Genomic DNA, 57,671 nt, shown 5'->3' on the forward strand with positions numbered 1-57,671 from the left:
CTGGACCCGCCGCTGCACGAGTTCCTGCCCGACCGCACGGAGCTCGCGGTGCGGATCGCCGCCGCCGAGGCACGCGGCGACCTGCCGGCCGCGCACGATGTCGAACTGCTGAGCGCGGTGAACCGGATGCACGAGGAGAACCCGATGCTCGGGCTGCGGGGCGTGCGCCTCGGCCTGGTCGTTCCCGGGCTGGTCGCCATGCAGGTGAGGGCCATCGGAGAGGCCGTCGCGGAACGCACGCGGGCCGGCGGCAGCCCCCGGGCGGAGATCATGGTTCCGCTCGTCGGGGACGTCCGCGAACTGCGGATCGTCCGCGAGGAGGTGGAGCGGGTACTGGGCGAGGTCTCCGCAGCGTCCGGCGTCCCCGTCAGCTGCCCCGTCGGGACCATGATCGAGCTGCCCCGGGCGGCGCTGACGGCGGACCGGATCGCCGCGGAGGCCGAGTTCTTCTCCTTCGGCACCAACGATCTCACCCAGACGACCTGGGGCTTCTCCCGGGACGACGTCGAAGCGGAGTTCTTCTCCGCCTATCTCGACAAGGGCGTCTTCCCCGCCTCCCCGTTCGAGACGCTGGACCGGGACGGCGTGGGCCGCCTGGTCGAGATCGCCGTCGCCGAGGGCCGCGCGACCCGGCCGGACCTCAAGATCGGCGTGTGCGGCGAGCACGGCGGCGACCCCGACTCGGTGCACTTCTTCCACACCGCCGGACTGGACTACGTCTCCTGCTCGCCGTTCCGCGTCCCGGTCGCCCGCCTGGAGGCCGGACGTGCCGCGCTGGAGGAGACCGACGTGAGCGACAGCCGGTGACGACCCGGGGCCCGGCGACAGCCGGTGGCCGGGACCCACGGCCCCGTCTCCGAGGCCGGCCGGCCACGGGGCCGCGGCGGCGCAGGCAGCAGTGTGGAGACGCGGCACAAGCGATCACCAGGAACTGTCACGAGGAGTGCGCACATGACTGCCAAGGAGACCGGCCGCGTGGGCGGCCCCGCTTCCGTACGCGTGCGGTCCGAGGGCGACGTGGACGAGGAGTCGCTCGCCTACGTCCGGGAGAAGGTCGGCGCCGTGCTGGACCGTCCCGGGCTTCCGTCCGTCAGCGGCGAGGTGCGGGTCACCAGGGCGGCGGCCCACCACGTGGACCTTCCCTGGTCCGCCGGCGCCGAGATCCAGGTGGGCGGCGACCTCGTCGTCGTGCACGCCCGTGAGGCGAGCGCCCGGGAGCTCGCCGACCGCCTCCAGGACCGGTTGCGCAGCCGCACGGAACGCGCCGCGCACCGCCGGGACGCGGCCCGCAGGACCGCCACGCCACCGCCGTGGCGCGGTGGTCGGCAGCGCTAGGAAAGCCGGGCGGCGTGGTGCGTAGGGCGGCCGAGCCCTACCCGTCCGGCACGTGCCGGTGAAGGAGGAACCACCGTGACATCCCACACCGTCGGCGAAGTGATGACCGGCGACGTCGTCCAGGCCTGCCGGACGACGCCGTTCAAGGAGGTCGTCCGGCTGCTGGACCACCACCGGATCAGCGGGCTGCCCGTGGTCGACGACGACGACAAGGTGCTCGGCGTGGTCTCCTGGACCGACCTGGTGCGCGCCCAGGCGAACCGCACGGGCCGGGACCCGGCCCGTGGCGTCACGGCCCAGGACCTGATGTCGGCACCGGCGATCACCGTGCATCCGGAGCAGTCCGTCCCGGACGCGGCGCGGCTGATGGAGCGCCGCGGCGTCGAGCGGCTGCCCGTGGTGGACGAGGATGACCGCCTCATCGGCATCGCCACGCGCCGTGACCTGCTCCGGGTCTTCCTGCGCACGGACGACGACATCCGCCGCCAGGTGACCGACGAGGTCCTCGTCGGCGGGGGCCTGGGCCTGCCACACGACGCGGTCCGCGTCTCCGTCCGGGACGGCGTCGTCACGCTCGACGGCCGTGTGGACCTGCGCAGTCAGGTCCCGGAGGCCGTCCACTCGGTGTGGCGGCTCGAAGGCGTCGTGGGAGTGGTCAACGCATTGACCCTCCTCGACGACGACTGCTCCCCAACCAGTGCGCCCGGGCGACCGTACCCCCAGTGACGCGCGGGCCGCCCGCCGGCGCCGAAGCCCGGCTCGGTGGGCCGTCCGGCCCTGGCGGCCCGGGCCCGACGGTCACGGACGGGGACCTTCGGCGCCTGGGGCGGCGCCATGAAGGGCTGGACAGTGGAAACCGTGAGCGGTGCCCTTCACTCGCGGCGCGGCTCCCGCCCATCCGTCGCCGTACATCCACGGCGGCCCCTCACAACGGAGGCGCACTCCTCATGACCCGACACGACGACGGAACCGCGGACCCGGCCGCCACTGCCGCGCCGTCCGACACCACCATCGCCGTGGACCGTCTCGTGACGGCCGCGCTCAAGGCACTCGACGATTACGAGGCCCTCACCCAGGAGCAGGTCGACCACATCGTCAAGAAGGCGTCGGTCGCCGCCCTCGACCAGCACACCGCGCTGGCGCGGCTGGCGGTGGAGGAGACCGGGCGCGGCGTCTTCGAGGACAAGGCGGCCAAGAACATGTTCGCCTGCGAGCACGTCACGCACAGCATGGGCCCGATGAAGACCGTCGGGATCATCGCCCGCGACGACATCGAGGACATGGTCGAGATTGCGGAACCCGTGGGCGTGGTCTGCGCTGTCACTCCCGTCACCAACCCGACCTCCACCACGATCTTCAAGGCGCTGATGGCGCTGAAGACCCGCAACCCGGTCGTCTTCGCCTTCCACCCCTCCGCCCAGCGCTGCAGCGCCGAAGCGGCCCGGATCATACGCGCCGCCGCGGTCGCCGCCGGAGCACCCGAGCACTGCATCCAGTGGATAGAGACCCCGTCCGTCGAGGCGACCGGCACGCTCATGCGCCACCCGGGCGTCTCGCTGATCCTGGCCACCGGCGGCAACGCCTTGGTCAAGGCCGCCTACTCGGCCGGCAAGCCCGCCCTGGGCGTAGGCGCGGGAAACGTCCCGGCGTACGTGCACAGGAGCGCCAAGCTGCGCCGCGCCGTCAACGACCTGGTGCTGTCCAAGTCGTTCGACAACGGCATGATCTGCGCCTCTGAGCAGGCCGTCATCCTGGACAGCGAGATCTACGACGCCGCGCTGACCGAGTTCCGCACGCTGCACGCCCACGTGGCCACCACCGAGGAGAAGGCCAGGCTCGAAGCGTTCCTCTTCCCCACCGGCAGGGCGCAGGACGGCGGTTGCGAGCCGAAGGTCAACTCGGCGGCCGTGGGGCAGAGTCCGTCGTGGATCGCCGAGCAGGCCGGGTTCACCGTTCCCGCCGACACCTCGATCATCGTGGTCGAGGCCGAACGGGTGGGCGCGCACGAGCCGTTGACCCGTGAGAAGCTCTGCCCGGTGCTGGCCGTGCTGCGTGCTGAGGACGAACGGCAGGGCTTCGACCTGGCCGCCGACATGGTGGCCTTCCACGGCCAGGGCCACAGCGCCGTCATCCACACCGAGGACCCCGCCCTCGCCGAGGCGTACGGCAGGCGGATGAAGACCGTACGGGTCATCGTCAACGCCCCGTCCTCCCAGGGAGCCATCGGCGGCATCTACAACGGACTGCTGCCATCGCTCACGCTGGGCTGTGGATCCTGGGGGAGCACCTCCGTCTCCAACAACGTCTCCGCGGCCCAGCTGCTGAACGTCAAGCGGGTCTCCACCCGGCGGAACAACCTCCAGTGGTTCAAGGTCCCGCCGAAGATCTACTTCGAGCCGCAGGCCATCCGCTATCTGGCGTCGATGCCGGACGTGCACCGCGTCACCGTGGTCACCGACGCGACGATGACCCGGCTGGGCTTCGTCGACCGTGTCACGCGGGTGCTCCAGCGTCGCCGTGAGCCGGTGACCGTGCAGGTCATCGACAACGTCGAACCGGAGCCGAGCATCGACTCGGTGCGGCGCGGGGCCGCCCTGATGCGGGACTTCCGCCCCGACACGATCATCGCGCTCGGCGGTGGCTCGCCCATGGACGCGGCCAAGGTCATGTGGCTGCTGTACGAACAGCAGGCCGCCGGCAGGGAAATGGACTTCGCGGACATGCGGCAGAAGTTCTCCGACATCCGCAAGCGAGCTTTCCGTTTCCCGACGCTGGGCGCGCTGGCCCGTCTGGTGTGCATCCCCACGACCTCCGGCACGGGCGCCGAGGTGACCCCGTTCGCGGTCATCTCCGACCCCGCCACCGGCAAGAAGTACCCGTTGGCCGACTACGCGCTCACCCCCAGCGTGGCGATCATCGACCCGCTGCTCACCACCGACCTGCCTCCGGCCCTGGCGGCCGACAGCGGCTTCGACGCGCTCACCCACGCCATCGAGGCGTATGTGTCCGTCTACGCCAACGACTTCACCGACGGCCTCGCCCTGCACGCGATCCGGCTGATCTTCGAGCACATCGAAGCGGCCGTGACCGACCGCGAGGGCTCGGCCCAGGCCCGGGAGAAGATGCACAACGCCGGCACGATCGCGGGCATGGCCTTCGGCAACGCCTTCCTCGGCATCGTCCACGCCATGTCCCACACCCTCGGCGCCACCTTCCACGTCGCCCACGGCCGCACCAACGCCGTCCTGCTGCCGTACGTCATCCGTTACAACGGCACCGTCCCGACCAAGCTCACCGGCTGGCCCAAGTACGAGGACTACCGGGCCCCGGAACGCTTCCAGGACATCGCCCGCACCCTCGGCCTGCCCGCCGCGACCCCGCAGGAGGGCGTGGAGTCGGTTGCCGCGGCCGTGGAACGCCTGCGCGACGCCGTCGGCATCGAGCCGTCGTTCCGCCAGCTCGGAGTCGAGGAGCAGGCCTTCCTCGGCGCCCTGCCGCAACAGGCCCTCAACGCCTACGAGGACCAGTGCGCGCCCGCCAACCCGCGGATGCCCATGCTCGACGACATGCAGGAACTCATGCGCGCCGCGTACTACGGCTGAACGCAACGGCGAAGGGCAAGCAAGCACAAGCCGGCGGGGATCTCATCTGCTCCCCGGACAGCGGCCGCCGCCTCTTTCGTGCGGTGTGACGAAGCCCCGCCACGATCGCCGGGGGCGGATCGTGGCGGGACTCGGACGGGCCCCCGCTGCGTGGAAAGGACCGGGTGGGCCTCGCACACGTCCTCCTCGGCCCGGGAATCAGCCAGCGGTGTCAGTCGTGCGGAATCACCGCGACCGGCGGCACGGCGTGGGTGGGGCACCGCCCGGGTGACGGGTCCGGTCTGCGGACCGATCGGGGCGTGCCGGGACGCCCGCCCGACAACGAGCAGTCCGGTGTCAGGGACGCGTCGACCACGACGCCCCGTGGTCAGCACTCGCCGCCTCCAGGGCGGCGTCGGCACGGACCAGCACGACCGGCCGCTCGGCCCGGGCCAACCACGGACCGGTCGACGGAACCGAGCATGAATGCGGCGGCCCGGCCCAGGCCGCGCGATGCGAGTGCCAGCATCCCGGCGTCCGCCGCGGCGGTCAGCAGAGCTGTCGCGGGTTCCCCGGCGACCGCTCCCAGGACTGTACGAGACGCAGCGGAGCCCCGCGCATCGGGCGGCCCAGCCGACCGCCGCGACGCTCTCGGAACGGGCGTCGAAACCGACGAGGACGGGAGACAGGGGGGACATGACAGTGGCCTCTCCGGGATGTCCCGCTCTGGTGATCCACGACCCGCGAGATGAGGGCCCAAGCCCGAAGACGGCGCCGACCGGCCGCCGTGCAGACGGCCGATCCGCTCGCCCGGTCACTTGTGGACCGGATGGCCCTGCTTCTCCACGCCCAAGGGGCCGTCCGGCCCTTCCGCCCTATGCGGCGTCTGGTCTTGGCTCTACCCATGGCGCATACGCACCCAGGCACCATGTCGAGCCACACGGAACGCACCGTCGGCGACACGACCGTTCTCGAGCTGCACGGCGAGATCGACATACGCACCGAACCCGCGCTGTCCGCGCGGCTCGACGCTCTGACCGCCGCTCCAGGCGCCGACCTGGTGGTGGACCTGCGTCCTATGTCCTTCATCGACTGCGCAGGACTGCGCGTGCTGTGCCGGGCACGCAACCGCGTCGAAGCCCGGCAGGGCCGGCTGCGGCTGGTCACTGACAGTGCCGGCTTCCGGCGGATCCTGCGGCACACGAACCTGACGGACGCCTTCGAGGTGCACGCGCGGCTGACAGACGCTCTGCGGTGCGCGGGTCCTGCGATGAGCAGCACATCAGCCGACTCGTGACGCGCGTGATCCGCGAGCACCTGCCCGGCGGGGCCCGTTCCGAACGGGTCGTCAGTCGGGCGGCACCGGCGCAGCAGGCCGGGTGACGGGATGGATCAGGGCATGGGCGGCTGGGCCTGTGTGCGGTTCGGCGTTCTCCGCTTCGTCGAGCAACGCCGAGCCGGGCTGCCTGCGCACCTGTGCGGCGACGTGCAGCTGCGGATGCCGTGCGCTGATCTGATCGGCCGCGCCGCGCAGCACCCGGCGTACGTGGTACTGAGGTGTGCGCAGCCCGGGCAGGCTCGCCTCGGTGGCGTTCTCGGGCAGGCCTTCCCAGGCGTGCACGAGCCGGAGCGGCAGTCCTCGGCGCAGGGCTTCCCCGGCCGCCCATCGGGCCGCGGCGAGACTCTCACGCGAGCTGTCCTGGCCACAGGGCAGCCGACGTGGTGGATCACGGTGTGCGGGTGACGGGACGCTCCCGCCGCGACGCAGAGCAGTGGCTGGTCCGTCGCGGCGCTCACCGCGGCCTGCGTCGCCTGCTGCTCGAAGCCCTGTGGTTCCATCCGTGGCTGTCCCTCGGCATGGTGCTGGACGCCGGTGTCGTCACCGCCGTTGTGACGTGCTGGCCGGCGTCCCTGTACTGAGCCGTCCATCGTCACCTGTTCGCGAGGGACCATCGGCGCTGCGCCGGAGCCGCCCGGCCCACGCGGCACGCCCGCGCTCCGGACCATGGTGGAGACATGAAGCCTTACGGGAGGTTGCCATGACCGAACTCGCCACCGGCAGGACCATCGTGGTGGGCGTCGACGGGTCCGAGGCGTCCGCGGCCGCCCTTCGCTGGGCCACCGAGCAGGCCCGCGCGCTGCGCGTTGAGGTCGTCGCCGTGCACGCCTGGGAAGCGACCGCGTCCCGCGTCGCCCCGTACGCCCCGGTGTCGGTGCGGCCCACGCCCGCCGAGGAACGGGACGCGGCCGCGCGGTTGCTCGCGCAGACGCTGCGCAGGGTGTTCGGGCCGCGGATCGACGATGCCGTACACGCCGAACTGGCCGAGGGCCCGGCTGTGCGCGTCCTCTTGGACCGGGCGCGCGGCGCCCTGCTGCTCGTCCTGGGACGCACCGTGCACGGGCAGTTCGACCTCCCTGTAGGAGGTGCGGTCGGCCGTGAATGCTGGAGGCACGCCACTGTCCCCGTGGTCGCAGTGCCGGCGCCCGACCGACCTGCGGTGCCGCTTCGAGTCGTCGGAACCCGCCTCGCCCCGCGAGCGGAGTTGCTTGAGGCGCAGAGCGCATCGAGGTGACGTGATGGACGTTCTGGTCGGCCATGCGACCGCCCACGGCTCCACCCGCCAGATCGCCGAGCGGGTGGCTGCCGAGCTGCGCCGAGCGGGACTCGCAGCGCGGGCGCGTCCCATGGCGGAGGTCGATGACGCCGACACCTATGAGGCGTTCGTCCTCGGAAGCGCGGTTCACAACCAGCGCTGGCTGACCCCGGCGGCGGCCTTCATACGGGACAACCGCGATGTACTGGGCATGCGACCGGTATGGATCTTCAGCGTCGGAATGCCTGCTGCGCTGCGAGGCCCCTGGAAGCGCCTGGTCACGAAGGAGGTTCCGGTGATCGAGCGAGACCTTCCCGCCGGTCTGGCGTACCGAGGGCACCGTCTGTTCTCGGGAGTCCTCACACCGGCCCAGCTTCCGCGAGCGGGCCGGATCTTCTTCCGCGTGATGGGCGGCCGGTTCGGTGATTACCGTGACTGGGACGCCATTGACGCGTGGACGGCGGAGATCGCGGCCGAGCTGACTCCTGGCTGAGCCGCTTCAGACCCCTCGGTGGCCCGTGAGGATCGCTGGTTCAGGAGCGGAGGGAGCGGAGGGATGACCTGCCGTGTCGCCGCACGTAGCGGCGGGCGTCCTTGACGTCGATCCCGCCGTCGAGCTGCCGGGTCGTGGCGAGGGATCGCCGCGCACCGGCAGCCGCTCCGCATGTCGCCGGGCCACTTCGTGCCGGTGCCTCCTCAGCGCAGTCGGCGCAGATAGGGGTCCTTGGGCATGCGAGGCAAGGGGCGTATCCGCGCGTCGAGCACGGTGACCTGGCCGGGTGTGGCGAGAACCGGGTTGAAGTCGGCCTCGGCGAGTTGCGGCACGTCCTCCGCCATGCGGGACAGCCGCAGGAGGACCTGTTCCAGGCCTTCGAGGTCCACGGGTCCGTTGCCGCGCGCGCCGAACAGCAGGGGCGCGCAGCGCGGGGCGGTGATGAGGTCGTGCACGTCGTGGTCCGTGAGCGGGGCGAGGCGGGCGGCGTGATCGGCGAGCACCTCCGTGGCCGTCCCGCCGAGGCCGAACAGGACGAGCGGCCCGAAGACGTCGTCCTGGACGACTCCGGCGAACAACTCGGTGCCGCGTTCGGCGAGCGGCTGCACGACCACGCCGGCCATCAGCCCGGCGAACCGACGTGCCAAGTCCTGGTAGGCGGCACGGACCTGCCCCTCGCCCCGCAGGTCGAGGCGGATCGCGTGCTGCTCGCTCTTGTGCACCAGTCCGGGCCAGTGGGCCTTCATGACCACCCGGCCGTCGACACCGCCCAGCCGTTCGGCGGCGAGGACGGCGTCGTCCTCCGTGTCGGCCCATGCCCACGGCAGCTGGGGGATGTCGTAGCAGGCCAGCAGGTCTGCGCAGCTGAGTGGGTCGAGCCAGCCGCCGTCCGGATGCGAGGCGAGGTACGTCTCGGTGATCTGGCGGGCGCGGCCGGTGTCGACGCCCTCGAGAGCCGGTACGGTGCCGGCCGGGCGGGCGAGCCAGGCAGCCCGCCGGGCGGCGTGGGCCAAGGCCCGTGCCGCCGCCTGGGGTTCGGCGTACGAGGGGATGGTGCCACCGTCGGCGGCGGGCAGCAGGCTGACCGCCACGTCCTGCTCCAGGCGAACGAGGGCGACCGGCCGCGTCCGTCGTCCCGGTCCTGCGGTGAGGGCCCGGACCAGATCGTCACCTGTCGCCGCGGCGACCGCGGTGGGGACGAGGGCGAGCAGCACGGCGTCGATCCCCGGATACGTCAGGAGCCGGTCGACGCACTCGCGCAGCTGATCCTCCGATACGGCCGCGGTGGCGTCCACGGGATTGCCGACGGCCGCACCGGAAGGCAGTACGGCCAAGAGGTCGTCGACGAGTCCGGGGGTGAACTGCGGCAGGACGAGACCCGCTTCGGCGCATGCGTCGGCGGTCAGTACGCCCGCGCCGCCGGCATTGGTGACGATGGCGACGCGGGTCCCCGCCGGGTGCGGCTGGGTGTGGAACAGGGCCGCGGTGGCGAGGAGTTCGCCGATCGAGTGGGTGGCGGTGATGCCGGCCTGGGTGAAGAGGGCCTGCCGCGTCATGGTGCGGGTGGCGGCGGCCGCCGTGTGTGAGGCGGCGGCCCGTCGGCCCGCGTCGGTGCGGCCCGCGTCGACGGTGAGGACGGGCATGCGGCGGGTGACGCGCCGGGCGGTGCGGGAGAAGGCCCGCGGGTTGCCGAAGGACTCCAGGTGCAGCAGGGCGAGGTCGGTGCGGCCGTCGCTCTCCCACCACTGGAGCATGTCGTTGCCGCTGACGTCGTACTTGTCGCCGAGGGAGGCGAACGTCGACACACCGATGCCCAGGCGGGACAGCCCGTCGAGCAGGGCGATGCCGACACCACCGGACTGCACGGCCACGCCCGCGCTGCCGGGTTTCGGGTGACCGGCGGCGAACGTCGCGTCCAGGCTCAGGTCCGGGTCGGTGTTGGAGATGCCGAGGCAGTTGGGGCCCACCAGGCGCATGCCGTGGGTACGGCAGGCGGTCAGGAGCGCCTGCGCCTGGGGACCGTCGAGGTCTGCGGAGACGACCACGAGGGCCCGTACGCCCGCCTTGCCGCACTCGTCGGCGACGGTCGGGACCGCGGGAGCGGGCGCGGCGATCACCACGAGGTCGGGCGTCCTGGGCAGGGAGGTGATCGAGGGGTAGGAGGGCACGCCCAGGATGTTGGTGGCGCTGGGGTTCACCGCGAACAGGCGCCCGGTGTAACCGCCGGCGTGCAGGTGGTGCAGCAGGGCGCGGCCGACCGAGCCGGGCTTGCGGCCGGCGCCGACGACGGCCACCGCCTTCGGCCGCAGCAGCGGTACGAGGCTGGCCACGTCGGCGGCCCGGCCCCGGGCCTCCACCGCCGTCAGGTAGGTGTCGTCCTCGTCTAGGGCTATCGTGCAGCGCACCTCGGCGCCCTCGAAGCGCCGGGTCACGTCCAGGCCGAGGTCGGTGAAGAGCCTGAGGACTTCACGGTTCTCGCTCAGCGCGTCTGCCGTGAAGGTCGTGACGCCGTCCGACCGGGCCGCCGAGACCAGGTGTTCGACGAGCAGGGTGCCCACGCCCCGGTGGTGCAGCCCGTCGGCGACGGCGACGGAGATCTCGGCCGAGTCCCTGCCGCCCCCGGTGTCGTACTCGGCGAGGCCGATCACCTGGCCCTTCGTCTCGGCCAGCAGTGCCCGGTAGCCGGGCCGTGCCGACGCACAGGCTCGATCGGCGGCCGCGGTGGCGGAACGGCGGCTCGCCGCGAAGAACCTCAGGCGCAGGTTCTCCGGGGACATCTCCTCGTACAGCCCCTCCAGCTGATCGTGGTCGCCGGGCAGCACGGGACGGATGCACACGGTGGTGCCGTCCGTGAGCAGGGCGTGGACCGGGGGTCGGCTGAGCACGTCGTCCGTCATCGCGGATCTCCTCCAAGTCTCTCGACTCTTCGAGCATCCAGCGCTTCGCCGCGGGGACCCATGGGCTGTCCGGGACCGACCGAGGGCCGGTCGGCCCCATCACCCCGTCAGGTTCGGAGTCGGTGAAGGCGGAGCCACGTGGCGGGGCCTTTGACTTCACGCCCGCTCGGGTACGACCGCCACCGGACAGGCGGAGTGGTGCAGGACGGTGTGGGCGACGCGGCCGAGCTGGAGGCCGAGGTGCCCGGGCTGTCGGCGCCGAGCGCCCACGACGAGGAGGCCGGCCTCGTGCGAGGCGGCGAGGAGCACCGTGCGAGCGGGTCCCTCGATCGTGCGCCGGTTCAGCTCCATGTCCGCCGGAGCGTCCTTCAGGGCCGCTTCCAGCACCTTGGCAGCCTGCTCCTCGTGCAGGCGCGTCGGCTCGCCCGCGAGCAGGGGGTGGTCGGTGGTCTCGTGCGCGGGACAGCGCCAGGCGCGGACGGCGTCCAGCGGCACCCCACGCCTCTTCGCCTCCTCGTAGGCGAAGTCGACAGCAGCCGTCGACGAGTCGCCGACTCCGAGGAGGACGCGGCCGCGCAGCCCGGCCCCGGCCTGGTTGTCGTGGTTGCCACGGACGACGATCACCGGGCAGGACGCGTGGGCTGCCACGGTCAGGCTGACGGAGCCGAGCAGCAGGTCGGCGATGCCGCCGCGGCCACGGGTGCCCAGGACCAGTGCGGAAGCGTTCCGTCCCTCGCGCATCAGCGCGTGTTCGGGCTCCTCGGGGAGCACGACGGTGGAGATCCTCACGTGTGCGGCACGCCGGCGGGCGCGCCGCGCCGCGGTCTCGACGATGTCCTCGGCGATGCCCCGTCCGGACGGCTTGCCGAGGTCATGCGCGAGTGCGGCGCCTTCGTACCGTTCCCACAGCGAGGCGTTCACCAGCCGCAGGGGCACCCCGCGCAGGGCGGCCTCGTCGGCCGCCCAGTCCACGGCCCGCAGGCTCGGCTCGGATCCGTCGACGCCGACGACGAGCGGAAGGTCCCTGGTGCTCATGACCGTGCTCCCAGGTCGAAGACGATGCGGGCCTTGACCTGGCCGCGCAGTACCTCGTCAATCGAGTCGTTGACGGCGGTGAGCGGGCGGGTCTCGTAGATGACCTTCGTCCGGCCGGCCGCGTGGAGCTGGAAGACCTCGGCGAGGTCCTGCCGGGTGCCGACGATCGAACCGATCACACTGGTGCCGTTCAGGACCGTGTCGAAGATCGGCACCTGGATCGTGCCGTGTGCGGGCAGCGCCACCATCACCAGCTTGCCGCCCCGGCGCAGACCGGAGTCGACCGCCGTGAACGCGGCCTCGTTCACCGCGAGCGCGATCGCCGCGTGCGCACCGCCGTGGCGCTTCAGCACCGCTGCCACGTCGTCCTTGCGGGCATCGATGACGAGATCGGCACCCAGCTCACGGGCAAGTCGCAGCTTGTCGTCGGTGACGTCGATCGCGGCGACGGTGGCGCCGGCGATCTTCGCGTACTGCACGGCCAGGTGTCCCAGCCCGCCGACACCGGAGATCGCGACGAGCTGAGCGGGCCGGACGTCGGCCACCTTCAGCGCCTTGTACGTCGTCACGCCCGCGCAGGTCAGCGGGGCCGCGTCGAACGGGGTGACACCCTCAGGCACCGGCTGGGCGAAGTCGGCCCAGGCCAGCATCTTCTCCGCGTACCCCCCGTCGCAGCCGTAGCCGGTGTTGATCTGCTGCTCGCACAGGGTCTCCCAGCCGGACAGGCAGTGCTCACACCGCCCGCAGGCCCGGCCCAGCCAGGGCACCGCGACCCGCTGCCCGGCGGCCAGGTGGGTGACGCCCTCGCCGAGGACCTCCACCAGACCCACGCCCTCGTGCCCGGGCACGAACGGCGGGTTCGGCTTGACCGGCCAATCCCCGTGCGCGGCGTGGATGTCGGTGTGGCACAGCCCGGACGCCTCGAGACGGACACGGATCTGGCCGGGGCCGGGCTCGGGGTCGGGGCGCTCCTCGATGACCAGCGGTTCACCGAAGGCCCGGACGACTGCTGCCTTCATGACTGCTTCTCCTCAGGATGCTCAGTCGTGCGGGACGACGGCGACGGGCGCGGTGGCGTGGTGCAGGACGGCGTGTGTGACGGGACCGATGTGGGTGCCGAGCGGGTTGCGGCGGACCCGGCGGCCCACGACGACGAGGGATGCCTCGCGGGAGGCGTCGATCAGGTGCAGGGCCGGGCTGCCGTGGCGGGACTCCTCCAGGACCTCGACGTCCGGGAACTTCTGCCGCCACGGGCGCAGCAGCTCCGCCAGGCCGGCGGCCTCGCTCTGGGCGAGGGTGTCGTGAAATCCGGGATCGGCGGACAGGCCGTAGGCGTAGTAGGGCGGCGGGTTCCATCCGTGGACGACCCTCAGGGACGTGGCGCGGCGCACCGCCGCGTCGAAGGCGAACTCGATCAGTCCTTCATCCGGCCGACCGGTGTCCAGGCCGAGCACGACGGGCCGGTAAGGGGCTGCCGCCGACGGAATGCCGGTGGGGTCCGTCTCGTGTTCGTCGGCGGCCTGCTCGCCCGCGCGGACCAGGACGACCGGCAGCTCGGCATGCGCCAGGACGGCCTGGCCGACGGAGCCGACCAGGAACCCGCCGATCCCGCTCATGCCGCGCGATCCCAGGACCAGCAGCGCGGACTCCTCCGCCGCCGAGCACAGCGCCTCGGCGGGGTTGCCGGAGCACTGCTCCGTGCTCACCTCGACGCCCGGGTGCCGGAGCCGCAGACCCGCGGCGGCTTCGCGCGGGATCCGCTCGGTCCAGTGCTGGTGGGTCTCGGCGCCGAGGAGCGGTGCCTGGGCCATGGGCTCTGGCACCGGCTGCCACACATGGACGAGCCTGAGCGCCAGCCCGCGCAGTTTCGCTTCCCGGGCCGCCCACTCGGCGGCGGCCCGGCTCTCGGACGAGCCGTCGAGACCTACGGTGATGGTGCGGGACATGTTCTCAACCTCCAGAAGTGAAGCAAGGGATCCGATGCGAGGGTCGTGCGCGGGCGGCGGCGGGCAGTGCAGGGGCCCTTGATCCCGGACCGGGACGCGACCGTCCCTCCCACTGCCCGGGCGGCGGGCCCGGTGGCGAGCCACCGCATCCCCGCGTTCAGCGCAGCCAGCCGTAGTCGCGGACGAACCGGAGCCTGGCCCAGAGCCGGCCGGCCCCCAGGGTGTCGCCCGCGGAGACGGCGGCCAGGGCGATCAGGACGGCGGCGTAGACGAGGTGGTAGTCGGCGAAGGGGTTCGTCGACATGCTCGGCGAACCGTCCGAGAGGTGCTGGGCCGGTGGCCACTCCGCGACCCACATCAGTGCCATCATCACGGTCCCCGCCACCGCTGCCAGGCGCAGTCCGATCCCGGCGACCAGTGCCAGGCCGATGCCCAGCAGACCGAGCATGAACAGCCAGTCCGCCCAGGCCGCGCCGGCCCACGCGTGGAACGTCGGCTCCATCGGCCCGACGGACACGGAGCCGAGGAACCCCTTCGTCGGCGATCCACCGTCGATCCAGCCCTTGCCGGACGGGGTGGCGTAACCGAATCCGAACGTCTTGTCCAGGAAGGCCCACAGGAAGATGAAGCCCATGAGGAGGCGCACGGAACCGAAGACGTAGGCCCGCGCGGTGTGTGTGTCCTCGCGTGCCGACACGGCGGACTCGGGTGCGGTGGACGTCCGGTTCCCTCGGAACGACGGCAGGTGGAGACCCGCACTCCGGTGTGAGTGATCGTGCACGGCCATGACGGTGATCCCTTCAGGGATGGTCCGGTTGGTTCCCGACACCGTTCACTGTCCTGGGCAGCGCTGGTTCGCGCCGGAGGCCGAAGGTCCACGGCAGCGGGCTGAACGGCCCTGGGCCGGGGGGCCGTTCGGCGCGATACGACGAACCCGGCGGGCCATGAGGCGGCGGACCGGCTGTCCGGTCCGCCGCGCTGGTGCCGCGACCCGGACAGCTGTGCTGGTGCTGGGCGTGGCCCTGCGCGGCGGAGAGCCGCCACCGGGTTCGGGACACGCAGCTCTCAGCCCTGGGTGTGTGGCCTGCGGCTCTCCCCGTCAGGCCCGCCTGGCCCCACGCACGGACCGCGAGGCGCTGGATGCCGGGTGATCCGCTCACCGGTCCGCCGGCGGGATGCGCCTGGCCGAGTGCCCTCAGGCGGGGGTGCAGAAGGATCCAGGCAGGTGAGGTACTCCGGCGCCATGGGGGCGCGACGAGCGCGTGCGCAGGCCGCCGCGCCGAGCGGTGCCGGTGGCGGGACCTCGAACGGTCAAACAGACGCCCAGCTGACCCGGAGGCAGCACCTGGTGCCTCGCCATGATCACCCTTCCGAGGGGCCCTGCCCTTCCCGCACCGGGGCGTGCCACACCAGTCGCGTTCCGCCGCCGTCCCGGCCGGCGAGTTCCAAGTCCCCGCCGAGGTTCCTGGCCCGCACGGCCATGTTGGCGAGGCCGCTGCGGCGGCCCCCCTCGGGTACGCCCACACCGTTGTCGGTGACCGTGAGGCGCACCTCGTTGCCGTCGGTCTCCAGCATCACCTCGGCGCGGTCGGCGTGCGCGTGGCGGGCGATATTGGTGAGGGACTCGGACAGCACGGCCACGATGTGATCGGCGGTCTCCCTCGGCACATGAGTGTCGAGCAGACCCTCCATGCGCACACTGGGCGCGAAACCCAGTATGGGCGCGGCCTCACCGACCACGCGCATCGCTCGGGACCGCAGACTGGGGGCCGCGTCGTCATCGCGCGTGCGCAGGCCGAAGATCGTCGACCGAATGATCTTGATGGTTTCATCGAGGTCGTCAACGGCCCGCAGCACGCGCTCCGAGGCCTGCGCGTGCTCGATGAGGCGGCCGGCGCTCTGCAGGGTCATCCCGGTGGCGAACAGCCGCTGGATGGCCAGGTCGTGCAGGTCCCGAGCGATCCGGTCGCGATCTTCAAGAACAGCGATCTGTTCGGCGTCCTGACGGCGTTCGGCGAGTTCCATGGCGACTGCGGCCTGCGCGGCGAAGCCCTGCAGCGGCTCCATCTCCTTCTGGGTGAACTCGTTCGCGCCCGCCTCACGCACCAGCAGCACGACCCCGCGTACGCCGTCCCCCGTCCCCACGGGCACAGCGACGGCCGGACCCAGGCCGGAATAGCGCGGCGGACCGGCCGAGATCCGGTCGTCCTGGGAGACGTCCGGGCTGGTCACCGGTGCCACATCGGTGAAGGCCCGCCCGATGAGGCTGCCCTCGACGGGCAGCACCAGCCCGCGGTGTGCCTCCGCCTGCCGGCCGATGGCCAGCTCCACCGCGAGCGTGTCCGTGTCCTGCATCGGCACCGCGACCACGGCGAGTCCGGCACCGGTGATGTCCCGCGCTCGCTCGGCGATCAGCCGCAGCACCTCCGCTTGGTCGCCGCCGGACATCAGGCTGTGGGTGATCTCGGCGTTCGCTTGCAGCCACCGCTCGCGCAGCCGGGATTCTTCGTACAGGCGGGCGTTGTCGATGGCGACGCCGGCGGCCACGGCGAGGGTGGACAGGACGGCCTCGTCCTCGTCGTCGAAGTCGGTCCCGCCCCGCTTCTCGGTCAGGTACAGGTTGCCGAACACCTGGTCCCGGACCCGGATGGGGACCCCCAGGAACGTGTTCATCGGGGGATGGTGCGGTGGGAAACCGTAGGAGGCCGGATGCTGGGAAAGCTTCGGCAGGCGCAGCGGCTCGGGGTGGCGGATCAGCTCGCCCAGGATGCCGTGCCCCTCCGGGTAGTTCCCGATGCGGGCGATCTGGTCCTTGCTGACGCCGACCGTGTGGAAGGCCGACAACCGCTTGCCGTCCGGGCCGATCACGCCGAGTGCACCGTACTGGGCGTCCACCAGGGCCGTCGCAGCCTCCACGATGCTGTACAGCGCCTGCTCCAGGTCCAGTTCCCGGCCGACCGACAGCACCGCTTCCAGCAGACTGTGCACCCGGTCCTGGGTTCCCCGGGCCGCGTCGATGCGGGCCTGCAACTCCTCCAGCAACTCGTCCAGCCTGAGCTGGGGGAGCCTCACCTGAGCCTTCCGAGCCTCCTCGGAGCCTGACAACGTGATCCTCCAACCCTCCGCGTAGAGCCGACCGCCGTCCGCTCACTGCCACGGTAGCGGTCGGCGCGCGAGGAGGACACAAGATCAGCCCTGCCAGGAGGGAGCACGCGCGGCCTGGTCAGGTCCGCGGCAGCCTCGCGGCGACGTACTCCGTGAGGTCGAGCAGCCGGTTGGTGTACCCCCACTCGTTGTCGTACCAGCCGAAGACCTTCACCAGGTCGCCGTGGGCCTGGGTCAGCGGGGCGTCCAGGACGCACGAGGCGGGGTCCCCCACGACGTCGCGGGAGACGATCGGCGCGTCGGACACCCGCAGGATGCCCTTCAGCGGCCCGTCGGCGGCCTCCCGGAAGGCCGCGTTGACCTCGTCGGCGGTCACCGGACGGTCGAGCACCACGCTCAGGTCGGTCAGCGACCCGTCCTCGACGGGGACGCGTACGGCAATGCCGTCCAGGGTGCCGGACAGTTCCGGCAGGACGAGGCCGACCGCGCGGGCCGCGCCGGTACTGGTGGGGATGATGTTGACAGCGGCGCTGCGGCCCCGGCGCAGGTCCTTGTGCGGACCGTCGAGGACCACCTGGTCGTTGGTGTAGCCGTGGATGGTGGTCATCAGCCCCTTGACGAGACCGAAGTGCTGGTCCAGCACCTTCACCATCGGGGCCACGCAGTTGGTGGTGCAGGAAGCGTTGGAAACCACGTGGTGCCGGTCCGGGTCGTACGTTCCTTCATTGACGCCCATCACCACCGTGGCGTCGACGCCCTTGCCGGGAACCGACAGCAGCACCTTGCGCGCTCCCGCCCCCAGGTGCAGGCCGGCCTGCTCGCGGGTGCGGAAGCGGCCGGTGGACTCGATGACGACGTCCACGCCGAGGTCGCCCCAGGCCAGGGCGCCGGGGTCGCGTTCCGCGGTGACGGCGACGCGGTGGCTGTCGACGGTCAGCGAACCGTCGTCGTGCTCGACGACGCGGCCGAGCCGCCCGTAAGTCGAGTCGTACGCCAGCAGATGGGCCAGTGCCTCCGGCGAGGTGAGGTCGTTGACCGCCACCACCTCGATGGAGGTGCCGGCAGGGCTCTCCGCACGCTCCAGTGCGCAGCGCAGGTAGGTGCGTCCGATGCGGCCGAAGCCGTTGATGCCCACGCGTACGGTCATGTCCCTCGTCCTCCCCGACGGGTTCGCGACGCCCGGTGTCGTCCGGGTGCGATATCAGCCTTCCGCCGGCGGGTGGGGCGGGGCTTGGGCCCAAGGGGGTGAACCGGGGGCCGTTCGGCCCAGGCGCGGCGGCAGCGGGCCGGGGCGGGAGGCGTCGGCATGCCTCGCCGCTCTCCCGGCTTCGCCTCAGCGTCCCTCGCCGCGCAGCCGGTCCTGCGCCTGAGTGGCGATGACGGCGGCCTGGATACGACGCTCCACGCCCAGCTTGGCCAGCAGGCGGGAGATGTGGTTCTTCACCGTCTTCTCCGCCAGATACAGCCGCTGGCCGATCTGCCGATTCGTCAGGCCCTCGCCGATCAGGGCGAGGATCTCCCGCTCCCGCTCGGTCAGCCCCGGCAGGGCGTCCGGCTCTTCCTCCTGCTTCTGACCTCCCCGCAGCCTTGCCATCAGCTTGGTCGTGGCGCTCGGGTCCAGCAGCGACTGGCCACGGGCCACGGTGCGCACCGCTGAGACCAGGTCCGAGCCCTGGATCTGCTTCAGGACGTACCCGGACGCACCTGCCATGATCGAGTCCAGCAGGGCCTCCTCGTCGTCGAACGAGGTAAGCATCAGGCAGGCCAGCTCGGGCATGCTCGAGCGCAGTTCACGGCACACGGTCACGCCGTCACCGTCGGGCAGGCGGACGTCGAGGACCGCCACATCGGGGCGCAGCGCGGGGACGCGCGCCAGGGCCTGCTCGACCGTGGCGGCCTCACCGACCACCGTGATGTCCGGCTCGTCGTTCAGCAGGTCGTGCACACCGCGCCGTACGACCTCGTGGTCGTCCAGGAGGAAGACCCGGATGGGGCCTCCGGTGCCGGCCTGCTCACTGTCCGCCATCAGTCACTCCTTGTGATGTCCTCTTCTGTTTCCATGGGAATCCTTCCCTGTCCGGGGGACTGGAGGCCAGGGCCAGTGGTCCCTGATGACCGGATTCCACTCTCCGGATTCCCCAGCTGCTGAATGTGCTACCGCCGCCGATGACTCGTGCAGGTTCGTCCGGCGTGCCGGATCGCGGCGATGCGATCCGGAAAGAGGGGCTCAGGCGGTGAGGTCCACCCCGTACAGGGTGCTTCCGCCGACGAGTTCACGCCCGGTGACCAGTTCGGGCTCGATACGGACGAAGACTTCCTGGGGCGATGGCACCCAGGAGGCCGGAACGGTACGGGACAGGCGTTTGTGCTCGGCGGGGTCGGTCACCACCACGGCCGCGCCGGTGACGACGACGCTCCAGCCGGAGTGCCGGACCGGGTCGACGTCGTCGGCCTCGAAGGCGACCACCGCACCGTCGATCGCGCGGACCAGTTCCGAGGCCGCGGAAGTGCGCAGCACCACCGCGCCTTCGCCGTCCAGACCGAAGTTCACCGGCAGGACGGCGGGCAGGGCCTGGCGCGTGTAGACGATGCGGCCGACGGGCGCCTTGGCCAGCCGCCGCAGGCACTCCTGCCGTCCGAGTTCGTGGAAACCGTCGTTGGTGTACATCAGCCGGACCCGTCTCTTCGCTTGGTACACGGTTCTCAGTGACCCCATCCTGAACCGGATGCGGCCCGGGCAATGAGGGGCCATCGGTCCCGGCCGTACGGGAGAACGGCCCGTGTCGCACCGCATGGGACGGGTCCGCGCGTCCGGCTGTTCATGACCCCGCGCGGCCCGGCCACGGCGCCGGGAACGGCGCTGCGATCGGCTTTCCTCGCGTTGTGTGGGGGTAGGGCCGGTCGGCCCTACCCCCACACGACGGCCGCGACGACGATGGACTGATGTACCAGAACGGCGCCTTTCGCGCACTCGACCGGCAGGAAAGCCTGCGCCTGCTCGCCAAGGCGCCGGTCGGCCGCGTGGTCTATACCAGGCAGGCCTTGCCCGCGGTCCTCCCCGTCAACTTCTCCCTGGACACGGACACCTCCGTCCTGCTGTGCACCTCGCCGGACTCGGACCTCGTCCGCGCCATCGACGGTGGCGTCGTCGCCTTCGAGGCGGACGAGTTCCACGCGGCAACCCGGTCCGGCTGGAGCGTGGTCGTCACCGGGCGGGCCGCCGTGGTGACCGACCAGGCCGAGCACGAGCGGCTGTCCCGGGACGGCCCCACGTCCTGGATGCCCTTGCCAGGGGCCGTGTTCGTGCGGATCGAGTCCGAGATCGTCACGGGCCGGGAGCTCGACGGAGCGCGCGGCTACCCGTGAGGCGGAGCGGAGCGGGCCGGGCGAAGGTCCTCGATCTGCGCCGGCGCCGCGGCTGCCCGCCGGGCCTGTGGGCCTGGTGGCAGCTCCCTGATCTCGGCAGCGGCAGAATGGACGAGAGCAGCGTCAGCCCGGCGGCGGCCCGGCCGAGCACCAGGAATCCGCCCACCGAGGCGCCCCTGGCGGACCACGATGCGCCAGGTCCTCTGTTGCTCAGATGGCGCCGATCGTCCCTTGGTGCGCGAAACGATCTGCATGTGCTCTCCTCCCGTGGGGCGGTTGATCACCCTCCACCGCAGGGCGGAGCCGTCGGGCACATCCGCGAGTGAAGGCTCAGCGTGCTTCGTGCCGCACTCGCTCCTGGGTCTGCGTGGCGATGACCGCGCCTGGGCGCGCCGCTCCAGGCCGAGCTCGGCGCGCAGGCGGGAAATGTGGCCCGGCCCCGCGGCCGGGCCATCAGCTCGGTGCGTCAGTCGTGCGCGACGACGGCGACCGGGGCGGTGGCGTGGTGCAGCACGGCGTGCGTCACGGCGCCTAGGTGGGCGCCGAGCGGACTGCGGCGCGTCCGGCGGCCGACGACAACCAGGGACGCGTCGCGGGAGGCGTCGACCAGGTGGACGGCGGGACTGCCAGCGCGGGACACCTCGATGACCTCGACGGCCGGGTACTTCTCCTTCCAGCGGTTCAGCACCTCCGCCAGCGTGGCAGCGTCCTGCTTGCCCAGCGCTGCGTCGAGTTCGGGGTCGGCGGGCAGACCGTAGGCGAAGTACGGCGGCGGGTTCCAGACGTGGACGACCCGCAGCGGTGTGACACGGCGGGCCGCCGCCTCGAAGGCGAAGGTGAGCAGCGTGTCGTCGGGGTGGTCGGTGTCGAGCCCGAGGACGACGGGCCCGCCGGTGGCCTTCTCGCCGGCACGGACCAGAACCACAGGCTGCTCCGTGTGCGCCACGACGGCCTGGCCCACGGAGCCGACGAGGAATCCTCCGATACCGCTCAGCCCTCGGGAGCCGAGAACCAGCAGCTCGGCGCCCTTCGCCACATCGGTCAGCACCTCGGCGGGCCGGCCGGGGGCCTGTTCCACCGATACGTCCAGTCCGGAATGACGCAGCTTGAGGTCCTCGATCACCTCGCGTGGAACACGCTCGCTCCACCCCTGTTGCGCCTCGGCACCGAGGAACTGTGCCAGGGCGACGGGCGCGGGAACCGGCTCCCACACGTGCACCAGTTTGAGCGGCAAGAAACGCCGCTTCGCCTCGCGGGCCGCCCACTCCGCCGCGGCACGGCTCTCAGCCGAGCCATCGAGACCTACGACGACACTGCGGATCACGTTCTGCCTCCTCGTCCGGGGATTCGACTCCAGCGTGGTGGCCCGGGGGCCGGTGGTGCAGGGGCCGCAGGTCCCGAGGCGGGGGCCAGCAGGCCCTGTGGGCGGCGGCAGGAGGTGGGCCGACAGCCCTCTTCGCATGGTGCGTTGGCCAGTGGATTCTTGAGGCCACTTGTCAGAAGGAGGACCATGTTTCGCAGTTCGGGCGACCCTGCTCTGCGATCGGGTGGTTGGCGCCGTCCGATGCCCGGACTCGGCACCCTCCTCGGCTACCGGCGCTCGTGGCTGAGGGGCGATGTCGTGGCCGGCGTGACGGTGGCCGCGTACCTCGTGCCCCAGGTGATGGCCTACGCGGGCGTGGCCGGGCTGCCGCCGGTCGCCGGGCTGTGGGCGATCCTGCCCGCGCTCGTCCTGTACGCCCTGCTCGGGTCCTCCCGCCTGCTCTCGGTCGGCCCGGAGTCGACGACCGCGCTGATGACGGCGACGGTGGTCGGCCCGCTCGCCGCCGGAGATCCGGCCCGGTACGCGACGCTGGCGGCCACACTCGCGACTGCTGTGGGACTGCTGTGCGTGGCGGCCTGGGCGACACGTCTCGGCTTCCTCGCGGATCTGCTGTCCCGGCCGGTGCTCCTCGGGTACCTGGCGGGCGTGGCGCTGATCATGACGGTGGACCAACTGCCCAAGCTGACCGGCGTCGACACCGCGGGTTCCACGTTCTTCCCACAGCTCATGTCCTTCGTCCGGAACCTGGCGGACGCCCATACCGCCACGGTCGTCGTCGCCTCCGTCGCTCTGGCGTTCCTCTTGGCCATCGCCCGGTACGTCCGCGCCGTCCCCGGCTCCCTGCTGGCGGTGGTACTGGGTACCGCTGCCGTGGCAGGGTTCGGGCTCGACGACCGGCACGGCATCAAGGTGATCGGTGACGTCCCGGCCGGCCTGCCCGGTCTCGCCGTGCCGGACCTGACCGAGCTGCCGAACCTGGTGGTGCCCGCGCTGGGCGTCCTCCTCGTCGGCTACACCGACTTCATCCTCACCGCGCGGGCCTTCGCCGACCGGAACCGGGACGCGGACACGGACACGGACACGCTGGACACCAACCAGGAGACCACGAGGGCGCCCAGCACTGCCTTCGGGGTGGGACAGGGAGGCGAGCGCGGTGCGGCTGGCGCTGCTGCTGACCGGGAAGCCGTGCACCAGGCTCGCCCCGACGTTGACGGCACCCATGGCGAGGAACAGACCTGGCGGGCTTCCGGCGACTGGCATCCTTCCGCCGCCGGGAACTGCTGCTTGCGCTCGGCTGCCTCACCGGGGTCCTCGCCCTGGACATCCTGTACGGGGTACTGGTCGCCGTAGGCCTGTCCGTGGCCGAGCTGCTCGCCAGGGTCGCCCGCCCGCACGACGCCGTGCAGGGACTGGTCCCCGGAGTCGCCGGCATGCACGACATCGACGACTACCCCGAGGCCCGCACCATCCCCGGCCTGCTGATCTACCGCTACGACTCCCCGCTGTTCTTCGCCAACGCGGAGGACTTCCACCGCCGGGCCCTGACCGCGGTCGACGTACAGACCGGCCCGGTCCGATGGTTCGTCCTCAACACCGAGGCCAACGTCGAGGTGGACATCACCGCCCTGGACGCCGTCGACGCACTCCGCCGCGAACTCACCGACCGCGGCATCGTCTTCGCCCTCGCGCGCGTCAAGCGGGACCTGCTGGCCGACCTGACGGCGTACGGCCTCACGGACACCGTCGGGCCCGAGCGGATCTTCCCCACACTGCCGACGGCCGTAGCCGCGTACCGGGAGTGGCGCCGCGACCCGTAGGCCGCCCGGCGTCCGATGTTCAGCCCCCCCGCTGCTCGTGAAGTGCCCGAGAACGCCGTCGTCGCCGGACGCAGCTGACCGCGCCCGCAGCGGCAGCGGACAGGGCCGACGGGAGGCCGTCCCCAGCCCGGTGGGGCCGGTCGCGATGCGGCTCCTCGCCCCCTCCACCAGTTCCCGCCCGAGCGCTCAGCCCGAGGTACGTCCGCCGCTCAGCGCGGTGAGAGTGGCATCGAGGTCCGTCGCCTTCGGCCGGTTGTACGGGAGTCTGGCCAGCAGGCGGGCCATGCCGCAGGTGTCGGTGACGGCGGAGAAGACCAGACCGCAGGCGACGCCCGCGGAGAGCCACCGCGCCCCGGGCCTGAGCCGTCCGGCGAGCAGGCCCGCCAGGACGACGGAGCCGGCGGTCAGACGGACCTGGCGTTCCATCGTCCAGGGAGTGCGGGTGCCGGTGGGACGGTGGACGTCGTGGCCGAGCTGCGTCCAGGCGCTGGTGCCTCCGGTGAGGGTGACAGCGGGGACGCCGGCCCCCGCCAGCCGCCGGCAGGCCTCGGCGGAACGGGCGCCCGAGGCGCACACGACCAGGAGGTCACCGCGCTCGGCGGCCGTCCGGAGAGTGGGCAAGGCCGCGTCGAGGTGGTCGAGCGGGATGTTGTGGGCGCCGGGCAGATGGCCGGTCGCGTATTCGCCGGGGGTGCGTACGTCGATGACGGTCAGCTCGTGAAGGCGGGCGCTGGCCTGGTCCGGGGTGAAGGCGTCGTGCGTCACGGGAATTTCCTCTGCTCTCTGTGCGTCATCCCTTCGGTACGATACCCGCGGGGGTATCCGAAGGAGCGTGGGTCGTGGAACTGACGATGGCGGCTGAAGAACTGAAGACGGTGGTCAACAGGTTGCGGCGGGCGCAGGGCCAGATCGCCGGTGTGATCAGGATGATCGAGGAGGGGCGCGACTGCGAGGACGTGGTCACCCAGCTCGCGGCGGCGTCCCGGGCGCTGGACAGGGCGGGCTTCGCGGTCATCGCCACCGGCCTGCAAAAGTGCCTGACCGACGGGGACCTGGCGGCCTCCGAGGACCGTGAGCAGATGCGGGCCCGGCTGGAAAAGCTCTTTCTGTCGCTGGCCTGAGCAGAGCCCGCCGGCTCCGGCCTGCTGTGGCCGGCCGGTCATACCAGCGCGTCGGCGAGCATGAATGCCGCCACGGCCAGCAGGACCACGGCGAACGTGCGCCGCAGCAGGGTGCCGGAGACCGCTGCGGCCAGGCGCTTGCCGTCCCAGGCACCCAGGATCGCGGCCCCGGTGAACGGCGCGATGACCGCCCAGTCGACGCCCGCCGTTGTTGCGCCCCGGGTGGCCAGGGAGGCGAGGGAGTTCACGGAGATGACCAGCAGGCTCGTACCGATCGCGGCCTGCATCTCGAACGCCAGCACCGTGACCAGGGCGGGGACGGCGAGAAAGCCTCCTCCGACGCCGAGCAGCCCGGTCAGTGCCCCCAGCCCGGCGCCGGCGCCGGTGGCCCGGGCAGGTCGCGCGCTCTGAGACGCTTCCGGACGATCCTGGGCCGGGCGCAGCATGCCGACAGCCGCGACGGCGGCCACGGCGGCGAACGCTGCCGTCAGCAGCGGCTGCGGCAGCCGAACCGCAAAGGCCCCTGCCGCTGCGGCGGGCAGCAGTCCCGCCGCCGCGAACAAGGCACCCGCCCGCCACCGCACGTTGCCTGCGCGGGCGTGGCCGTACAGGGCGGTCAGCGAGGTGGCGACGACGATGAGCAGGCTGGCGGTGGTGGCTGCCGCCGGGGTGAAGCCGAGCAGGTAGATCAGCGCGGGCACCGCCAGGACGCTGCCGCCGCCCCCGAGCGCGCCGAGCGCCAGGCCCACCGTGCCTCCGGCGACCAGGGCCAGGACCAGCTCGCTCACGCTGTGACACCACCGCTGTCGTTCCCGCCGGTGACCGGCAGGCCCTGCCGGGTCCAGGCGGTCATGCCCCCGGTGACGTCGGTGGCCTCCAGGCCGGAGGCGGTCAGGATGCCCGCGGCCGTACGGGAACGGTTCCCTGAGCGGCAGATGACCACCACGAGCCCGGCCCGCGCGCCGGCGGGAAGGGGTGCTCCGGCCATCAGGCGACTGAGGGGGAGATGCAGTGCCCCGGGCGCATGGCCGTCGTTCCACTCCGGTGTCTCACGTACGTCGAGCAGGACGGCCTGCCTGCCGGCGACCAGCCGGTGGGCCTGTTCAGGGCTGAGGCGGCCTGAGCCGCGGCGAAACGAGGGTGGCATGGTGCGTGTCTCCGTTGCAGGGGGCGATGCGGTTCAGCTGGTGGCGCGGGGCCCGGTGAGGGTCAGCCCGGCTTCGCCCGCCGCGGTGAAGGCGTCGTCGACGGCGACCACGTCGCGGCCGGTGGCGTCGAGGAGAGAGGCGGCGATCGCCGCGCGCATCCCGCCGGCGCAGTGCACCCACACCCTTCCGGCGGGCACCTCGCTGAGACGGCCGTGCAGCTCGTGGACGGGAATGTGGACCGAGCCTTCGACGTACCCGTCGGCGCGTTCGGAGTCACGACGCACGTCCAGTACCACCACTTGTTCGCCGCGCCCGCGGACCTCGGCGAGGTCGACGAAACGGGCGCGCGGGAACGAGGCCGGTCGTTCGCCCTCGCGGACCCAGGCGTGCGCGTCCCCGACGGCGGCAGCGGCCGGACGGTCGATGCCCACGCGGACCAGTTCCCGCTGTGCCGCGGTGATCTGCTCCGGCGTGGAGGCCAGCAGGGTGACGGGCTTCCCCCAGGGGATCAGCCACGCCAGGTAGGTGGCCAGTTTGCCCTCGCCCTCGAAGTTGAACGAGCCGGCCACGTGGCCCTCGGCGAAGGCGACCCGGTTGCGCAGGTCCACCACCCACTCGCCGGCCGCCAGCCTGGAGGAGATCTCCTCGGCATCCGCGGCTCGTGGCGGGGTGAGGTCGACGGGCGCGGGGCCGGAGGCGTTGGCCGGGCCCATGTGCGCGTAGTAGGCGGGCACGTCGTCCAGACCGGCGAGCATTTCCGCGACGAAGGTGTCGGCGTCCATGGTCAGGGCGTCGTTGTTCTTGCGCTCCACCCCGATCGTCGTCGTGACCCCCTCGGCCTGTGACGAGGAGCAGAAGCTGCCGAATCCGTGCGTGGGCAGCACCCGCACGTCGTCGTCCAGGGTGTCCGCCAGTCGATGTGCGGAGGCGTGCTGGGCGCGGGCCAGCCGCTCGGTCAGCCGCGGCTCCACCAGGTCCGGCCGTCCGACGCTGCCGATCAGGAGCGAGCCGCCGGTGAAGGCCGCCACGGGCCTGCCGTCCTCCTCCAGGACATAGGACGTGTGGTGCGGAGTGTGACCGGGCGTAACCATGGCGCGCAGCAGCAGACCCTCGTCCACCGCGATCGAGTCACCGTCGGCGACGGGCGTGCGCTCGAAGGAGACCGAGGCCTCGGACGGAACCAGATAGCGGGCGCCGGTCGTCCGGGCCAGCTCCAGGCCGCCGCTGATGTAGTCGTTGTGCAGGTGGGTCTCGGCCACGTAGGCGATGCGCACCCCGCGGCGGGCTGCTGCCGCGATGACCTGGTCGATGTCGCGAGGGGGATCCACCACGACGGCGGCATCCGGCCCGCCGGCCAGATAGCTGCGGTTGCCCAGGCCCTCGAATTCCAGGGTGTCGACGAAGAACACGGCTACGACTCCTCTTGGGGACGGTGTACCCCGGGGGGTATCTGCTTCTCACCGTAACAGAAATACCCCAGGGGGTATTCCAGGAGGTCGGTGATGGCCACGCCGCCGATGACCTGCGGTCACGCCTGGGCCGGGGAGGAGGCCGTCGCGCCGGCCAGTGCCAGCCAGCCGAGCAGCCCGGTGGGGTCCGAGGCACCGCACTGGAAACCGACGTGCCCGTCCGGACGCACCGCCACCACCCCCCGGCCCGGACTGTTCGCCAGCCGCAGGACGGTGACATGGGACCCCGTCGCCGCCTCCGGCGGTGCATCGGCGTCGCGCTGGAGCAGCAGGTGCACACCCGGACCGGCCAGCAGCCGGTGCAGCCGCTGCGGGGTCCCTCCGACGGCGACGGTCGCGTCCGGCAGACGGTCGCCCGGCCGAGGGGCGCCTCGCAGGGGAGGTGTTCCCTGCACGGCCAACGGGCTGTTCCGGTAGTTGACCCGCAGCTGCGAGATGACACGGATGGCCTCCGCGACCAGTCGGCGCTGAGCCATCAGAGCGGGTACGGCCGGGGACATGTACGGGGCGGCTACCCCGCGCAGCCAGCCGGGGATCCGCCCGGTCGACGCCTCCGCCCAGAACGCCACGTGCGTGAGGAGGAGCCGACGGTGGGCGGCCGCCCTGCGCTCCTGCTCGTAGGAGTCCAGCAGAACGTCGTTGCCGTGCCCCGATCGGAACCCGACCTCGGTTCTGCCTGCCGCGAAGGCGAGTTTCCAGCCGAGGTTCACCGCGTCCTGGATGCCCGCGTTCATGCCCTGGCCTGTGGCCGGTGAGTAATTGTGGGCCGCGTCCCCCGCCAGGAAGAGTCGTCCCTCACGGAACCGCCGCGCCAGACCGCAGCGGAGCGGCACCCGGGCGGACCATGCCAGGCGCTCGATTCGCGCCCGCACGCCCGCGTCGTTCAGAAGCCGCTGGAGCTCTGCGCGCGGGACGGCGGGTCCGGGCTGGCCGAAATCCCGTCCGGCCCTGCCATCGGCCGCCCGCGTCGCCAGCAGCCGCCAAGCGGCCTGCTCTCCCAGGGGGAAGAGGAACACCAGGCCGTCCCGCCCGGCGAACACCTGTGCACCGGATGAGTTCGGGTGGCCGAGGTCACTCGTCAGATCGAGGTCCGCGAGGACGACTTCCACGGCGTAGGGCCTGTCGTGCCAGCCGATGCCTGCACAGGACCGGACGGTACTGGCCGGGCCGTCGCAGCCGGCGACGAAGAGACAGGGGAACTCCTCCGTGCCCTGCGGTGATCGCAGGACGGCCGACGCGTTGCGATCGGCGTCGCGGGCGCTGACCAGGGCGGTGCCGCGCTCGACGCGCACACCGCGGTCGGCGAGCGCCCGCGTCAGCACTTCTTCGACGTCCGTCTGCCGCACGAGGGACAGATGCGGGTACGCCGTCCCGGGCAGTGCGAAGTCGGCCAGCCTGGTCTCGACCGCTCGGGAACCGAGCCGGAGAACCGCGGTCGGGGCGGTGTCAGACCGTTCGAGCACGCGGTCCGTGACCCCGAGGGGACGCAGCACTTCGAGAGTGCGGGGGTGCAGGATGAGGGCCCGGGAGGGCCGGAAGGGCTCGGGCCGGCGCTCGACGATCCGGACCCGCGCCCCGTGGTCGTGGGCCTCCAGCGCGAGGGTCAGGCCGGTCGGTCCCGCCCCGACGACCAGCAGGTCCGTCGTCATGGTGGTGTCTCGTCCGTGACGCGCCACCAGTCCGGGGCGTCGTCCTCCCGTGCCGCGCCCTCGATCAAGCCCGGGTCCGCCAGGACGTCGTCGCGGCGCAGCCCGGGCAGCACGGTGTAGCGGATCGAACCGGGCACGCTGACCAGTGCCAGCACCCGCCACAGGGAACGTGCGTAGTGCTCGGCGCGCCGTGGGCCGTCCCACTCGTACAGGCCGCGGTAATTTCCGTCCTTGTCGTGGGCCAGCCACAACTTGGAGGTGAAGCCGGGGAAGCCGACGAACAGCGGGGTGTTCAGCAGGCTCTCGGCGCGGAACAGCGCGTGCCCGGGCCCGCGGACCAGGCGCAGACGGAAAGCGACCACCAGCATGCACGGATCTTTCGCCAGGCCGCTGCCGAGGCGGGTCTCCCGGTACACCCGGGCCGCGGTGCCGTCCGCGAAGCGGATGCGTGTGCCCACCCGTTCTCTCGGCAGGTGGACCCAGCGCCGGGCGAGCAGAACCCAGCAGGAGAGGAAGCACGCGGCCACAGCACGCCAGGCGGCAACAGGGGCGAGCGGCTCTTGTTCGCTCATCACGGTCTCCGGAAGATCTCGGTCACCTTGACGCCCGGATATTTCTCACGCCACGGACGGCATGGGCGGCCCGGTTGTTCGTGCGCGTCCCTCCTCATCTCATGGGCGATGTACGGCGGCGGCAAGCTCCGGCCCAGGACGGCCCGGAGCGGCACATGCCGGGCGGCAGCACTGTGGAAGGCGGATTCCAGCAAGTCGTCGGGGGACCCGCGCGACTTCGAGGCCATCACAACCTCACCAGAAGTCGTCGAGGTCGGCGCGTACCAGTACGACCGGTCGTTCCGCGCTTCCGCTGAGCCGTCGAGTCCATGGTGATCACGGGTCGCATGGCGGGGGCCTCCGTCCGTATGAAGCTTGAAGAGGGCGGCGGGCGGTCCGAACGAGCCGAGGCGGGAAGGCTGTGGATCTCACGGCAGGTGACCGTGGTGTGCTCTCTCCTTCTCCTTCGATCATCGCCCCGGTACCCGTTGCCGCGCATGTAGTCATGCCGGGACCTTCGACCTTGTGGCCAAGTCCTCTGCCGTTCGATGGTGGAGCCAGCGGTGGAGACCGGTGCGCTACGAACACGCGGTCTTCCCCGGGGACCGGGAGCCGGGACGCCGCCGAACCGCTGCTGAGGTCGGTCTGCCTCGCCGTCGCCGGGCGGGCCGACGGCCGGTGATCATGGTGCGCGGCGACCACGACAACCGGCCCGGGCGGTGAAGAGGCCACCCCGTTGTCCTCGGGGGTTCCCGACGTACCGGCCGACTCGGACGCGGTGCGGTTCGCCTTCCGGGAGGCGGCCCGGCCTCACGTCCCGGTCGAGGCCGTACGGGCCTGGTACCGGCCCGCGCACGAGCCGACCGGCCACCCCGGATCCACCGGCGGAGTCGAGAGACAGGCCGGGACCGTGCTGCTCGACGCCTCGGCCGATGCCCCCCTGCTCGTGGTCGGCGCCAGACAGCCCCACGGTCCCTTCGGCCTCCGCATCGGCAGGGGCACGCATGCCGTGCCGGCAGCACGCGGCCTGTCCCGTGGCGGTCGTTCCCGAACGGTCCTGACTTCCGGACAGGGGCCGATCGGACCCCCGGGTGACCCCGAACAGCCCATGCGGCGGCGCCCCGTCGGCCGGATGCTCGAAGAGTCGGAGAACTCGGAGGAAGACCATGCAACATGACAAGGTCGGCTCCGTGATGACCATGGACGTGGTGCGAGCCCTGAACGACACGTCGTTCGAAGAGGTCGCCCGGCTGCTGGCCGACCACCGGATCGGCGGACTGCCCGTGGTGGACGACGACGACCGGGTCATCGGCTTCGTCACCGCGTCCGACCTCGTGGAGCACCTGGCCGCGGCCTCGGACCCGCACCGCTCACGCCGCCGCCTCGGCTTCCGGCGGCGGTCACCCGTCCGCGGGCACGCCGCGGCGACCGGCCCGACCGCCGGCCGGCTCATGAGCGCGCCGCCCGTCATCGCGCACGCCGAGGACACCATCGTCGAGGCCGCGCGCACCATGGCCCGGCGCGGTGTGAAGAGTCTGCCGCTGCTCGACGAGGAGGACCGGCTGATCGGCATCGTCACCCGGCACGACCTGCTCCGGGTCTTCCTGCGGCCCGACGCGGACATTCGCGCCGAGGTGGTCGACGACGTGCTGGTGCGGGTGCTGTGGCTGACGCCGAAGAGCATCGACGTCTCCGTCACCGAGGGCGTGGTCACGCTCACCGGACGGCTGGAACGCAGAAGCGAGACGGAGATCGCCGTCGCCATGGCCCGGCGGACCGACGGCGTCGTCGCGGTCGTCGACGAGCTCACCTGGCGGCTGGACGACACCCGGCTGCGGTCGGACGAACAACTGCTGCACAGCGTGGCCGACGACCGGCTGCGCGACCTGTGAGAGGAGGCGGACCGCCATGCCGACGAACGTACTCGTCGCGTACGGGACGACGAACGGATCGACCGCGGAGATCGCCGGGACCATCGCCGAGGTCCTGCGCGAGGAGGGGCTGGCGGCCGAAGCGCTCCCGGCCGCCGCCGTGCCGAGCGTGGCTGCGTACGACGCCGTCGTGGTCGGCGGCGGCCTGTACGCGGGCCACTGGCACAAAGTCGCCCGGCGCTTCGTCCGCCGCCATCGGCAGGACCTGGCCCGGCGCCCGCTGTGGTTCTTCAGCAGCGGCCCGCTCGACGCCTCGGCCTCGGAGCGGGACATCCCGCCCGTACCCGGGGTGATGCGGGCCATGTCCCGGCTCGACGTCAGGGAGCACGTCACCTTCGGCGGCTGCCTCCGCGAGGGAGCGAAGGGCTGGGTCGCGCGGATGATCCTGCGCAACGGAAAGGGCGGGGACTTCCGCGACTTCGAGCGGATCAGGGCATGGGCGGTGCGGATCGCCCACGAGCCGGCCCTCGTGTGAAGCGATCAGAGCGTCTCTGCCATCTCCCGAAAGACGCGTCGGGTCCCCGGGGGAAGGCCCTGCGGGTCGGGGCCGGGGCCGGGGCCGACTGGCCCAAGCGCGTCCGGCCGATCCGCGCCAAGCTGGAACTGCGGTGCACAACGGGCGCACCGCCCGCGGCGACGAGGAGGAGGTAACCCCGATGAAGGCCTATGTCTTCCACGGTCCCGGACGATCCGCATGGGAGGACGTCCCGGACCCGGGCGTCCGGGAACCGACCGATGCCATCGTGCGCGTCGACGCCGTCACCCTCTGCGGAACGGACCTGCACATCCTCAAAGGCGACGTCCCCGAGGTGCGCCCGGGCACGGTCCTCGGGCACGAGGCGGTCGGCGAGATCGTCGACGTCGGCGGCGACGTGCGCACCGTGCGGCCGGGCGACCGCGTGCTGGTCTCCTGCATCACCGCCTGCGGCCGCTGCCGGTACTGCCGTGAGGGCACGTACGGGCAGTGCCGGGGCGGTGGAGGCTGGATCCTGGGCCATCTGACCGACGGCACCCAGGCCGAGTACGTCCGGGTGCCGTACGCGGACCTCTCGGTGCACCCCCTGCCCAGCACCCTGGACGGCAAGGACGCCGTGCTGCTGGCCGACATCTTCCCCACCTCCTACGAGGTCGGCGTGCTCAATGGGCAGGTGCGGCCCGGAGACACCGTCGCCGTCGTCGGCGCCGGACCCGTCGGGCTCGCGGCCGTCGCGACGGCCCGGCTGTTCTCGCCGGAGCGCGTCATCGCGGTGGACCTGGCTTCCACCAGGCTGGACGCGGCCAAACGCCTCGGTGCGGACGCCGTCGCGGACGCCCGCGAGGCTCCCGAACAGCTGATCGCGGACCTCACCGGCGGGCTGGGCGCGGATGTCGCCGTCGAAGCGGTCGGCGTCCCGGAGGCCTTCGAACTCTGCACGCGCGTCGTGCGGCCCGGCGGCCACGTCGCCAACGTCGGCGTGCACGGCAAGCCCGCGACCCTCCATCTGGAAGACCTGTGGATCAAGAACGTCACCATCACCACGGGGCTGGTGGACACGTACTCCACCCCCACCCTGCTGCGGATGGCGGCCGCGGGCCGCCTGCCCACCGGACAGCTGGTCACGCACACCTTCCCGCTGAACCACATGGAGGAGGCCTACGACGTCTTCTCCCGGGCCGCCGACACCGGTGCGCTCAAAGTCGTACTGGGCGAGGAGCCGCACGAGGAAGTCGTCCCCTACCGGGCGGCCTGACGAACGAGAGAGGTGACGTGTCATGACCGAACGGCCTGCGTCACACGCCGTGGAGGGCCGCCCGATGGGCGACCTCGGCCGACGGATCACCCAGCGGCGTACTGAACTCGGCCTGAGCCGGCAGGAGACGGCGGCACGGGCGGGCATGTCGCCGGCGTACCTCCGGTACCTGGAGGAGCGACCGCCGGCCGACCCGGGCGCGGGCACCCTCCTGCGGCTTGCGGGAGCACTGAAGACCACGGTGTGGCACCTGACCGGCGGCGACACCGAACTGCCGCCGGGCCTCGGCCGGGCCTCGCGCACGCCCCAATTCACGGAGCTGACCGAGGCGGAGTGCCGCTCCCTGCTCTCCACGCACGGGGTGGGACGCCTCGCCGTGCCCGCGGACGCCGGGCCGGTCGTCATCCCGGTCAACTACAGCGTCATCGAGGGCGGGATCGTCTTCCGCACCGCACCCGGCACGGCCCCGGCACAGGCGGACGGCCACCAGGTCGCTTTCGAGGCCGACCGCATCGACGAGGCGTTCAGCGCGGGCTGGAGCGTCCTGGTGCGCGGACCCGCCACGACGGTGACGGATCCGGACGAGGTCGCCCGCCTCGAAGCGCAGGCGTACAGCACCCCTTGGGCGGGAGGCCGCCGCGACCTGTGGCTGCGTATCGAGCCCGTTTCCGTCACCGGGCGCCGGATCACGGTGGTCTGAACGCGTTCACCCCCGGCCGCTCACAGCGTGCTGCCGCTGCCGTAGGGGGCGTACAGGTCGAGCAGCCGGACCCGCGACGCGTGCAGCCGGTGGGCGACCACCCGGCCGACCCAGTCCGCGATCGCGCGGCCGAACTCGGCGTCCCGAGCACACAACGCCCGTACGGCTTCCGCGCCGAACTCGTGGGCGCGCACCGGGCTCACGGCCTCCGCGCCCAGCTGCCACAGGTACGGCGGGAAGTGCCACGACCAGCCGACCAGCTCGCCGTGCCCCAGGGACTCGATGACAGCGGCCCGCCGCCCTGGGACATGGAGGTCGAGCACGACCGTCCCGGTCCGCACGATCCAGAACCGGTCGGCGTGCCGCCCTTCCTCGAACAGGCGTGTGCCCGTGTCGAAGGACACCTCGCGGGCCACCCGCATCAGCCGCTCGCGATGCCCGGCGCTGAGACTTGAGGCCAGGTTGGGCGTGGAGGTCATGGCTTGGCTCCCTTCAGGACCTCGGACTGCTCACCTCAGCCTGTGCCCGGCCCGGGCGTCGCACCACGGGCCGAACGGCCCCGGCCGGGGGCCCGAACGCCCCTCCCGCCCGGCCGCGGCAGATGCCACGGTGAGAGTGCTGAGGAGAGACGCCCCGCGCCCGACAGCCGGAAGCCGGCGCCTCTACGCGCCTTTCGCCCGCCCCCGTACGCTGCCCGTCACCGCCAGTACCGACAGCACCACGAGCGCCGCGGCCGGGCCCAGCACGGTCCAGGGGGCCAGTTCGGCGTACGGCTGGTTCTCCGAGAGGAGGCGGCCCCACTCGGGGGTGGGCGGCTGCTCGCCCAGGCCCAGGAAGCCGAGCGAGGCCAGGACCAGCACGGTCGTGGGCAGCCGGAGCAGGGCGTTGCGCAGCAGGGCCGGTACCACTGAGGGCAACAGGTGGCGGCGCAGGAGGTGCAGCCGCCCCGCGCCGAGCGCGACGGACGCGGCGATGTGCCCGCTCGCGCGCTCCTGCTCCAGCAGCGCGGCGGTCTGGGCGGCGTACGGAGTCCAGCCCACCGCGCAGACCGCGCTCGCGGCGCCCCACACCGAGGGCCCGGTCACGCCCGCGATCAGCAGGCCCGCGAGCACGGCGGGCAGAGTCGACACGACCTCCGTCGGACCGGCGCTCGCCCGGGGTGCCATGCCCAGCAGCAGTCCGGCGACGGCACTGACCGCCGTGACGGCCAGGGCGACCCCCGCGGTGCGCAGCGCGCCGTGGCCCAGCCGGGCCAGCAGGTCGCGGCCCAGGGCGTCCGTGCCCAGAGGGTGGTCGAGGGACGGCGACAGCAGCCGGGCCGTCGTGTCGACCTGGAGCGGGTCGCGCAACAGGCCCGCCGTGACCAGCGCGAGCAGGACGAGGGCGCAGGCGCCGGTGATCCAGCGCAGGCAGGACGGCACCGTGAGCGGGGGGCGGTGCAGGGCGGGCAGGGCGCCGTCGCGCAGAGGCCGCCCGAGGAGGGAGTGACGCAGGGCGCGGATCACGATGCCCGCGCACACGCCGAGCAGGACCAGAGCCAGCGTCGCGGTCTGCAGCATCGGGAGGTCCTGTGCGACGGCGGAGTCGAGCGCGAGCCGGCCCAGCCCCGGGATGTTGAAGATCTTCTCCACGGCGACCGCACCGCCGACCAGCGCCACGACGGTCGGCAGCAGCTGCGGCAGGATGCCCGGCAGGGTGCGGCGCAGCGCGTTGCGGGCGATGCGGCCGGGCGGGAGGCCGACGGCGTACGCCGTGCGCGCCCAGGGTTCGTGGAAGGCTGCGGGCAGCGCCTGGTCGAGCATGCCGCCGAGCATCGCGCCCGACGGGATGCCGAGGGCGAGCGAGGGCAGCAGCATCGACTGCGGCCCCTCCCACCCGCTGGACGGGAACCACCCCCACCACACCCCGAACACGGTGGCCAGCACCGAGGCGAGCAGGAACTTCGGCAGCGACGCGAGCACGGCGGCGGTGGTGCCCGCCCGGTCCTGCCGCAGCCGGCGCCGGGCACCGAGGAAGACCGTACGGGCGCACACCAGTCCGGCGACCAGCGCCGTGACCGCGAACGCGCCCAGCATCAGCGTCAGGGAGACCGACAGGGCCGTGCCCACCTGCGGCATGACCGGCGCGCCGGAGACCCATGAGACGCCCGCGTCCCCGCGCGGGAGGCCGCCCAGCCAGTGCGCGAGGTGGGCCAGGGGGCCTTCGTCCAGCCCCAGCTGGTCGCGCACGGCGGCGAGTTCCGCAGGTGTGGGGTTCTGGTCGGCTGAGCGGGCCCGCAGTACCGTCCGGGCTGGGTCGGCTCCGGACAGCCAGGGGAGCAGGGCCACCGCGCCGAGCAGGGCGGTGCCGGCGAGCACACGGCCGGCCGCCGCCGGCCACAGGGACGGGCGGGCGGCGGCGGGAGCGTGCGCGAGGCTCATGCGGATTACTTCAGGCGCGTGTCGACGTCGATCAGGGACCGCTCGCGCGGGTCGAGGATCACGCCTTCGACGTCGGCGGCGATGCCCTGCACGGCCTTTTCGTGGACCAGCGGCACCACCGCGTCGGTGCGCAGGATCTCCGCCTCCGCCTGCATGACCTTCTCCTGGCGCCGGGCCGTGTCCCGCTCGGCTGCGGCGGCCCGGATGGCCTTGTCCACCGCGGCGTTCTTCAGACCGGCGATGTTGTAGACGCCGTCGCTGGTGAAGTCGCTGGCGAGGTAGTCGACCGCGTCACCGGTGTCGAGGAGCGTCACCCGCGAGAAGACGAGGGCGTCGTACTTCCCGGCGAGGAGGTCGCCCTCCATCTGCGTGTACTCGCGCACGTCCTGCTTCACGGTGAATCCGGCCTTCTCCAGCTGCTGCTGGAGCACGGTCGCCGCCTCGGGCAGCTCGGCCCGGTTGGTGTAGGTGGCCAGCCGCAGGGTCCCGCCCTTGGAGGCGGTCTTCACCTCGGCGGCGGACGCGGCCCCGGTACGGCCCGTCACCTGGACGCGCTTGCCGGCCGCCCAGGGAACGGCGGGCCCGAACAGGCCCTGCGCGGGGTCGGCGTAGCCGCCGAAGACGGAGTCGACCAGCGCGGAGCCGTCGACGGCCTTCCGGGCGGCGGCGCGCAGGCCGGCGTCGGTGAGCAGACCGCTGCCGGTGTTGAGGATCAGGCTGTCGGTGCGTACCGAGGGGACTTCGTGCCGGGTCTTCTTGTCGAGCAGTTTCGCCTGGGCGGTCGGGATCCATTCCGCGATGTCGGTCTCGCCGCCGCGCAGGGCGTTGGCGCGGGCCGTCCCGTCCGCGATCCAGCTGACGTCGATGCCGGGCGCCTTCGCCTTGCCGCCCCAGTAGCCGTCGAAGCGGTCGAGGGCGGCCTTGGTCTTGCCGCTCAGCCGGGTGATCTCGAACGGACCGGTGCCGGTGCCCACGGGGCTCACCGCGCCGTCCTTCCCGTACGCCTTCGCCGACAGGATCGACAGCGCGGGGCTGGCCAGCCGCAGCGGCAGCACCGGGTCGGGTGACTTGGTGGTGAGGGTGACGGTGTCGGCGTCGTCGGCCTTGGCCGTCAGTGACACGTCGCTCAGGACGCGCGGCTTCGGCGTGGCCGCGGCGGCGTGGCCGAGCGCGTTGACGACGGCCTGGGCAGTCAGCTCGGTGCCGTCCTGGAACTCGGCCTTGCGCAGCTCGAAGGTCCAGGTGGTGGCGCCGTTCTGCTTCCAGGACTTCGCCAGAGCGGGCTTGGCCGTGCCGTTCCTGTCGAGGGCGGTGAGGCCCTCGGCGACGGACAGTTTGCTCAGCACGGTGGCGTCGTTGCTGTACGGGGACAGCGCCTGTACCGGCGGCACGGCCAGCGCGACCCGCAGCCGCCCGCCCGATCCCGTCCCGCCGTTCGCGTCGCTGTCGCCGGGTGCGAAGCAGCCGGCCAGCAGAGGGGTGAGAGCGAGCGCCGCCATGAGGCCGCGGGGGGTGGTGCGCATGTCGGATCCTGTCGTGCGGGAGATCGGCGGCGTCAGCATATAAGGGGAGCCTTACCAAACCATCAACCGGGTAGGTGAATTCTCAACGACTGGACGGTCGCGGTTTCGAAGGAGCGCCTCTCGACCCGCTGTTCGACCTGTGTCATCGTGTCCGCCGGGGCGGAGGTGAGGCGCATGACCGGCGCGGACCCGGGGCTGTTCGGTCCGGCATCGGTGACCTGGCAGGTACACAGCGACCCCGTGATGTGGATCGCGGGCGTCCGGGCGCTGTATCTCCAGGCCCTGCATCCGCGCGCGGTCCGCGGGGTCATGCAGAACTCAGACTTCCGCCGGGACGCGTGGGGCCGGCTGATGCGCACCGCGAGCTTCGTCGGAACGACGACCTACGGCACCACTGACGCCGCCGAGCGCGCCGGTGCCCGGGTCCGCAGGATCCACCGCATGCTGACCGCGACGGATCCGGACACGGGCGAGCGCTACGGCGTCGACGAACCCGCCCTGCTCATGTGGGTGCACTGCGCCGAGATCGACTCGTACCTCCATGTTGCCCGCCGGTCCGGCTTCCGGCTGACCGACGCCGAGGCCGACCGCTATGTCGCCGAACACCGCGAAAGCGCCCGCCTCGTGGGCCTCGACCCCGGCGCCGTACCGGGCGACCGGGCGGAGATGGCCGCCTACTTCGACACGGTCCGCCCGGACCTCGCCGCCGGACCCGAGGCACGCGAGGTGGACGACTTCCTGCTCCGCCCCCCGACGCACCCGCTCCTCGTACCGGCGCGCGAGGTGCTGTGGCGGCGCGTGGCATATCTGGCGTACGCCTCCCTGCCGCCGTACGCCCACGAGTTGTACGGCAGACCGGCCCCCGCACCCGCCACCGTCACCCGCCAACTGCGCCTCGCAGGCCTCCTGCTGCGCCGCGTTCCCGCACGTGTGCGGTGGCAACTCCCGCCCAAACACATCCTGCGGGCCATGGCGAGGCTCGGCCCCGGTGCCCGCCCGGCACCGTACAAACTCGGACGATAGCCCGCCATACTGGGTGGGCCAGGGGGCGGGCGAACAGCTACCGGGGGGAGCGTCGCGCGACATGGGGGACAGCAGGCTCATCCAGGGCCGGTACCGGCTGCTCGATCTGATCGGGCGCGGCGGCATGGGCGAGGTGTGGCGGGCCCGGGACGAGTCCCTGGGCCGGCACGTCGCCGTCAAGTGCCTCAAACCGCTGGGCCCGAACCACGACCACGCCTTCACCCGCGTGCTGCGGGAGCGGTTCCGCCGCGAGGCCCGGGTGGCCGCCGCGCTCCAGCACCGCGGCATCACCGTCGTGCACGACTTCGGCGAAGCCGACGGCGTCCTCTACCTCGTCATGGAACTGCTCGACGGCCGCAACCTCAGTCAGCTCCTGGAGGACAACAAGCAGCACCCGCTGCCGGTCGCGGACGTCATGGAGATCGCCGAGCAGGTCGCCGCCGCCCTCGCCTACTGCCACGAACAGGGCATCGTCCACCGGGACCTGAAGCCCGCCAACATCGTGCGGCTTTCCGACGGCACGGTGAAGATCTGCGACTTCGGCATCGCCCGCCTCGGCCACGACATCGGCTTCACCTCCCGGCTGACCGGCACCGGCATCGCCATGGGCACCCCGCACTACATGTCCCCGGAGCAGATCGGCGGCGACGGGGTCGACCACCGCAGCGACCTCTACTCCTTCGGGTGCGTCCTGTACGAGATCGCCACCGGCGTACCGCCGTTCGACCTCGACGACGCCTGGGCCGTCCTCGTCGGCCACCGCGACACCCCGCCCCGCCCGCCGCGCGAGCACCGCGCCGACCTGCCCGAGTACCTGGAGCGGGTCGTCCTCGACCTGCTCGCCAAGGAACCCGGGCAACGCCCCGACGACGCCCGCGAGCTGGCCCGCCGGATCAGCGCCCACCGGGCCGCTCCGGCGTACGTGCCCGCCGTCGCGGCGGCCCGCCCGGCCCCCGGCGGTCCGGCGGGCGCCGCCCGGCTGCCGTCCTGGACCCGCGGCATGACCACCGGCCACAGGGCGACCGGCACCGGGCTGCGCACCACGCCTGCGGACCCCTCGGCAGGACTGTCCGGCGAGTGGATCGCACGGCCCGCCACCGGCCCCGTCATCGAGGAGCCCGCCCCGGCGCAGCGGCCCGCGCCGCCCACGGCGTCCCTGACCGCCCTGGCCGGCCGGCACAACGCGGGCCTGAGCCTCGGACGGCTCGGCCGCTGGGCGGAGGCGGGCGAGGTGCACCGGGCGGTCGCCGCCGAACGCGAGCACCTCCTCGGGCCCGACCACCCCGACACCCTCTCCAGCCGCTACGAGGTCGCCTTCACCCTCAGCCGCACCGGCCGCGCCGCAGACGCCCTGCGCGAGTACAAGCACGTCGCCGAGGCGAGGATCCGTACCCTCGGCGCCGACCACCCCGACACCCTGGCCGCCCGTCAGGAGATGGCATACGTACTCGGCCAGCTGGGCCGTCCCTTCGACGCCCACCGCGTCTACACCTCGGTGCTCACCGCCCGCGAGCACACCATGGGCCCCGACCACCCCGACACCCTGCGCTGCCGCCACAACCTCGCCTTCAACCTCAGCCGCCTCGGCCGCCTGGAGGACTCGTACCGCATGGCCCGCGAGGTGGCCGCCGCCCGCGCCCGGGTCCTCGGCCCGGACCACCCCGACACGCTCGTCACCCGCTACGAAGTCGCCTACGCCCTCGGCCAGCTGGGCCGCTGGCCCGAGGCCCTGGATACCTACCGCGAGGTCGCCGAGGCCCGCGGCCGTGCCCTCGGCCCCGACCACCCCGACACCCTCGCCGCCCGGCACGAGATCGGCATCAGCCTGGGCCGCCTCGGCCGCAGCGCGGAGGCCCTGGACCTCTACCGCGGCCTGGCCGAGGACCGCGGCCGCAGCCAGGGCCCCACCCACCCCGAGACCCTGCGCGCCCGCCACGGCCGCTGCGTCAACCTCGGACGGCTCGGCCGCTGGGAGGAGGCCCTCACCGAGTCCCGGGAGGTCGCCGCCCTGCGCGAACAGGTCCTCGGCCCCGATCACCCGGACACCCTGGTCAGCCTGCGCGAGGTCGCCGTCGGCCTCGGCTGGCTGGGCCGCTGGGCCGACGCGCTCACCGCATACCGGCGCGTGGCCACTGCCCGCGAACGTGTCCTCGGCACGGACCACCCCGACACCCTCGCCAGCCGCAACGACGAGGCCCACTGCCTGGAGCAGCTCGGCCGCAGCGCCGAAGCCGTGGCCCTGTACCGAAGAGTGGCGGCCCTGCGGGAGCAGCGGGCCGCGGCCGCGCGCTGACCCCTGGGGGTGCCCGCAAGGTCGCGTCGTTCGCCCGGAGGGCGGGCGCCGCGGCGTTCGGTGCGTGCTCTCGGCGTGCCGGGCGGGCACCCGTGTACTGGTCGTACGGGGGTGTTCGCCCGGTGCGGCGAGCGGGGGTACCCCCTGCTCGGGCGAAGCCGAGAGCTTGGGGGAGCGTGCGGGCAGTCGCGAGGCAGGCGGGACTTTGCGGACCCCCCTAGCGGGCGGGCAGGCGCCGTCTGGCCGACCCGGATCAGCCCGTGTTACCAAGAACCATGACCGCACCCGAGGGACCCCGCGCAGGCCGGACGTACGACGCCGTCATCGTCGGTGGCGGCCACAACGGCCTGGTGGCCGCCGCCTATCTGGCCCGGGCCGGCCGCTCCGTGCTCGTGCTGGAGCGGCTGGACCACACCGGCGGCGCGGCGGTGTCCACCCGGCCCTTCGCCGGGGTCGACGCCCGGCTGTCCCGCTACTCGTACCTGGTCAGCCTGCTGCCGAAGAAGATCGTCCGGGACCTCGGCCTGGACTTCCGGGTCCGCACCCGGACCGTCTCCTCCTACACACCCGCCGAGCGCGACGGGCGCCCCACCGGTCTCCTCGTCGGGGGCGGCGAGCGGCGCACCCGTGAGGCATTCACCCGGCTCACCGGCTCCGACCACGAGTACCGGGCCTGGCAGACGTTCTACGGCATGACCGGACGCGCCGCCCGGCGGATCTTCCCGACCCTCACCGAGCCGCTGCCCACCCGCGACGAACTGCGTGACCGTCTCGACGACGAGGAAGCCTGGCGGACGCTCTTCGAGGAGCCGATCGGCAGCGCCGTCGAGGAGCGCTTCGAAGACGACCTGGTGCGTGGCGTCGTCCTCACCGACGCCCTCATCGGCACCTTCGCCGACGCCCACGACCCCTCCCTGAAGCAGAACCGCTGCTTCCTCTACCACGTGATCGGCGGCGGCACCGGCGACTGGGACGTGCCGGTCGGCGGCATGGGAGCCCTCACCGACGCCCTCGCCGGCACGGCACGCGCCGCGGGCGCGGTCCTCGCCACCGGTCACGAGGTGCTGCGCATCACCACGGACGGCCGAACCGCCGAGGTCACGTTTCGCACGGCCGACGGCGAAGGCACCGTCGCCGCCCGCCACGTCCTGGTGAACGCCTCACCGCAGGCCCTGGCCGGCCTGACGGGTGACACACCTCCGGAGCCCGCCGAAGGCGCCCAGCTCAAGGTCAACATGCTGCTCAAGCGGCTGCCGCGGCTGCGCGACAGCTCCGTCGACCCGCGGGAGGCCTTCGCCGGCACCTTCCACATCGCCGAGGGCTACGAGCAGCTGGCCGCCGCCCACGCCCAGGCCGCCGCCGGGGAGCTGCCCGCCGCGCCGCCCTCCGAGATCTACTGCCACTCGCTCACCGACCCGACCATCCTCGGGTCCGGTCTCGCCGAGCAGGGCTACCAGACGCTCACCCTCTTCGGTCTGCACACCCCGGCCCGCCTGTTCGAGCGGGACAACGACGCCGTACGCGAGGACCTGCTGAAGTCCACCCTCGCCCAGCTCGACGCCCACCTGGCCGAACCCCTCGCCGACTGCCTGGCCACCGACGCGGACGGACGCCCCTGCATCGAGGCCCGGACCCCGCTCGACCTGGAGCGGGACCTCGGCCTGCCCGGCGGCAACATCTTCCACCGCGAGCTCAGCTGGCCCTACGCCCAGGACGGGACGGGCCGCTGGGGCGTGGAGACCGGGCACGCCAACGTGCTGCTGTGCGGGGCGGGAGCGGTGCGCGGGGGCGGGGTCAGCGGGGTGCCGGGGCACAACGCGGCCATGGCCGTGCTGGAGAACACCGGAGGGTGACCGCTCAGTCGCCCTCCCGCGTCCACCCCGCGGCCTTGAGGCGCGCCCCGTCCGTCGGACGCGCCTCGTCGAACAGGACGTCCCCGGGCGCCTCCACCCGCAGTCCGTCCACGTAGCAGCCGCGTCCGGCGTACAGCCGGTCCGTCGCGTACCGCCAGCGCAGGGCGAGTTCCCGCGCGGCCGGGAGGCCGGCGGTGAGCTGGTGCCAGACCCGGCCGGACCAGCCCGTGACCGAGCCCGAGGGGTGCTGCTCGGGGCGCTGACCGCGGCGGGACGTCGTGAAGGGCACCGGATGCCAGGTCGTGCCGCCGTCGGTCGTGGCCTCCAGGACCAGGACGTCGGCCCTGGGCTCGGTGTCCCACCACAGCGCGCAGCGCAGCCGCGCCCGCCCGGCGGAGGTGTCGAGCACCGGGAGCGTGAGGGTCGCCGCGGTGGAGAGCGCCATACCGGAGAACCAGGCCGTGCGTCCCCGCGCCGGCCGGACCGGCACGGCTCGCGCCATGTTGTTCGCCGCGGCGGCCCGGGGCGCCGAACCGGAACGCCAGCCGCGCACCGGATGAACCGAGTTGCCGAGGACGACGAGGAACGAGTCGGTCGTCGGGTCGAGCACCAGCGAGGTCCCCGTGAAGCCGGTGTGCCCCGCACTGCGCGGCGTGGCCATCGCGCCCATGTACCAGTGCTGGTAGAGCTCGAACCCGAGGCCGTGCTCGTCCCCGGGGAAGGCCGTGTTGAAGTCGGTGAACATCAGCTCCACCGACTCCGGCGTCAGGATCCTGGACCGCCCGTAGACACCGCCGTTGAGCAGCGTACGGCCGAGCACCGCCAGGTCCCACGCGTCGGAGAACACGCCCGCGTGGCCCGCGACGCCGCCCAGGCCGAAGGCGTTCTCGTCGTGCACCTCGCCCCACACCAGGCCCCGGTTCAGGCCGGACCACGGTGCCCGCGCGTCCTCCGTGGCCGCGATCTTCGGCCGCCAGGACGCGGGCGGGTTGTAGCGGGTGCGGCGCAGGCCGAGCGGCCCGGTGATCTCGTCCCGGAGCAGGACGTCCAGGGTGCGGCCCGTGACCCGTTCCAGCACCAGCTGGAGCGAGATGAGGTTCAGGTCCGAGTACAGGTACGCCGTGCCCGGCGCGCTGACCGGCGCCTCGTCCCAGATGCGCTGGAGCTTCTCCTCGTACGTCGGAGTGCTGTACAGCGGGATCCAGGCGCGGAAACCGGAGGTGTGGGTGAGGAGCTGACGGATCGTGATGTCCTGTTTGCCCGCACGCGCGAAGTCCGGCAGGTACGAGGCGACCTTCGCCTCCAGCCCCACTGCGCCCCGCTCCATCTGCTGCACGGCGAGGATCGAGGTGAACAGCTTCGACACCGACGCCAGGTCGAAGACGGTGTCCTCGGCCATCGGGATCTGCTCGCCGGGCGGGAACTCGACGCCGGTGTCGGTCTTCTCGTCGTAGGCCCGGTAGCGCACCGCCATGCCGATGGGCCGGTGCAGCGCGACCGTGCCACCGCGTCCGGCGAGCAGGACGGCGCCCGCGTACCAGGGGTGCTTGGGCGAGGGCCCGAGGAACGCCTCCGCGTCGGTGACGAGCCGGCGCAGGTGGGAGGAGAGCAGCCCGGCGCGGGCGGCGGAGCCGTGCCGCAGGGTGGGGCGGTGGCCGGTCCCCGCCGGAGCGGCCGAGGCGGGCCCGGCGGGCAACGGGGAAAGGGCGAGCGCGCCGCCCAGGGCGAGCCCCGCCCTGCCCAGTTGACGTCGGGTCAGTTCGCTCGCAGGTCTGTCGGTCACCGCACACACCCCTTCGCCTCAACCGTCTCGCATGTACCGTGCAGTATGTCCGCCGCGCGTCTTCGCATACAGACCGCACGCACGACCGGCCACGGCCTGAATCTGACGGAGCATCAGAAAACCCCTTCCGTCCTCCGGAGGACTCCGGCATCCTGCGCCCATGCAGACGGAGCTGAGCCAGACACTGGGAATCGAGCACGCCGTCTTCGGCTTCACGCCGTTCCCCGCCGTCGCCGCGGCCATCAGCCGGGCCGGCGGCTTCGGCGTGCTCGGCGCGGTTCGCTACACCGCCCCCGACGAGCTCAAACGCGACCTGGACTGGATCGAGGCACACGTCGACGGCAGGCCCTACGGCCTGGACGTCGTCATGCCGGCGAAGAAGGTCGAGGGCGTCACGGAGGCCGACGTCGAGGCGATGATCCCCGAAGGCCACCGGCAGTTCGTCCGGGACACCCTCGCACAACACGGCGTGCCCGAGCTCGCCGAGGGCGAGGCGTCCGGCTGGCGCATCACGGGCTGGATGGAGCAGGTCGCCCGCAGCCAGCTCGACGTCGCCTTCGACTACCCGATCCGGCTCCTCGCCAACGCCCTCGGCTCACCGCCCGCCGACGTCATCGCCCGCGCCCATGACCGGGACGTCCTCGTCGCCGCACTCGCGGGCAGTGCCCGGCACGCCCGCAAGCACCGGGACGCCGGGATCGACATCGTCGTGGCGCAGGGCTACGAGGCGGGCGGCCACACCGGCGAGATCGCCTCCATGGTGCTCACCCCGGAGGTCGTCGACGCCGTCGACCCGTTGCCCGTGCTGGCCGCCGGCGGCATCGGCAGCGGGCAGCAGGTGGCCGCCGCGCTCGCCCTCGGCGCCCAGGGGGTGTGGCTGGGCTCCCTGTGGCTGACCACCACGGAAGCGGGCCTCCACTCACCCGCCCTGACCCGCAAGCTCCTCGCGGCCGGCTCCGGGGACACCGTCCGGTCCCGGGCGCTCACCGGCAAACCGGCACGCCAGTTGCGCACCGAGTGGACCGACGCCTGGGACGACCCGGACGGGCCCGGCACCCTGCCCATGCCCCTGCAAGGGCTGCTCGTCGCCGAGGCCGTGTCGCGCATCCAGAAGTACGAGGTCGACCCGCTGCTCGGCACCCCGGTCGGACAGATCGTCGGCCGGATGACCAGCGAACGCAGTGTCCAGGCGGTCTTCGACGACCTCACCCGCGGCTTCCAGCGGGCCGTGGACCGCGTCAACCGCATCGCCGGAAGGAGCGGACAGTGAACACCCGAGCGCCCGTGGGCTTCTGGGCCCAGGCCACCGCCGACCCCGACCGCGCGGTCCTGGTCGCCCCCGACGGCGAGGAGTGGACCGCCGGACGCCTGCACGCCGCCGCCAACCGGCTCGTGCACGGCTTGCGCACGGCCGGACTGGAACGCGGTGACACCTTCGCGGTGGTCCTGCCGAACGGCGTCGAGTTCCTCACCGCGTACCTCGCCGCCAGCCAGGCCGGGTTCTACCTCGTGCCCGTCAACCACCACCTGGTCGGACCGGAGATCGCCTGGATCGTCTCCGACTCCGGCGCCAAGGTCCTCCTCGCCCACGAGCGCTTCGCCGACGCGGCCCGCGCCGCCGCCGACGAGGCCGGTCTGCCGCACACGCACCGGTACGCCGTCGGCCCGGTCCAGGGCTTCCGCCCGTACGTCGAACTCCTCACCGGACAGCCCGGGTCACCGCCCGCCGACCGCACCCTCGGCTGGGTCATGAACTACACCTCCGGTACCACCGGGCGCCCCCGCGGCATCCGCCGCCCCCTGCCCGGCAAGCCGCCGGAGGAGGCCTACCTCGGGGGGTTCCTCGGCATCTTCGGCATCCGCCCGTTCGACGGCAACGTGCACCTGGTCTGCTCGCCGCTGTACCACACGGCCGTTCTCCAGTTCGCCGGCGCGTCGCTGCACATCGGCCACCGGCTGGTCCTCATGGACAAGTGGACACCCGAGGAGATGCTCCGCCTCATCGCCGCCCACCGCTGCACCCACACCCATATGGTTCCCACCCAGTTCCACCGCCTGCTGGCCCTGCCCGGCGAGGTGAAGGACCGCTACGACGTCTCCTCGATGCGCCACGCCATCCACGGCGCCGCGCCCTGCCCCGACCATGTGAAACGGGCCATGCTCGACTGGTGGGGGCCGTGCGTGGAGGAGTACTACGCGGCCAGCGAGGGAGGCGGCGCCTTCGCCACCGCCGAGGACTGGCTGAAGAGGCCCGGCACCGTCGGCAAGGCCTGGCCCATCAGCGAACTCGCGGTCTTCGACGACGACGGCAACCGGCTGCCGCCCGGTGAACTCGGCACCGTCTACATGAAGATGAACACCGGCGGCTTCTCGTACCACAAGGACGAGGCCAAGACCCGCAAGAACCGCATCGGCGACTTCTTCACCGTCGGCGACCTCGGCCACCTCGACGAGGACGGGTACCTCTTCCTGCGCGACCGCAAGATCGACCTGATCATCTCCGGCGGCGTCAACATCTACCCGGCCGAGATCGAGTCGGCCCTGCTCGCCCACCCGGCCGTCGCGGACGCCGCCGTCTTCGGAATCCCGCACGACGACTGGGGCGAGGAGGTCAAGGCGGTCGTGGAACCGGCCCCCGGACACCGCCCGGGGCCCGCCCTCGCCGCCGACCTCCTCGACCACTGCGCCCACCGGCTCGCCGGCTACAAGCGGCCCCGGAGCGTCGACTTCATCACCGAGATGCCCCGCGACCCCAACGGCAAGCTGTACAAGCGACGGCTGCGGGAACCGTACTGGGAGGGCCGGGCGCGCCCGGTGTGAGCCCGCCCGGCACCCCCCCCGGTGGTCAGCGGTGTTCGTGCACCCGCACCACCTTCAGCTTCGGCGAGGACGCGATGTCCTTCTCGCAGAAGCGCGAGGTCACCCACCGCTCACCGGAGAACAGCCGGGTCTGGTCGGCGTGGTGCGGCGACTTCGGGTTCGACGACTGGGAGTACGTCAGCAGCGTGCGCGCCACCGGGCAGCGACTGCCGTCCCAGCCGACCGCCTGGAGGTGGCTGGAGCCGAACGGCACCTGCGTGTACCCGCCGGCGGTCGCGTCCCACGCCGGCTCGATCACGTTCCACACACCGAGCCGCCCCGCGCCGCCCGGTACGGGCAGACGCTCGCCGTCGCGGACGACGAACTGGTGCGCGCCGAGCGGTGCGTCGAGCGCGATGCCAGCGGCCCGCAGTTCGGCCACCGCGTCGGCGAGGGCGGTGGCGAAGCCGGGTGCGTCCGTGTTCAGGGTGTTCGGCGTGCGGACCGGATCCGCCGCCGAGAACGGCACCTTCCACAACTGGTCCGTCGGCACGGCCTGTTCGAGCCTGCGCCAGAACCGGTCGAAGAGCAGCGCTCCCCGGCTTCCGCTGTCCATGGTGCGGTCCCACGCCTTCAGCACCCCGCAGGCCTCCGACACGTCGACGGCCTTGCCGTCGCTGCCCGTCGCGGCGCCCCCGGGCAGCGCGGCGCACGCCCGCGCCACGTCACCGGCGGCGAGATCACCCGCCGGCACCCGGTTGGCGAACTGCTGCCGTTGCAGGTCGCGTACGGTCAGGCCGCCGCGGTCCGCCATCGCCGCCACGTCCTCCAGCGCGCCACGGGTGCGCAGGCCGAGCTGTGTGCCGGCCGTGCCGAAGATCCGCTCATAGCCGGTGAGCGGCCGGTCGGTGTTCGTCATCCACGCGGTGCCGTTGGAGTTCTCCGCGTACGGGGCGTCCTTCAGCGTCGGCATCCTCGCCGGGCCGAAGATCCCCGGCACGACGGCGTCGGCGTCACCGCCGAGAGCGCAGTCGCCGCGCGAGCCGTCGAGGATCGCGATCCCGGACGCCGGGTACGTGGTCCTGCCCAGCTCCGTCGAGCAGCGCCGGGCCAGGCCGTCGGTGATGCGGGGGAGGACCTGCGACTGGGTGAAGAGGGAGTGCCCCGCACGGTCGGCGGCGAGCGTGTTCACCCAAGGGAGTCCCTGGTGCCGGTCGAGGGAGGCGAGGACGTCGGCCGTGCTCCGCGCCTTGCCGAAGCCGAGCGAGGTGTCGGCGAAACGGAGGTTCGCGGCGTTGGGGTCGTTGAGGGCGTACGCCGTCTTCCCGGTCCACGGCAGCGGGACCTGGGGGCTGAGGGAGGTGACGACCGGGCCGTAGCGGGTCCACCACTGGGTGCGGGTGACCGGCGCGCCGTCCTTCACGGCGACCGTCACGGTCCGCTTCGTCATGCGCTCCGGCCTGCCGTCCACGAGGTACGTGGTGGGATCGGACGGATCGAGCGTCAGCTGGTGGACGTTGGCCGGGATGCCGGTGGAGACCGTGTGGCTCCACGCCACATGTGCGTTGAACCCGATGGAGACCGCCGGGGTGCCGAGCAGGGATCCGCCGGACACGTTCAGCTCGCCCGGGATCGTCTGCTGCGACTGCCAGAACCGGCGACCGCCGTCCCACGGGTAGTGCGGGTTGCCCAGCAGCAGACCACGGCCGTTCGCCGTCGTGTCACCGCGGAAGGCGACCGCGTTGGAGCCCATGCCCGGGTCGCCCCACAGCTCCTCCGCCGCCTTCGCCACGGCCTTCGCGCCGGGTGGGCGGTCGGACGGAGCGCCGGAGGGCGCGGTGCCGCCGGCCGGCGGCACCGCGGCCGTGATCGTATCGACGAACCGGCCCTGGCCGGATATCGACGCGATGGCCAGGCCGCGGGCCGCCACGTCCAGTTCGGTGACCGGCCGCACCCAGGACGCGCCCGCACAAGCCGGATCCGTGACCCTCTTCTGCTTCAGCCAGGCGTTGTAACCGGCGGCCCAGCCCCGCATCATGGCCCGGACCTCACGGCTCGGCCCCACGGGGGCGGGTTCGGCGAGATGCTTCTGCACCGTGCGGGTCTCGCGGACCCCGCGGAAGTACAGGTCGCTGGCGAGGTTCGTCCTGGCCGCCGAAAGATCGCCGCCGGCGGACGCGTCGGCACCGAAGTACCGGGACCGCTCGCCCCGCAGCGTCACGAACCCGTCGGCGAGCGTGCACACCTCGTCGGCGGCCTGCGCCCAGCCCGTACCGAAGCCCAGACCGGCGTAGCTCTTCGCGAGAATGTGCGGGATGCCGTACTCGGTGTAGCGGATGACGGCGGACAGCCCGTCGTGGGACGGGTGCTGCTCCGCTCGCTGCTGGCTCGTGGCGGCTGCCGCGGGTAACGCGGACGCGGCGGTGAACAGGGCCGTGGCCCCGAGAACGAGTCGTCTCAGACGACCGCGCATCGTGCCCTCCAACATCGTCGGGGGATGGAAACGCCGACGGCACGGACCTGGTTCGCAGGTCTGTCGGCTTCATGACACCGGACGCCGTCGGCACCGGCCGGGTTGCTCATGGCCCAACACCGCCCCTGGCCCTGCCTATCGGGGTCCTTGACCTCCACGGGCCGTGAACCGAGGATCATGTGTCATGACGACGTCCGGACACGGCAGCACGGTCGACGCGGTCCTGCGGCGCAGCGCCCGGCGGACCCCGGCGCGCGTCGCGGTGGAGTACGCCGAGCGGAGCTGGACATACGACGAACTCGACACCGCCGTCTCCCGCGCGGCGAGCGTCCTCCTCGGCCAGGGGCTGACCCCCGGCGACCGGGTGGGCGCCTACGGCCACAACTCCGACGCCTACCTGATCGCCTTCCTGGCCTGCGCCCGCGCCGGACTGGTGCACGTGCCCGTCAACCAGAACCTGACCGGCGACGACCTCGCCTACATCGTCGGACAGTCCGGCAGCGCCCTCGTCCTCACCGACCCGGACCTCGCGCCGCGACTGCCGGAAGACGTACGGGCGTTGCCCCTGCGCGAGGCCGACGACTCGCTGCTCGCGCGGCTGCCCGGCGCGCCCGTGTACGACGGCCCCGAGCCGCGCACCGAAGACCTCGTGCAACTGCTGTACACCTCCGGCACGACCGCCCTGCCCAAGGGCGCGATGATGACGCACCGGGCCCTGGTGCACGAGTACCTGAGCGCGATCACGGCCCTCGACCTCAGCGCGGGCGACCGGCCCGTGCACTCCCTGCCGCTGTACCACTCGGCGCAGATGCACGTCTTCCTGCTGCCCTGCCTCACCGTCGGCGCGACGAACATCATCCTCGACGCGCCCGACGGCGACCGGCTCTTCGACCTGATCGAATCGGGCCGGGCGGACAGCCTGTTCGCGCCGCCCACCGTCTGGATCGCCCTGGCCGGACGCCCCGACTTCGCCACCCGCGACCTGAGCGGACTGCGCAAGGCCTACTACGGCGCCTCGATCATGCCGGTCCCCGTACTCGAGCGGCTCCGGGAGCGCCTGCCGGGCCTGGCCTTCTACAACTGCTTCGGCCAGAGTGAGATCGGCCCCCTCGCCACCGTGCTCGCGCCCGACGAGCACAAGGGCCGCATGGACTCCTGCGGCCGGCCCGTGCTGTTCGTGGACGCGCGTGTCGTCGACGAGGACGGCAAGGACGTACCCGACGGCACCCCCGGTGAGATCGTCTACCGCTCCCCGCAGCTGTGCGAGGGCTACTGGGACAAGCCCGAGGAGACCGCCGAGGCCTTCCGCGACGGCTGGTTCCGCTCCGGCGACCTCGCGGTACGTGACGCGCACGGCTACTACACGATCGTCGACCGGGTGAAGGACGTCATCAACTCCGGTGGCGTCGTCGTCGCCTCACGCCAGGTCGAGGACGCGCTGTACACCCATCCCGCCGTCGCCGAGGCCGCGGTCGTGGGCCTGCCGGACGAGCGCTGGATCGAGGCGGTGACGGCCGTCGTCGTACCACGCGGCGAGGTCTCCGAAGCGGAACTGATCGACCACGTCCGCGGGAAACTCGCCCCCTTCAAGGCGCCGAAGCGGGTGGTCTTCGTGGACGAACTCCCGCGCAACGCCAGCGGGAAGATCCTCAAACGGCAGCTGAGGAACGAACTCGGGACGCGGTAGCGCACACGAGCCGGAGAACCCGGTTGTGCCGGACCGGCCCAGGACACCAGGATCGGCGGCATGCCGACCTTCCGTGCCCCGGACGGGACCCGACTCACCTACCACCTGCGCGGCGAGGGCGAGCCGCTCGTCGTGCTGCCCGGCGGCCCCATGCGGGCCTCGGCCTACCTGGGGAACCTGGGCGGACTGGACGCCCACCGGCAGCTGGTGCTGCTCGACCTGCGCGGCACGGGGGAGTCCGAGCTGCCGGCGGACCCGGGCACGTACCGCTGCGACCGGCTCGTGGACGACGTCGAGGCGTTGCGGCTCCACCTGCGACGTGAGCGGATGGACGTGCTCGCGCACTCGGCGGGCGGCAGTCTCGCCGTGCTGTACGCGGCCCGTCATCCGCGGCGGCTGGGACGGCTGGCGCTGATCACCGCCACACCGTGGGCCCTCGGCATGCCGGCGACGGCCCGGGACCGGCTGGCGGCGGCCCGACTGCGCGCGTCCGAACCCTGGTTCGCGGACGCCTTCCCGCCGTTCGAAGCCTGGCTGGAGGGCAAGGGCGACTTCGACCCGGCGTTCCTCCCGTTCTTCTACGGACGGTGGGACGACTCCGCCCGGGCCCACGCCGACCGTGAGGAGGCCGAGACCAACGACGACGCGGCGGAGGTCTACGGTGCCGACGGCGCCTACGAACCGGACGCGACCCGCCGTGCGCTCGCCCGGGTGAGAACTCCCGTACTCGTCCTGGCCGGTGGAGTCGACGGCGGCCCCGGCCCGGCGCTCGCCCGGCAGGCCGCACAGGCCTTCCCGGCCGCCGAGTTCACGGTCCAGCCGGGGGCGGGGCACTACCCGTGGCTCGACGACCCGGACCGGTTCGTGCAGCGCGTGGCCGGTTTCTTCGCCTGACGCGACGGGCGCCCCTCTGCTGTCGGCAGAACGGCCCCGGCCCGGCAGCGCCCCTCGCCTACCGTCCCGGTATGGACAACCGACCGCGCACCCTACGGGCGAACGGCATCACCCAGGCCTACCGCGTCTGGGGACCGCAGGACGCCCCGCCCCTTCTGTTGCTGCACGCCCGTGGGGCCGACGGCAGCGACTGGGCGGAGATCGCCCCGGCCCTGGCCACGGGGGGAGCGGGACCCCGCCGGGTGTACGCCCCCGACCTGCGCGGACACGGCCGCAGCGACTGGCCCGGCGGATACGCGTACGAGACTTTGCGTGACGACGTTCACGCCTTCCTCCGCACGCTCGGCATCGAGAGCGCCGACGTCGTGGGCCACTCGCTCGGCGGCGCCGTCGCCTACCTGCTCGCCCAGCGCGGACCGGAACTCGTCCGGAGGCTCGTCCTGGAGGACGTGCCCGCGCCCTTCCCGCTGGACCCGCCGCGCCCACCCGCCGAACGGCCCGCCGGGGACCTGCCGTACGACTGGGCGATGATCCTCGCCACCGACGAACAGCGCAACGCACCGAACCCCGAGTGGTGGGAGCACATGGGGCGGATCACGAGCCCCACGCTGCTGATCGGCGGCGGGCCGGGCAGCCTGATCCCGCAGGAGCAGATCGCCGCCTTCGCCGAACGGCTCCCCGACGCCCGGCACATCACCGTCGACGCGGGGCATCTCGTCCACGAGGCCCGCCCGGAGGAGTTCCTCGCGGCCGTGGAGGACTTCCTCAGCCCTGCGGACCGTACGCCGTCATGAAGCGGTCGCGGAACCTGTCCATGCCCCACCGGGGGGCGTTCGCGGCCGGCTTGAGGCCGTCCGTCCAGTTCCAGCCGGCGATCCGGTCCAGGACCTTCTTGTCCTTGGCGACGATGGTGATCGGCACGTCCTTGCCGGTGTCTCCGGCGGTGACGGTCGGTACCGGCTGGTGGTCGCCGAGGAAGACCAGCACCGTGTCCTCGTCGCCGTAGCGCTCGACCCACTCGGTCAGGCTCCGGATCGAGTACTCGATGGCCCGCCGGTACTCGGTGCGCACCTTCTCCGGGTCCTTCCAGACCTCCGTGGGGTTCGTCCCCTCCTTCTTGATCCGGTGGAACACCGAGCCGTCGCCCAGGTCGTCCCAGTCGATCATCCGCGCGATGGGGGACCAGGGGTTGTGGCTCGACGCCAGGATGATCTCCGCCATGATCGGCTCGCGGTCCTTCTTGCCGTGCTCCAGGCGCTGGAAGGCCTCCATGCTGAACTGGTCGGGCACCGGCGTCCAGCTGAAGTACGGGCCGTGGTAGCCGAGGTGCTCGGAGTCGTAGATGTGGTCCAGACCGAAGTACTTCCCCTCCGGCCAGGCCCGCCGCACCCCGGGCACGATGCCGACGGTCCGCCAGGCGCCCGTCTTCCCGAAGTAGTTCGTCAGCGTCATGCGATCGCTCGTGGTCAGGTTGCGGTACCGCTGCTGGTTCTTGATCCACAGTCCGGACAGGAAGGTCGAGTGGGCGAGCCAGCTGCCCGCGCCCGTCACCGGCGACTCCAGCCAGCCGCTGCGCGAGGCGAACCCGGCCGCCTTCAGCCGGCCGGTGCCCTCCTTGAGGACCGCGTCGGTCTGCTGCGCCATCGCCGGGTCGTCGATCGCGACCCGGCCGTAGCTCTCGATGAACGTGAACAGGACGTCCTTGCCCCGCAGTCCCGTGAGCAGCTGGTCCGGCGGCGTCTTCGCGAAGGCGTCCACGGCGGCCTGCTTCTCGAAGACCCGTGCGTCCTTCAGGCCCGCCCGGACCTGCTCGACCCGGTTGCCCAGGAACTCCGCGTTGCCCTTGGTGGCGATCGGCACCGTTCCGATCTGCAGGCCCAGGGTCATGCAGGTCATCCACGCCGTGCCGAGGATCAGCGTCGTACGGGCGGCGACGGGCCGGTGCCGGACCATCAGACGGGTCAGCCGCACCACGGAGAGGGTCGTGAGGACCAGCACCGCGACGAACAGCACGATCACGCCGGTCACGGCCAGCACCTGGCCGGTACGGCCGAACGTCTCCCTCAGGAAGTCCGTGCCGTTCTCGATCAGGATCCAGTCCAGCACCAGGTCGAAGGGGCGGGCGAGGATCTGGTAGAAGCCCATGTCGACGAACTTCAGGATCGTGACCAGCCCGAGGAACGCACCCATGACCACGGCAGTGACCCGGCGGGCCTTCGGCGGCAGCGCGAGCAGCAGGCCCGCGAGCAGCACGCCCTCGGCGGGGATCCTGACGAACGAGGCGAACTCGATCTTGTCGACCTGGTTCGGCACGAGCAGCGCGAACAGCACGAGGGCACCCGCCAGCACGGTGGTCCCCACGCTGACGCCGCGGGCCACGCGGGGGTAGCGGCGGCGCCAGCCGAACCAGCCGGGCTTCAGCGCACCGGGGGACCCTTCGGAACCCGTGCCGGGGGCCGTGTCCGGGCCGACGTCCGTGGACGTGTCCGCTGCCGTCTTCGGGGCGGTGTCCGGTTCGGTCTCCGCACTCGTGTCCGGTGCCGCCTCCGGCTTGTCCGCCTCGGCCTGTTCCCCGGCCGCATCCCTTGCCGCCGTGCCGTCATCCGGTTCCGCTCCGCCCTCGGTGGGGTCCGAGAGCTGACGGGAGCGAGTGAAAGGCGACACCCGGTGGTCCTTCCGTGCGGTCTTGCTGGCATGGCTGACAGAGCCCGGAGACCGAGCCTGCCACCACCAGTACGTCCGCACGTCATCCGGGGTTCAATGTTCCGGCCGGAGAATCACCCGTCCGCAGCCACCGCCACCTCCCGGGCCCATCGGTAGTCGGCCTTGCCGCTCGGCGACCGCTGGATCGACTCGGTGATCACCAGCCGGCGCGGGATCTTGTAGCCGGCGAGCCGGTCACGGCAGTGCGTGCGGACGTCCTCCAGCGACAGCCGTGAGGCCCCCTCGCGCAGTTGCACCACCGCCGCCACGTGGTGGCCCCAGCGGGGGTCCGGCACCCCCGCCACGAGCGCGTCGTAGACGTCCGGATGGGACTTGAGGGCCTGCTCGACCTCCTCCGGGTACACCTTCTCGCCGCCGGTGTTGATGCACTGCGAGCCCCGGCCCAGGACGGTGACCACGCCCTCCTCGTCGACGGTGGCCATGTCGCCGAGCAGCACCCACCGCCGGCCGTCCCTGACGAAGAAGGTCGCGGCGGTCTTGACCGGGTCGTTGTAGTAGCCGAGCGGCACATGTCCGCACTGGGCGATCCGGCCCACCTCACCGGCCGGCACCGGCGCGTACGTGGCCGGGTCGACCACCTGGGTGCGGGCGTTGACCCGCACCCGGAAGCCCCGCTCCGGGCCGGAGTCCTCGGTCGCCGTGCCGTTGAAGCCGGACTCCGAGGAGCCGAAGTTGTTCAGCAGCACGGCGTTCGGCACCAGTTCCCGGAACTGCCGGCGCACCGTGTCCGACATGATCGCGCCGGACGACGACACGCTGAACAGCGACGAGCGGTCGATGTGCCGCAGCGGCCCGCTGAGCGCGTCGATCAGCGGCCGCAGCATGGCGTCGCCCACCAGCGAGATGCTGCTGACCCGCTCCTTCTCCACGGTCCGCAGTACCTCCTCGGGCACGAACTTGCGGTGGATGACGACCCGCTGCCCGAAGTTGAAGCCGATGAACGCGGTGAGGGTGGAGGTGCCGTGCATCAGCGGGGCCGTCGGGAAGAACGTGATGCCCGCGCCGCCGGTCGCGACCCGCTCGGCGAGCTCCTCCGGCTTCTTCACCGGTTCCCCGGTCGGGGCGCCCCCGCCGAGGCCCGCGAAGAACAGGTCCTCCTGCCGCCACATCACGCCCTTGGGCATGCCGGTCGTGCCGCCGGTGTAGATGATGAACTGGTCGTCGCCCGAGCGGGCCGGGAAACCGCGCTCGGGCGACCCGGCGGCCTCCGCCTGCGCGAACTCCGTGCAGGGCACCTCCGCGGCTCCCGGCGGCGGAGTGCCCACCCGGATCAGATGCCGTAGCTTCTCCGCCCGGGGACGCGCAGCCGCCACCCGGTCCGTGAACTCGGCGTCGAAGACCAGCGCCACCAGGTCGGCGTCCCGGTAGAGGTACACCAACTCCTCTTCGACATACCGGTAGTTGACATTGACCGGCACGATCCGCGCCTTCAGGCAGCCGAGCACCGTCTGGAGGTACTCCACACCGTTGTAGAGGTGGAGCCCGAGGTGCTCGCCGGGGCGTATCCCGCTGTCGAGCAGGTGATGCCCGACGCGGTCGGCCGCCGCGTCCAGTTCCGCGTACGTCAGGCGTCGCTCCGCGCCCGTGCCGGGATGGTCGGCGTACACCAGCGCCTCACGGCCGGGGACGACGTCGACGACCGACTCGAACAGGTCGGCAAGGTTGTACTCCACCGCTCCTCCTGACCCCGGGCGTGCCTGGCATCGGACGGTTCGCCGGTCATCAGAGCAAAGGGCGGTCCAACTGTGAAGGGCCTCCGCGAAAGAATCTGACTGACTGTCAGAAAACTCTTGAAGTGCTTCCCGCCCTACTGCAACCTGTTCTCGTTCCAGGAGACGGGAGTTCGCCATGGGCGGGACGGAACACCTCACCGTGCAGCGTGAAGGCGCCACACTGGTGCTCACGCTCAACAGGCCGGAAGCCAGGAACGCGCTCTCGCTGCCGATGCTCGTCGGCCTCCACGACGGGTGGCTGGAGGCCGACGCGGACGACTCGGTCCGCTCGATCGTCTTCACCGGCGCGGGCGGCTCGTTCTGCTCCGGCATGGACCTCAAGGCCCTCGCCGGGAACGGCATGGCCGGAGAGGAGTACCGCGACCGGCTCAAGGCCGACCCCGACCTGCACTGGAAGGCCATGCTGCGGCACCACCGCCCGCGCAAACCGGTGATCGCCGCCGTCGAGGGGGTGTGCGTCGCGGGCGGCACCGAGATGCTCCAGGGCACCGACATCCGGGTCGCCGCCGAGTCCGCCACCTTCGGCCTGTTCGAGGTGCGGCGGGGCCTGTTCCCGATCGGCGGCTCCACGGTCCGCCTGCAACGCCAGATCCCGCGCACCCACGCCCTGGAGATGCTCCTCACCGGCCGCCCCTACAGTGCCCGCGAGGCCGCCGCCATCGGCCTGGTCGGCC

46 protein-coding genes and 2 pseudogenes (1 of these 48 running past the window's edge) are annotated in these 57,671 nt (G+C 72.4%); 24 read left to right on the forward strand and 24 right to left on the reverse strand.

The features are described 5' to 3' along the window. From GTY56_RS22690 to GTY56_RS22710, 5 genes are all read left to right on the forward strand, one after another. Positions 1 to 807 (forward strand): putative PEP-binding protein (locus GTY56_RS22690; protein ID WP_346345541.1); only part of this gene is annotated, 807 nt, incomplete at its 5' end. Positions 808 to 951: 144 nt separating this feature from the next. Beyond that, complete coding sequence (locus GTY56_RS22695; RefSeq protein ID WP_161367169.1) at positions 952 to 1,335, forward strand: hypothetical protein; 384 nt, start codon at positions 952 to 954, stop codon at positions 1,333 to 1,335. Positions 1,336 to 1,410: 75 nt separating this feature from the next. Then, positions 1,411 to 2,061, forward strand: a complete 651-nt coding sequence (locus GTY56_RS22700) for a CBS domain-containing protein (RefSeq protein WP_346345542.1) — start codon at positions 1,411 to 1,413, stop codon at positions 2,059 to 2,061. Between the two features lie 221 nt (positions 2,062 to 2,282). Beyond that, complete coding sequence (adhE, locus tag GTY56_RS22705; protein WP_161367170.1) at positions 2,283 to 4,937, forward strand: bifunctional acetaldehyde-CoA/alcohol dehydrogenase; 2,655 nt, start codon at positions 2,283 to 2,285, stop codon at positions 4,935 to 4,937. Between the two features lie 907 nt (positions 4,938 to 5,844). Then, positions 5,845 to 6,213: an STAS domain-containing protein gene (locus tag GTY56_RS22710; protein ID WP_237524977.1), complete on the forward strand. Its 369-nt coding sequence runs from the start codon at positions 5,845 to 5,847 to the stop codon at positions 6,211 to 6,213. 51 nt (positions 6,214 to 6,264) lie between these two features. Here GTY56_RS22710 and GTY56_RS22715 read toward each other — a convergent pair whose 3' ends face one another. After that, entirely contained in the window at positions 6,265 to 6,684 is a 420-nt protein-coding gene (locus GTY56_RS22715; RefSeq protein WP_346345544.1) for a universal stress protein, read from the reverse strand. Here GTY56_RS22715 and GTY56_RS22720 point away from each other — a divergent pair. From GTY56_RS22720 to GTY56_RS22730, 3 genes are all read left to right on the forward strand, one after another. Beyond that, the gene (locus tag GTY56_RS22720; RefSeq protein ID WP_161367172.1) at positions 6,657 to 6,836 is read left to right on the forward strand and encodes a hypothetical protein; all 180 of its coding nucleotides are present in this window, start codon (positions 6,657 to 6,659) and stop codon (positions 6,834 to 6,836) included. The genes GTY56_RS22715 and GTY56_RS22720 overlap by 28 nt on opposite strands. Before the next feature lie 119 nt (positions 6,837 to 6,955). Further along, positions 6,956 to 7,489 carry a universal stress protein gene (locus GTY56_RS22725; protein ID WP_161367173.1) on the forward strand — a complete coding sequence of 178 codons (534 nt, stop codon included), beginning with the start codon at positions 6,956 to 6,958 and terminating at the stop codon, positions 7,487 to 7,489. A 4-nt stretch (positions 7,490 to 7,493) separates the two neighbouring features. Beyond that, positions 7,494 to 8,003 (forward strand): flavodoxin domain-containing protein, encoded by a 510-nt coding sequence (locus tag GTY56_RS22730; RefSeq protein WP_161367174.1) that lies wholly within the window; start codon positions 7,494 to 7,496, stop codon positions 8,001 to 8,003. A gap of 203 nt (positions 8,004 to 8,206) precedes the next feature. On the opposite strand, the gene GTY56_RS22735 is transcribed toward GTY56_RS22730, so the two are convergent. From GTY56_RS22735 to GTY56_RS22775, 9 genes are all read right to left on the reverse strand, one after another. Beyond that, the gene (locus tag GTY56_RS22735; RefSeq protein WP_161367175.1) at positions 8,207 to 10,900 is read right to left on the reverse strand and encodes a bifunctional acetate--CoA ligase family protein/GNAT family N-acetyltransferase; all 2,694 of its coding nucleotides are present in this window, start codon (positions 10,898 to 10,900) and stop codon (positions 8,207 to 8,209) included. A gap of 156 nt (positions 10,901 to 11,056) precedes the next feature. Continuing rightward, positions 11,057 to 11,935: a universal stress protein gene (locus GTY56_RS22740; RefSeq protein WP_161367176.1), complete on the reverse strand. Its 879-nt coding sequence runs from the start codon at positions 11,933 to 11,935 to the stop codon at positions 11,057 to 11,059. Continuing rightward, the gene (gene adhP, locus GTY56_RS22745) at positions 11,932 to 12,954 is read right to left on the reverse strand and encodes an alcohol dehydrogenase AdhP (protein ID WP_161367177.1); all 1,023 of its coding nucleotides are present in this window, start codon (positions 12,952 to 12,954) and stop codon (positions 11,932 to 11,934) included. The genes GTY56_RS22740 and adhP overlap by 4 nt, the downstream gene beginning before the upstream one ends. A 21-nt stretch (positions 12,955 to 12,975) precedes the next feature. After that, positions 12,976 to 13,881, reverse strand: coding sequence for a universal stress protein (locus GTY56_RS22750; RefSeq protein ID WP_161367178.1), 906 nt, complete (start codon positions 13,879 to 13,881; stop codon positions 12,976 to 12,978). A gap of 157 nt (positions 13,882 to 14,038) precedes the next feature. Beyond that, a complete protein-coding gene (locus tag GTY56_RS22755; protein WP_202510593.1) occupies positions 14,039 to 14,668 on the reverse strand; it encodes a DoxX family membrane protein in 630 nt (209 codons plus the stop codon). Positions 14,669 to 15,243: 575 nt separating this feature from the next. Then, on the reverse strand, positions 15,244 to 16,986 hold the full coding sequence (locus tag GTY56_RS22760; RefSeq protein WP_161367180.1) for a sensor histidine kinase: 1,743 nt from the start codon (positions 16,984 to 16,986) through the stop codon (positions 15,244 to 15,246). Positions 16,987 to 17,104: 118 nt separating this feature from the next. Then, complete coding sequence (gap, locus tag GTY56_RS22765; protein ID WP_161367181.1) at positions 17,105 to 18,133, reverse strand: type I glyceraldehyde-3-phosphate dehydrogenase; 1,029 nt, start codon at positions 18,131 to 18,133, stop codon at positions 17,105 to 17,107. 186 nt (positions 18,134 to 18,319) lie between these two features. Then, positions 18,320 to 19,012, reverse strand: a complete 693-nt coding sequence (locus tag GTY56_RS22770) for a response regulator (protein ID WP_161367182.1) — start codon at positions 19,010 to 19,012, stop codon at positions 18,320 to 18,322. Between the two features lie 201 nt (positions 19,013 to 19,213). Beyond that, positions 19,214 to 19,654 carry a pyridoxamine 5'-phosphate oxidase family protein gene (locus tag GTY56_RS22775; RefSeq protein ID WP_161367246.1) on the reverse strand — a complete coding sequence of 147 codons (441 nt, stop codon included), beginning with the start codon at positions 19,652 to 19,654 and terminating at the stop codon, positions 19,214 to 19,216. Positions 19,655 to 19,929: 275 nt separating this feature from the next. Between GTY56_RS22775 and GTY56_RS22780 the strand changes: the two genes are divergently transcribed. Beyond that, positions 19,930 to 20,352 (forward strand): pyridoxamine 5'-phosphate oxidase family protein, encoded by a 423-nt coding sequence (locus GTY56_RS22780; RefSeq protein WP_161367183.1) that lies wholly within the window; start codon positions 19,930 to 19,932, stop codon positions 20,350 to 20,352. Positions 20,353 to 20,818: 466 nt separating this feature from the next. Here the strand turns inward: GTY56_RS22780 and GTY56_RS22785 are convergent, their stop codons facing one another. Next, positions 20,819 to 21,676: a universal stress protein gene (locus tag GTY56_RS22785; RefSeq protein WP_161367184.1), complete on the reverse strand. Its 858-nt coding sequence runs from the start codon at positions 21,674 to 21,676 to the stop codon at positions 20,819 to 20,821. Between the two features lie 186 nt (positions 21,677 to 21,862). Between GTY56_RS22785 and GTY56_RS22790 the strand changes: the two are divergent. Further along, a pseudogene (locus GTY56_RS22790) lies at positions 21,863 to 23,493 on the forward strand (SulP family inorganic anion transporter). Positions 23,494 to 23,679: 186 nt separating this feature from the next. On the opposite strand, the gene GTY56_RS22795 reads toward GTY56_RS22790, so the two are convergent. After that, entirely contained in the window at positions 23,680 to 24,258 is a 579-nt protein-coding gene (locus tag GTY56_RS22795; protein WP_161367185.1) for a rhodanese-like domain-containing protein, read from the reverse strand. A gap of 74 nt (positions 24,259 to 24,332) precedes the next feature. Here GTY56_RS22795 and GTY56_RS22800 point away from each other — a divergent pair, with 74 nt between their 5' ends. Next, positions 24,333 to 24,614: a metal-sensing transcriptional repressor gene (locus GTY56_RS22800; RefSeq protein WP_161367186.1), complete on the forward strand. Its 282-nt coding sequence runs from the start codon at positions 24,333 to 24,335 to the stop codon at positions 24,612 to 24,614. Positions 24,615 to 24,652: 38 nt separating this feature from the next. Here the strand turns inward: GTY56_RS22800 and GTY56_RS22805 are convergent, their stop codons facing one another. The 5 genes from GTY56_RS22805 to GTY56_RS22825 all read right to left on the reverse strand — a co-directional run bounded on the left by GTY56_RS22805 (position 24,653) and on the right by GTY56_RS22825 (position 29,452). Then, a complete protein-coding gene (locus GTY56_RS22805; protein WP_161367187.1) occupies positions 24,653 to 25,402 on the reverse strand; it encodes a TSUP family transporter in 750 nt (249 codons plus the stop codon). Next, positions 25,399 to 25,761: a rhodanese-like domain-containing protein gene (locus GTY56_RS22810; protein WP_161367188.1), complete on the reverse strand. Its 363-nt coding sequence runs from the start codon at positions 25,759 to 25,761 to the stop codon at positions 25,399 to 25,401. Before GTY56_RS22810 ends, GTY56_RS22805 begins: the two co-directional genes overlap by 4 nt. 33 nt (positions 25,762 to 25,794) lie before the next feature. Further along, positions 25,795 to 27,171 carry a rhodanese-like domain-containing protein gene (locus tag GTY56_RS22815; RefSeq protein WP_161367189.1) on the reverse strand — a complete coding sequence of 459 codons (1,377 nt, stop codon included), beginning with the start codon at positions 27,169 to 27,171 and terminating at the stop codon, positions 25,795 to 25,797. Positions 27,172 to 27,290: 119 nt separating this feature from the next. Next, positions 27,291 to 28,880 carry an FAD-dependent monooxygenase gene (locus GTY56_RS22820; protein ID WP_237524979.1) on the reverse strand — a complete coding sequence of 530 codons (1,590 nt, stop codon included), beginning with the start codon at positions 28,878 to 28,880 and terminating at the stop codon, positions 27,291 to 27,293. Next, positions 28,877 to 29,452, reverse strand: a complete 576-nt coding sequence (locus tag GTY56_RS22825; RefSeq protein WP_161367190.1) for a hypothetical protein — start codon at positions 29,450 to 29,452, stop codon at positions 28,877 to 28,879. Before GTY56_RS22825 ends, GTY56_RS22820 begins: the two co-directional genes overlap by 4 nt. Positions 29,453 to 30,597: 1,145 nt before the next feature. Here GTY56_RS22825 and GTY56_RS22830 point away from each other — a divergent pair. The 4 genes from GTY56_RS22830 (at position 30,598) to GTY56_RS22845 (ending at position 33,792) form a co-directional block, all read left to right on the forward strand. Continuing rightward, positions 30,598 to 31,323, forward strand: a complete 726-nt coding sequence (locus tag GTY56_RS22830; RefSeq protein ID WP_161367191.1) for a CBS domain-containing protein — start codon at positions 30,598 to 30,600, stop codon at positions 31,321 to 31,323. A gap of 16 nt (positions 31,324 to 31,339) precedes the next feature. Next, a complete protein-coding gene (locus GTY56_RS22835) occupies positions 31,340 to 31,837 on the forward strand; it encodes a flavodoxin domain-containing protein (RefSeq protein ID WP_161367192.1) in 498 nt (165 codons plus the stop codon). A gap of 181 nt (positions 31,838 to 32,018) precedes the next feature. Then, positions 32,019 to 33,092, forward strand: a complete 1,074-nt coding sequence (locus GTY56_RS22840; protein WP_161367193.1) for a zinc-dependent alcohol dehydrogenase family protein — start codon at positions 32,019 to 32,021, stop codon at positions 33,090 to 33,092. A gap of 22 nt (positions 33,093 to 33,114) precedes the next feature. Continuing rightward, the gene (locus GTY56_RS22845) at positions 33,115 to 33,792 is read left to right on the forward strand and encodes a helix-turn-helix domain-containing protein (protein ID WP_161367194.1); all 678 of its coding nucleotides are present in this window, start codon (positions 33,115 to 33,117) and stop codon (positions 33,790 to 33,792) included. A 20-nt stretch (positions 33,793 to 33,812) separates the two neighbouring features. On the opposite strand, the gene GTY56_RS22850 is transcribed toward GTY56_RS22845, so the two are convergent. From GTY56_RS22850 to GTY56_RS22860, 3 genes are all read right to left on the reverse strand, one after another. Then, positions 33,813 to 34,271, reverse strand: coding sequence for a Crp/Fnr family transcriptional regulator (locus GTY56_RS22850; RefSeq protein WP_161367195.1), 459 nt, complete (start codon positions 34,269 to 34,271; stop codon positions 33,813 to 33,815). Positions 34,272 to 34,454: 183 nt separating this feature from the next. Next, a complete protein-coding gene (locus GTY56_RS22855) occupies positions 34,455 to 36,212 on the reverse strand; it encodes an ABC transporter permease subunit (protein ID WP_161367196.1) in 1,758 nt (585 codons plus the stop codon). 5 nt (positions 36,213 to 36,217) lie between these two features. Continuing rightward, positions 36,218 to 37,735 carry an ABC transporter substrate-binding protein gene (locus GTY56_RS22860; RefSeq protein WP_161367197.1) on the reverse strand — a complete coding sequence of 506 codons (1,518 nt, stop codon included), beginning with the start codon at positions 37,733 to 37,735 and terminating at the stop codon, positions 36,218 to 36,220. A 174-nt stretch (positions 37,736 to 37,909) separates the two neighbouring features. Between GTY56_RS22860 and GTY56_RS22865 the strand changes: the two genes are divergently transcribed. The 3 genes from GTY56_RS22865 (at position 37,910) to GTY56_RS22875 (ending at position 42,904) form a co-directional block, all read left to right on the forward strand. Further along, positions 37,910 to 38,758 (forward strand): oxygenase MpaB family protein, encoded by an 849-nt coding sequence (locus GTY56_RS22865; RefSeq protein WP_161367198.1) that lies wholly within the window; start codon positions 37,910 to 37,912, stop codon positions 38,756 to 38,758. Between the two features lie 61 nt (positions 38,759 to 38,819). Continuing rightward, the gene (locus tag GTY56_RS22870; RefSeq protein WP_161367199.1) at positions 38,820 to 41,051 is read left to right on the forward strand and encodes a serine/threonine-protein kinase; all 2,232 of its coding nucleotides are present in this window, start codon (positions 38,820 to 38,822) and stop codon (positions 41,049 to 41,051) included. Between the two features lie 275 nt (positions 41,052 to 41,326). Beyond that, a complete protein-coding gene (locus tag GTY56_RS22875) occupies positions 41,327 to 42,904 on the forward strand; it encodes a phytoene desaturase family protein (RefSeq protein WP_161367200.1) in 1,578 nt (525 codons plus the stop codon). 4 nt (positions 42,905 to 42,908) lie between these two features. Here GTY56_RS22875 and GTY56_RS22880 read toward each other — a convergent pair whose 3' ends face one another. Next, positions 42,909 to 44,687, reverse strand: coding sequence for a serine hydrolase (locus GTY56_RS22880; RefSeq protein ID WP_161367201.1), 1,779 nt, complete (start codon positions 44,685 to 44,687; stop codon positions 42,909 to 42,911). A 160-nt stretch (positions 44,688 to 44,847) separates the two neighbouring features. Here GTY56_RS22880 and GTY56_RS22885 point away from each other — a divergent pair, with 160 nt between their 5' ends. Both GTY56_RS22885 and GTY56_RS22890 read left to right on the forward strand, forming a co-directional pair. Continuing rightward, positions 44,848 to 45,957 (forward strand): NAD(P)H-dependent flavin oxidoreductase, encoded by a 1,110-nt coding sequence (locus GTY56_RS22885; protein ID WP_161367202.1) that lies wholly within the window; start codon positions 44,848 to 44,850, stop codon positions 45,955 to 45,957. Further along, the gene (locus tag GTY56_RS22890) at positions 45,954 to 47,507 is read left to right on the forward strand and encodes an AMP-binding protein (RefSeq protein WP_161367203.1); all 1,554 of its coding nucleotides are present in this window, start codon (positions 45,954 to 45,956) and stop codon (positions 47,505 to 47,507) included. The genes GTY56_RS22885 and GTY56_RS22890 overlap by 4 nt, the downstream gene beginning before the upstream one ends. Before the next feature lie 25 nt (positions 47,508 to 47,532). On the opposite strand, the gene GTY56_RS22895 is transcribed toward GTY56_RS22890, so the two are convergent. After that, positions 47,533 to 49,959, reverse strand: a complete 2,427-nt coding sequence (locus tag GTY56_RS22895) for a penicillin acylase family protein (protein WP_161367204.1) — start codon at positions 49,957 to 49,959, stop codon at positions 47,533 to 47,535. 184 nt (positions 49,960 to 50,143) lie between these two features. On the opposite strand from GTY56_RS22895, the gene GTY56_RS22900 reads away from it, so the two are divergent. From GTY56_RS22900 to GTY56_RS22910, 3 genes and pseudogenes are all read left to right on the forward strand, one after another. After that, positions 50,144 to 51,646, forward strand: coding sequence for an acyl-CoA synthetase (locus GTY56_RS22900; protein WP_161367205.1), 1,503 nt, complete (start codon positions 50,144 to 50,146; stop codon positions 51,644 to 51,646). Positions 51,647 to 51,706: 60 nt separating this feature from the next. Next, positions 51,707 to 52,540 (forward strand): alpha/beta fold hydrolase, encoded by an 834-nt coding sequence (locus tag GTY56_RS22905; protein ID WP_161367206.1) that lies wholly within the window; start codon positions 51,707 to 51,709, stop codon positions 52,538 to 52,540. 71 nt (positions 52,541 to 52,611) lie between these two features. Then, positions 52,612 to 53,334 (forward strand): annotated as a pseudogene (locus GTY56_RS22910) (alpha/beta fold hydrolase); the annotation flags it as partial. Here the strand turns inward: GTY56_RS22910 and GTY56_RS22915 are convergent. After that, positions 53,306 to 55,204 (reverse strand): LTA synthase family protein, encoded by a 1,899-nt coding sequence (locus tag GTY56_RS22915; protein ID WP_161367208.1) that lies wholly within the window; start codon positions 55,202 to 55,204, stop codon positions 53,306 to 53,308. The pseudogene GTY56_RS22910 and the gene GTY56_RS22915 sit on opposite strands and share 29 nt — an antisense overlap. Positions 55,205 to 55,317: 113 nt before the next feature. Then, positions 55,318 to 56,937 (reverse strand): AMP-binding protein, encoded by a 1,620-nt coding sequence (locus GTY56_RS22920; RefSeq protein WP_161367209.1) that lies wholly within the window; start codon positions 56,935 to 56,937, stop codon positions 55,318 to 55,320. 175 nt (positions 56,938 to 57,112) lie between these two features. On the opposite strand from GTY56_RS22920, the gene GTY56_RS22925 reads away from it, so the two are divergent. Continuing rightward, positions 57,113 to 57,671 carry the 5' portion of a crotonase/enoyl-CoA hydratase family protein gene (locus GTY56_RS22925; protein WP_161367210.1) on the forward strand. Its footprint extends 242 nt past the window's final position, so the window shows 559 of its 801 coding nt (coding positions 1-559); the start codon lies at positions 57,113 to 57,115; its stop codon lies off the right edge, out of view.

The organism is Streptomyces sp. SID5643 (assembly GCF_009872555.1).
GTDB lineage: Bacteria > Actinomycetota > Actinomycetes > Streptomycetales > Streptomycetaceae > Streptomyces > Streptomyces iakyrus.

Excerpts from the sequence above, each read along its gene's own strand:
- GTY56_RS22740 (WP_161367176.1), bottom strand. The coding sequence starts at position 11,935 with ATGAGCACCAGGGACCTTCCGCTCGTCGTCGGCGTCGACGGATCCGAG.
- GTY56_RS22730 (WP_161367174.1), top strand. The coding sequence starts at position 7,494 with ATGGACGTTCTGGTCGGCCATGCGACCGCCCACGGCTCCACCCGCCAG.
- GTY56_RS22865 (WP_161367198.1), top strand. The coding sequence starts at position 37,910 with ATGACCGGCGCGGACCCGGGGCTGTTCGGTCCGGCATCGGTGACCTGG.
- GTY56_RS22825 (WP_161367190.1), bottom strand. The coding sequence starts at position 29,452 with ATGAGCGAACAAGAGCCGCTCGCCCCTGTTGCCGCCTGGCGTGCTGTG.
- GTY56_RS22895 (WP_161367204.1), bottom strand. The coding sequence starts at position 49,959 with ATGCGCGGTCGTCTGAGACGACTCGTTCTCGGGGCCACGGCCCTGTTC.
- GTY56_RS22860 (WP_161367197.1), bottom strand. The coding sequence starts at position 37,735 with ATGCGCACCACCCCCCGCGGCCTCATGGCGGCGCTCGCTCTCACCCCT.
- GTY56_RS22725 (WP_161367173.1), top strand. The coding sequence starts at position 6,956 with ATGACCGAACTCGCCACCGGCAGGACCATCGTGGTGGGCGTCGACGGG.
- GTY56_RS22900 (WP_161367205.1), top strand. The coding sequence starts at position 50,144 with ATGACGACGTCCGGACACGGCAGCACGGTCGACGCGGTCCTGCGGCGC.
- adhP (WP_161367177.1), bottom strand. The coding sequence starts at position 12,954 with ATGAAGGCAGCAGTCGTCCGGGCCTTCGGTGAACCGCTGGTCATCGAG.
- GTY56_RS22750 (WP_161367178.1), bottom strand. The coding sequence starts at position 13,881 with ATGTCCCGCACCATCACCGTAGGTCTCGACGGCTCGTCCGAGAGCCGG.
- GTY56_RS22830 (WP_161367191.1), top strand. The coding sequence starts at position 30,598 with ATGCAACATGACAAGGTCGGCTCCGTGATGACCATGGACGTGGTGCGA.
- GTY56_RS22850 (WP_161367195.1), bottom strand. The coding sequence starts at position 34,271 with ATGACCTCCACGCCCAACCTGGCCTCAAGTCTCAGCGCCGGGCATCGC.
- GTY56_RS22835 (WP_161367192.1), top strand. The coding sequence starts at position 31,340 with ATGCCGACGAACGTACTCGTCGCGTACGGGACGACGAACGGATCGACC.
- GTY56_RS22845 (WP_161367194.1), top strand. The coding sequence starts at position 33,115 with ATGACCGAACGGCCTGCGTCACACGCCGTGGAGGGCCGCCCGATGGGC.
- GTY56_RS22780 (WP_161367183.1), top strand. The coding sequence starts at position 19,930 with ATGTACCAGAACGGCGCCTTTCGCGCACTCGACCGGCAGGAAAGCCTG.
- GTY56_RS22840 (WP_161367193.1), top strand. The coding sequence starts at position 32,019 with ATGAAGGCCTATGTCTTCCACGGTCCCGGACGATCCGCATGGGAGGAC.
- GTY56_RS22855 (WP_161367196.1), bottom strand. The coding sequence starts at position 36,212 with ATGAGCCTCGCGCACGCTCCCGCCGCCGCCCGCCCGTCCCTGTGGCCG.
- GTY56_RS22775 (WP_161367246.1), bottom strand. The coding sequence starts at position 19,654 with ATGTACACCAACGACGGTTTCCACGAACTCGGACGGCAGGAGTGCCTG.
- GTY56_RS22820 (WP_237524979.1), bottom strand. The coding sequence starts at position 28,880 with ATGACGACGGACCTGCTGGTCGTCGGGGCGGGACCGACCGGCCTGACC.
- GTY56_RS22875 (WP_161367200.1), top strand. The coding sequence starts at position 41,327 with ATGACCGCACCCGAGGGACCCCGCGCAGGCCGGACGTACGACGCCGTC.
- GTY56_RS22870 (WP_161367199.1), top strand. The coding sequence starts at position 38,820 with ATGGGGGACAGCAGGCTCATCCAGGGCCGGTACCGGCTGCTCGATCTG.
- GTY56_RS22710 (WP_237524977.1), top strand. The coding sequence starts at position 5,845 with ATGTCGAGCCACACGGAACGCACCGTCGGCGACACGACCGTTCTCGAG.
- GTY56_RS22905 (WP_161367206.1), top strand. The coding sequence starts at position 51,707 with ATGCCGACCTTCCGTGCCCCGGACGGGACCCGACTCACCTACCACCTG.
- GTY56_RS22770 (WP_161367182.1), bottom strand. The coding sequence starts at position 19,012 with ATGGCGGACAGTGAGCAGGCCGGCACCGGAGGCCCCATCCGGGTCTTC.
- GTY56_RS22735 (WP_161367175.1), bottom strand. The coding sequence starts at position 10,900 with ATGACGGACGACGTGCTCAGCCGACCCCCGGTCCACGCCCTGCTCACG.
- gap (WP_161367181.1), bottom strand. The coding sequence starts at position 18,133 with ATGACCGTACGCGTGGGCATCAACGGCTTCGGCCGCATCGGACGCACC.
- GTY56_RS22695 (WP_161367169.1), top strand. The coding sequence starts at position 952 with ATGACTGCCAAGGAGACCGGCCGCGTGGGCGGCCCCGCTTCCGTACGC.
- GTY56_RS22885 (WP_161367202.1), top strand. The coding sequence starts at position 44,848 with ATGCAGACGGAGCTGAGCCAGACACTGGGAATCGAGCACGCCGTCTTC.
- GTY56_RS22755 (WP_202510593.1), bottom strand. The coding sequence starts at position 14,668 with ATGGCCGTGCACGATCACTCACACCGGAGTGCGGGTCTCCACCTGCCG.
- adhE (WP_161367170.1), top strand. The coding sequence starts at position 2,283 with ATGACCCGACACGACGACGGAACCGCGGACCCGGCCGCCACTGCCGCG.
- GTY56_RS22810 (WP_161367188.1), bottom strand. The coding sequence starts at position 25,761 with ATGCCACCCTCGTTTCGCCGCGGCTCAGGCCGCCTCAGCCCTGAACAG.